The 46,126-nt window shown below is 43.4% G+C and carries 45 protein-coding genes (1 of these 45 only partly in view); 18 read left to right on the top strand and 27 right to left on the bottom strand.

The features are described from left to right. From tuf to QLG00_RS07765, 5 genes are all read right to left on the bottom strand, one after another. A partial coding sequence (gene tuf / locus QLG00_RS07785; RefSeq protein WP_282470755.1) for an elongation factor Tu occupies window positions 1-848 on the bottom strand: 848 nt, incomplete at its 3' end. Between the two features lie 92 nt (window positions 849-940). Beyond that, a complete protein-coding gene (gene fusA / locus QLG00_RS07780; protein ID WP_004935414.1) occupies window positions 941-3,079 on the bottom strand; it encodes an elongation factor G in 2,139 nt (712 codons plus the stop codon). Window positions 3,080-3,260: 181 nt separating this feature from the next. After that, complete coding sequence (gene rpsG / locus QLG00_RS07775) at window positions 3,261-3,731, bottom strand: 30S ribosomal protein S7 (protein WP_004750610.1); 471 nt, start codon at window positions 3,729-3,731, stop codon at window positions 3,261-3,263. A gap of 160 nt (window positions 3,732-3,891) precedes the next feature. Beyond that, entirely contained in the window at window positions 3,892-4,266 is a 375-nt protein-coding gene (rpsL, locus tag QLG00_RS07770; RefSeq protein ID WP_004648013.1) for a 30S ribosomal protein S12, read from the bottom strand. 184 nt (window positions 4,267-4,450) lie between these two features. Beyond that, entirely contained in the window at window positions 4,451-5,845 is a 1,395-nt protein-coding gene (locus QLG00_RS07765; protein ID WP_282470754.1) for an EcsC family protein, read from the bottom strand. A 298-nt stretch (window positions 5,846-6,143) separates the two neighbouring features. Here QLG00_RS07765 and QLG00_RS07760 point away from each other — a divergent pair, with 298 nt between their 5' ends. Further along, window positions 6,144-7,370 (top strand): beta-ketoacyl synthase N-terminal-like domain-containing protein, encoded by a 1,227-nt coding sequence (locus QLG00_RS07760; RefSeq protein WP_004935411.1) that lies wholly within the window; start codon window positions 6,144-6,146, stop codon window positions 7,368-7,370. Between the two features lie 307 nt (window positions 7,371-7,677). After that, window positions 7,678-8,130 carry a protoporphyrinogen oxidase HemJ gene (gene hemJ / locus QLG00_RS07755; RefSeq protein ID WP_004935408.1) on the top strand — a complete coding sequence of 151 codons (453 nt, stop codon included), beginning with the start codon at window positions 7,678-7,680 and terminating at the stop codon, window positions 8,128-8,130. 161 nt (window positions 8,131-8,291) lie between these two features. Here the strand turns inward: hemJ and QLG00_RS07750 are convergent, their stop codons facing one another. Then, on the bottom strand, window positions 8,292-8,969 hold the full coding sequence (locus QLG00_RS07750) for an HAD-IA family hydrolase (protein ID WP_282470753.1): 678 nt from the start codon (window positions 8,967-8,969) through the stop codon (window positions 8,292-8,294). Between the two features lie 98 nt (window positions 8,970-9,067). Here QLG00_RS07750 and QLG00_RS07745 point away from each other — a divergent pair, with 98 nt between their 5' ends. After that, the gene (locus tag QLG00_RS07745; protein ID WP_048766235.1) at window positions 9,068-9,835 is read left to right on the top strand and encodes a hydroxymethylpyrimidine/phosphomethylpyrimidine kinase; all 768 of its coding nucleotides are present in this window, start codon (window positions 9,068-9,070) and stop codon (window positions 9,833-9,835) included. Window positions 9,836-9,955: 120 nt separating this feature from the next. Here QLG00_RS07745 and lysM read toward each other — a convergent pair whose 3' ends face one another. The 6 genes from lysM to QLG00_RS07715 all read right to left on the bottom strand — a co-directional run bounded on the left by lysM (window position 9,956) and on the right by QLG00_RS07715 (window position 13,625). Next, window positions 9,956-10,432 (bottom strand): peptidoglycan-binding protein LysM, encoded by a 477-nt coding sequence (gene lysM / locus QLG00_RS07740; RefSeq protein WP_004945821.1) that lies wholly within the window; start codon window positions 10,430-10,432, stop codon window positions 9,956-9,958. A gap of 180 nt (window positions 10,433-10,612) precedes the next feature. Further along, window positions 10,613-10,849: an acyl carrier protein gene (gene acpP / locus QLG00_RS07735; RefSeq protein ID WP_004935385.1), complete on the bottom strand. Its 237-nt coding sequence runs from the start codon at window positions 10,847-10,849 to the stop codon at window positions 10,613-10,615. Window positions 10,850-10,934: 85 nt separating this feature from the next. Next, the gene (gene fabG / locus QLG00_RS07730; RefSeq protein WP_004935382.1) at window positions 10,935-11,669 is read right to left on the bottom strand and encodes a 3-oxoacyl-ACP reductase FabG; all 735 of its coding nucleotides are present in this window, start codon (window positions 11,667-11,669) and stop codon (window positions 10,935-10,937) included. Beyond that, complete coding sequence (fabD, locus tag QLG00_RS07725; protein WP_004935379.1) at window positions 11,666-12,652, bottom strand: ACP S-malonyltransferase; 987 nt, start codon at window positions 12,650-12,652, stop codon at window positions 11,666-11,668. The genes fabG and fabD overlap by 4 nt, the downstream gene beginning before the upstream one ends. Before the next feature lie 154 nt (window positions 12,653-12,806). Next, complete coding sequence (gene rpmF, locus QLG00_RS07720; protein WP_004922151.1) at window positions 12,807-12,992, bottom strand: 50S ribosomal protein L32; 186 nt, start codon at window positions 12,990-12,992, stop codon at window positions 12,807-12,809. A gap of 72 nt (window positions 12,993-13,064) precedes the next feature. Further along, window positions 13,065-13,625 carry a YceD family protein gene (locus tag QLG00_RS07715; RefSeq protein WP_025094556.1) on the bottom strand — a complete coding sequence of 187 codons (561 nt, stop codon included), beginning with the start codon at window positions 13,623-13,625 and terminating at the stop codon, window positions 13,065-13,067. 96 nt (window positions 13,626-13,721) lie between these two features. Here QLG00_RS07715 and QLG00_RS07710 point away from each other — a divergent pair, with 96 nt between their 5' ends. Continuing rightward, on the top strand, window positions 13,722-14,384 hold the full coding sequence (locus QLG00_RS07710; RefSeq protein WP_282470752.1) for an elongation factor P hydroxylase: 663 nt from the start codon (window positions 13,722-13,724) through the stop codon (window positions 14,382-14,384). Between the two features lie 101 nt (window positions 14,385-14,485). Then, window positions 14,486-15,103 (top strand): L-threonylcarbamoyladenylate synthase, encoded by a 618-nt coding sequence (locus tag QLG00_RS07705; protein WP_004935370.1) that lies wholly within the window; start codon window positions 14,486-14,488, stop codon window positions 15,101-15,103. A gap of 21 nt (window positions 15,104-15,124) precedes the next feature. On the opposite strand, the gene QLG00_RS07700 is transcribed toward QLG00_RS07705, so the two are convergent. Next, window positions 15,125-15,835 carry a GNAT family protein gene (locus tag QLG00_RS07700; RefSeq protein WP_282470751.1) on the bottom strand — a complete coding sequence of 237 codons (711 nt, stop codon included), beginning with the start codon at window positions 15,833-15,835 and terminating at the stop codon, window positions 15,125-15,127. A 305-nt stretch (window positions 15,836-16,140) separates the two neighbouring features. Here QLG00_RS07700 and QLG00_RS07695 point away from each other — a divergent pair, with 305 nt between their 5' ends. From QLG00_RS07695 to QLG00_RS07680, 4 genes are all read left to right on the top strand, one after another. Beyond that, complete coding sequence (locus QLG00_RS07695) at window positions 16,141-16,932, top strand: segregation/condensation protein A (protein WP_004935364.1); 792 nt, start codon at window positions 16,141-16,143, stop codon at window positions 16,930-16,932. Further along, on the top strand, window positions 16,929-17,519 hold the full coding sequence (gene scpB, locus QLG00_RS07690; RefSeq protein WP_004935361.1) for an SMC-Scp complex subunit ScpB: 591 nt from the start codon (window positions 16,929-16,931) through the stop codon (window positions 17,517-17,519). The genes QLG00_RS07695 and scpB overlap by 4 nt, the downstream gene beginning before the upstream one ends. Before the next feature lie 41 nt (window positions 17,520-17,560). Beyond that, on the top strand, window positions 17,561-18,496 hold the full coding sequence (rluB, locus tag QLG00_RS07685) for a 23S rRNA pseudouridine(2605) synthase RluB (RefSeq protein ID WP_104124648.1): 936 nt from the start codon (window positions 17,561-17,563) through the stop codon (window positions 18,494-18,496). A gap of 137 nt (window positions 18,497-18,633) precedes the next feature. Continuing rightward, entirely contained in the window at window positions 18,634-19,752 is a 1,119-nt protein-coding gene (locus QLG00_RS07680; protein WP_282470750.1) for a hypothetical protein, read from the top strand. Between the two features lie 73 nt (window positions 19,753-19,825). Here QLG00_RS07680 and bioD read toward each other — a convergent pair whose 3' ends face one another. The 5 genes from bioD to QLG00_RS07655 all read right to left on the bottom strand — a co-directional run bounded on the left by bioD (window position 19,826) and on the right by QLG00_RS07655 (window position 24,473). Further along, complete coding sequence (gene bioD / locus QLG00_RS07675) at window positions 19,826-20,467, bottom strand: dethiobiotin synthase (RefSeq protein WP_282470749.1); 642 nt, start codon at window positions 20,465-20,467, stop codon at window positions 19,826-19,828. Then, window positions 20,464-21,231 carry a malonyl-ACP O-methyltransferase BioC gene (gene bioC / locus QLG00_RS07670; protein WP_282470758.1) on the bottom strand — a complete coding sequence of 256 codons (768 nt, stop codon included), beginning with the start codon at window positions 21,229-21,231 and terminating at the stop codon, window positions 20,464-20,466. The genes bioD and bioC overlap by 4 nt, the downstream gene beginning before the upstream one ends. Then, a complete protein-coding gene (locus QLG00_RS07665; RefSeq protein WP_004935349.1) occupies window positions 21,222-22,379 on the bottom strand; it encodes an 8-amino-7-oxononanoate synthase in 1,158 nt (385 codons plus the stop codon). Before QLG00_RS07665 ends, bioC begins: the two co-directional genes overlap by 10 nt. Beyond that, window positions 22,366-23,658, bottom strand: a complete 1,293-nt coding sequence (bioA, locus tag QLG00_RS07660) for an adenosylmethionine--8-amino-7-oxononanoate transaminase (protein ID WP_282470748.1) — start codon at window positions 23,656-23,658, stop codon at window positions 22,366-22,368. The genes QLG00_RS07665 and bioA overlap by 14 nt, the downstream gene beginning before the upstream one ends. A gap of 95 nt (window positions 23,659-23,753) precedes the next feature. Further along, on the bottom strand, window positions 23,754-24,473 hold the full coding sequence (locus QLG00_RS07655; RefSeq protein WP_282470747.1) for a hydrolase: 720 nt from the start codon (window positions 24,471-24,473) through the stop codon (window positions 23,754-23,756). A gap of 146 nt (window positions 24,474-24,619) precedes the next feature. Between QLG00_RS07655 and QLG00_RS07650 the strand changes: the two genes are divergently transcribed. Next, entirely contained in the window at window positions 24,620-25,180 is a 561-nt protein-coding gene (locus QLG00_RS07650; protein ID WP_004935340.1) for a peroxiredoxin, read from the top strand. A gap of 46 nt (window positions 25,181-25,226) precedes the next feature. Here QLG00_RS07650 and QLG00_RS07645 read toward each other — a convergent pair whose 3' ends face one another. After that, window positions 25,227-26,000, bottom strand: coding sequence for a BapA prefix-like domain-containing protein (locus QLG00_RS07645; protein ID WP_282470746.1), 774 nt, complete (start codon window positions 25,998-26,000; stop codon window positions 25,227-25,229). 182 nt (window positions 26,001-26,182) lie between these two features. Beyond that, window positions 26,183-26,647, bottom strand: coding sequence for a bacterioferritin (gene bfr, locus QLG00_RS07640; RefSeq protein WP_004935333.1), 465 nt, complete (start codon window positions 26,645-26,647; stop codon window positions 26,183-26,185). A gap of 348 nt (window positions 26,648-26,995) precedes the next feature. On the opposite strand from bfr, the gene QLG00_RS07635 reads away from it, so the two are divergent. After that, window positions 26,996-28,051 carry an aldehyde reductase gene (locus QLG00_RS07635; protein WP_282470745.1) on the top strand — a complete coding sequence of 352 codons (1,056 nt, stop codon included), beginning with the start codon at window positions 26,996-26,998 and terminating at the stop codon, window positions 28,049-28,051. A 144-nt stretch (window positions 28,052-28,195) separates the two neighbouring features. Here QLG00_RS07635 and ligA read toward each other — a convergent pair whose 3' ends face one another. The 5 genes from ligA to QLG00_RS07610 form a co-directional block, all read right to left on the bottom strand. Further along, window positions 28,196-30,226: an NAD-dependent DNA ligase LigA gene (ligA, locus tag QLG00_RS07630; protein ID WP_119025350.1), complete on the bottom strand. Its 2,031-nt coding sequence runs from the start codon at window positions 30,224-30,226 to the stop codon at window positions 28,196-28,198. 79 nt (window positions 30,227-30,305) lie between these two features. Continuing rightward, the gene (locus QLG00_RS07625; protein ID WP_119025351.1) at window positions 30,306-31,277 is read right to left on the bottom strand and encodes a cell division protein ZipA C-terminal FtsZ-binding domain-containing protein; all 972 of its coding nucleotides are present in this window, start codon (window positions 31,275-31,277) and stop codon (window positions 30,306-30,308) included. Window position 31,278: 1 nt separating this feature from the next. Further along, a complete protein-coding gene (gene smc / locus QLG00_RS07620; protein WP_282470744.1) occupies window positions 31,279-34,728 on the bottom strand; it encodes a chromosome segregation protein SMC in 3,450 nt (1,149 codons plus the stop codon). A gap of 95 nt (window positions 34,729-34,823) precedes the next feature. Continuing rightward, on the bottom strand, window positions 34,824-35,531 hold the full coding sequence (locus QLG00_RS07615) for a GntR family transcriptional regulator (RefSeq protein WP_004935317.1): 708 nt from the start codon (window positions 35,529-35,531) through the stop codon (window positions 34,824-34,826). A 210-nt stretch (window positions 35,532-35,741) separates the two neighbouring features. Then, the gene (locus QLG00_RS07610) at window positions 35,742-36,542 is read right to left on the bottom strand and encodes a sulfite exporter TauE/SafE family protein (RefSeq protein ID WP_250365149.1); all 801 of its coding nucleotides are present in this window, start codon (window positions 36,540-36,542) and stop codon (window positions 35,742-35,744) included. Between the two features lie 30 nt (window positions 36,543-36,572). Between QLG00_RS07610 and QLG00_RS07605 the strand changes: the two genes are divergently transcribed. Together QLG00_RS07605 and QLG00_RS07600 are read left to right on the top strand one after the other, a co-directional pair. Then, entirely contained in the window at window positions 36,573-37,343 is a 771-nt protein-coding gene (locus QLG00_RS07605; RefSeq protein WP_004945773.1) for a biotin--[acetyl-CoA-carboxylase] ligase, read from the top strand. Then, on the top strand, window positions 37,340-38,077 hold the full coding sequence (locus QLG00_RS07600; RefSeq protein ID WP_282470743.1) for a pantothenate kinase: 738 nt from the start codon (window positions 37,340-37,342) through the stop codon (window positions 38,075-38,077). The genes QLG00_RS07605 and QLG00_RS07600 overlap by 4 nt, the downstream gene beginning before the upstream one ends. 44 nt (window positions 38,078-38,121) lie before the next feature. On the opposite strand, the gene ffh is transcribed toward QLG00_RS07600, so the two are convergent. Continuing rightward, a complete protein-coding gene (gene ffh, locus QLG00_RS07595) occupies window positions 38,122-39,531 on the bottom strand; it encodes a signal recognition particle protein (protein WP_004935305.1) in 1,410 nt (469 codons plus the stop codon). 145 nt (window positions 39,532-39,676) lie between these two features. On the opposite strand from ffh, the gene ccsA reads away from it, so the two are divergent. The 3 genes from ccsA to QLG00_RS07580 all read left to right on the top strand — a co-directional run bounded on the left by ccsA (window position 39,677) and on the right by QLG00_RS07580 (window position 43,251). After that, window positions 39,677-40,486, top strand: a complete 810-nt coding sequence (gene ccsA / locus QLG00_RS07590; RefSeq protein WP_004935303.1) for a cytochrome c biogenesis protein CcsA — start codon at window positions 39,677-39,679, stop codon at window positions 40,484-40,486. Between the two features lie 94 nt (window positions 40,487-40,580). Further along, the gene (locus QLG00_RS07585; protein WP_048766200.1) at window positions 40,581-41,513 is read left to right on the top strand and encodes a tRNA-dihydrouridine synthase; all 933 of its coding nucleotides are present in this window, start codon (window positions 40,581-40,583) and stop codon (window positions 41,511-41,513) included. Between the two features lie 307 nt (window positions 41,514-41,820). Continuing rightward, a complete protein-coding gene (locus tag QLG00_RS07580; RefSeq protein ID WP_227265208.1) occupies window positions 41,821-43,251 on the top strand; it encodes an outer membrane protein transport protein in 1,431 nt (476 codons plus the stop codon). Window positions 43,252-43,303: 52 nt separating this feature from the next. Here the strand turns inward: QLG00_RS07580 and thrH are convergent, their stop codons facing one another. After that, window positions 43,304-43,921 carry a bifunctional phosphoserine phosphatase/homoserine phosphotransferase ThrH gene (gene thrH, locus QLG00_RS07575; protein WP_004945758.1) on the bottom strand — a complete coding sequence of 206 codons (618 nt, stop codon included), beginning with the start codon at window positions 43,919-43,921 and terminating at the stop codon, window positions 43,304-43,306. Between the two features lie 182 nt (window positions 43,922-44,103). On the opposite strand from thrH, the gene QLG00_RS07570 reads away from it, so the two are divergent. Continuing rightward, a complete protein-coding gene (locus QLG00_RS07570; RefSeq protein WP_004935291.1) occupies window positions 44,104-44,838 on the top strand; it encodes a phosphoadenylyl-sulfate reductase in 735 nt (244 codons plus the stop codon). A gap of 171 nt (window positions 44,839-45,009) precedes the next feature. After that, window positions 45,010-46,126: the 5' portion of a wax ester/triacylglycerol synthase family O-acyltransferase gene (locus QLG00_RS07565; RefSeq protein WP_004935288.1), read on the top strand. 290 nt of this gene lie beyond the right edge of the window; 1,117 of the gene's 1,407 nt are visible here — the first part of the coding sequence; its start codon is at window positions 45,010-45,012; its stop codon lies beyond the right edge, outside the window.

Raw genomic sequence — 46,126 nt, 5'->3', positions numbered from 1 at the left:
CCACGAAGAAGAACACCACAGTTCTCGCCCGCACGGCCTTCGTCTAGAAGTTTACGGAACATTTCAACGCCAGTTACTGTCGTAGTTTGTGTATCACGGATACCTACGATTTCAACTGATTCGCCTACTTTCACGATACCAGCTTCTACACGGCCAGTGACTACTGTACCACGACCAGAAATTGAGAATACGTCTTCGATTGGCATCAAGAATGCTTTGTCGATTGCACGCTCTGGCTCTGGGATGTAAGAGTCTAGTGCTTCTACAAGCGCAAGAACTGAAGGCTCGCCGTACTGACCTGCGTCACCGTTAAGCGCTGCAAGTGCAGAACCACGGATCACTGGAGTGTCGTCGCCCGGGAAGTCGTAAGTAGATAGAAGTTCACGAACTTCCATTTCTACAAGCTCAAGAAGCTCTTCGTCGTCTACAAGGTCGCATTTGTTCAAGAATACAACGATGTAAGGTACACCTACCTGACGAGAAAGAAGGATGTGTTCACGAGTTTGTGGCATAGGACCGTCAGTCGCTGCACACACAAGAATCGCGCCGTCCATCTGAGCAGCACCAGTAATCATGTTTTTAACGTAGTCGGCGTGGCCCGGGCAGTCAACGTGCGCGTAGTGACGAATTGGAGAATCGTATTCTACGTGTGAAGTATTAATGGTAATACCACGTGCTTTTTCTTCTGGAGCCGAGTCGATTTGCGAGTAATCTTTCGCTTCACCACCGTAAGTTTTCGCACAGATAGTTGCGATCGCAGCAGTAAGAGTTGTTTTACCATGGTCAACGTGACCAATTGTGCCCACGTTTACGTGTGGCTTATTACGTTCAAACTTAGCCTTAGCCATGAGTTTTTCCTTTATAAACTGCTCATGAGGGTCACTCATGAGCGCTTGGTTTTTTAACTAAAAATTAGTTTGGGCTTATAGTAATCGAAAGATTACTCGTCGTCACCTTTTTTACCGCCAGATTGGAATTTCGAAATGATGCCTTCTGCCACGTTGCGTGGAGTTTCAGCATATTTAGCAAATTCCATAGAGTAAGTCGCACGACCTTGAGACATAGAACGCATTTGAGTCGCGTAACCAAACATCTCTGCTAGTGGAACTTCTGCTTTAATTGCTTTTGTTCCGCCAGGAAGATCGTCCATACCCTGAACCATACCACGACGACGGTTTAAGTCACCCATGATATCGCCCATGTAGTCTTCTGGAGTTTCAACTTCAACTTTCATGATTGGTTCAAGAAGGATAGGATCTGCTTTCATGAAACCATCACGGAATGCATAAGAACCTGCCATTTTGAACGACAATTCATCAGAGTCGACGTCGTGGTAAGAACCGTCAAATAGAACCGCTTTAACGCCTACAACTGGGTAACCAGCCAAGACACCGTTCTTCATACGCTCTTGAATACCCTTGTCAACTGCACCGAAGAATTCTTTAGGTACTACACCACCTACAACTTCTTCAGCGAATTCGTATTCTTTACCAGCTTCTTCAACATCAAGCGGCTCAAGACGGACATAGACGTGACCGAATTTACCTTTACCACCTGTTTGACGAACGAATTTACCTTCTTGCTCAACAACTTTCTTGATTGTTTCGCGGTATGCAACCATTGGCTTACCAATGTTTGCTTCAACACCGAATTCACGCTTCATACGGTCAACGATGATGTCGAGGTGAAGCTCACCCATACCCGCAATGATCGTTTGACCAGATTCTTCATCTGTACGAACGCGGAATGATGGATCTTCTTTCGCCAAACGACCTAAAGCAATTGACATTTTTTCTTGGTCAGCTTTAGTTTTTGGTTCAACTGCCAACGAAATTACTGGCTCTGGGAATTCCATACGCTCAAGTGTAATGATGTTTTTCTCATCACACAGTGTATCACCTGTGGTAACGTCTTTAAGACCTACACACGCTGCGATATCACCCGCACGAATTTCGTCAAGATCCTGACGTTCGTTTGCGTGCATCTGTACAATACGACCGATACGCTCACGCTTCGATTTAACCGGGTTGTATACTGGATCGCCTTGTTTAAGAACGCCTGAGTAAACACGGATAAACGTCAAGTTACCTACGAATTTGTCGTTCATGATTTTGAACGCAAGTGCAGAGAACGGTGCTTCGTCAGATGCTTCACGAGTTGCTTTAGTTTCAGCTTTGTCGTCTAGAACACCTTCGATTGCCTTAACTTCTGTAGGAGAAGGTAGGAATTCGATAACTGCGTCCAACATACGTTGAACACCTTTGTTCTTAAACGCAGAACCACAAAGCATCACTTGAATTTCAGATGCCAATGTACGTGCACGTAGACCTGCGATGATGTCTTCTTTAGAAAGATCACCTTCTTCTAGGTACTTGTCCATTAACTCTTCAGACGCTTCAGCCGCAGCTTCAACCATGTTGGTACGCCATTCGTTAGCAGTATCAACGAGGTCAGCAGGGATTTCGCCGTATTCAAACTTCATACCTTGAGAAGCTTCGTCCCAGATGATCGCTTTCATTTCGATCAAATCAACAACACCAGCGAATGTATCTTCTGCACCGATTGGCACAACGATTGGCACTGGGTTACCGCCGAGGCGAGTTTTCATTTGTTCAACAACACGGAAGAAGTTTGCACCTGTACGGTCCATCTTGTTCACGAATGCTAAACGAGGTACTTGGTACTTGTTCGCTTGACGCCAAACAGTTTCAGACTGAGGCTGAACACCACCAACTGCACAGTAAACCATGCACGCACCGTCAAGAACACGCATAGAACGTTCAACTTCGATTGTGAAGTCTACGTGTCCCGGGGTGTCAATTACGTTGATACGGTGTTGGTCAAACTGGCTGCCCATACCAGACCAGAAACAAGTTGTTGCAGCAGAAGTAATGGTAATACCACGTTCTTGCTCTTGTTCCATCCAGTCCATTGTTGCTGCACCGTCGTGTACTTCACCAATTTTGTGAGATACACCTGTGTAGAACAAAATACGTTCAGTCGTTGTAGTTTTACCTGCGTCGATGTGCGCAGAAATACCGATGTTACGGTAGCGAGAAATCGGGGTTTGACGAGCCATGATGACTTACATTCCTAAATATATTGTTTAAAACAGGACGCACCAACATGAAATTGATGCGCTCGAACACTCAAGGTGGGCAACTTAAATACCCGCAAATCCCCCACTTGGGTAAAGTGCGATGTTAAATCGAGATGCAGTACGCATGAGTATTCTCCTGATGAGGGACTGTTTTATCCGCTTAGAAACGGTAATGAGAGAAGGCTTTGTTCGCTTCAGCCATACGGTGCACGTCTTCACGTTTTTTGATCGCAGCACCTTTGCCTTCAGCTGCATCAAGCAACTCGCCAGCAAGACGTAAAGCCATAGTTTTTTCAGAACGCTTAGCAGCAGCATCTACTAACCAACGCATAGCCAAGGCAGTACGACGGGATGGGCGTACTTCCATTGGTACTTGATAAGTAGCACCACCAACACGGCGTGCTTTTACTTCGACCATAGGACGAACTTTTTCAAGCGTCGCTTCAAAAAATTCTACTGGGTCTACTTTATTTTTTTCTTGAACGCGTTCTAAAGCACCGTAAACGATACCTTCAGCAACAGACTTTTTACCGTCTTGCATAACGTGGTTCATGAATTTAGCGATTGTTTGGCTGCTGAATTTAGGATCTGGAAGGATCTCACGAGCAGCGACTACGCGACGTCTTGGCATTTTAAAACTACCTATAAATATGACACTTCAGGATGATCCAGCAGATTGTGCAAGTGTCATGCACGCTACGCTGGCCTTACTATACGTCGCTTGAATTTCAAACATTAAAGAATTCAAACAAGCGAAACGCTAAAGGATTTCGGCTTTATCGAACTAAGAATTACTTCTTAGGACGTTTAGTACCGTATTTAGAACGAGACTGGTTACGATCTTTCACACCAGCACAGTCTAAAGAACCACGAACGGTATGGTAACGTACACCTGGTAAGTCTTTAACACGACCACCACGGATAAGAACAACACTGTGCTCTTGTAGGTTATGGCCTTCACCACCGATGTAGCTAGATACTTCAAAACCAGAAGTTAAGCGAACACGGCAAACCTTACGCATTGCTGAGTTAGGTTTTTTAGGTGTAGTAGTATAAACACGTGTACAAACACCACGACGTTGTGGACAAGCCTTCAACGCAGGAACTTTGGATTTTTCAATCAAAGTTGTGCGACCCTTACGGATCAACTGATTTGTTGTTGCCATATGGCAATTCTCCCGTTAATTGAAAACCTCAAAAAGAAAACACCTCTTTTTGAGGGCATGCAATTGTAAGCCAAGATGTAAAAATGGTCAACATCGGCAGCGTTAGCAAATGTTGACCATCTCTTGACTTGCGCACGTTTTCAGACAGCAGAAAATAAACGCTTTTGTTGACGTTTTAATGACATTAAGGCGTTTTCGGTTTCGGTGTTCTTTTACGTTTAGGTTTTGCAGGTGCTGCTTCTGTCTCATCAAACGCAGCAACCTCAGTACCTTCTTCAACTTCCGTTGTTTTTAATGCGGGTTGTTGTGGCTCACTCTCTTCATGAGGCTCAACATAGTGATCGGCAAGATGTTCAATTTTTTGCTGTACTGCATCGTCAATTTCAGCTTCAGTCTGAGCAGCTTTTGGAGCTTTTCGAGTGACTTTAACTTTGGCCACTACTGGATTTTCAACAGATACTTGTTCAGCCTCAGCAGGTATCTTGGTTTCTTCCGTATTTTGTTGTGCAGCTTGAGGCTCTTTAAGAGGTACTGCTTTAAATAATGACGCTTCAGCATGATACGCCTGTAAAGGGGTTAATTGCTCATCGGGATGTTCAAGCAAGTAATGACGAGCTCCACCAAAAATAGCTTGTGCTTTATTACCTGCATCTTCAATCAGTTTCCAGCTATATATTCCACCTAGCGCAGCACCGGCGACAGGCGTTAATTTCCCGATAGCAGAAAAGCGAGATACCCCATTCAACCAGCTAAATTTTGGTTCGCCTGTCTCATCTACAAACCATTTTTTAATGGCTTCAGCATCATTACTTGAGCCTAAAAGTTGCTGAAACTGACTAATATCATGTGTTTGTAACATCGACTTCAAGGTTTTGAGCGCAAGCAACAAGGTTTGCTTTTCTGCGATCAGACTCAAATCAATTTCTTTAAAAACAAACTCGACGATATCTTGCTGAGTAGAATCACTTAAATTAAACCCGTGCGCATGCCCCGTTTGATAGATAGTACGTAGCGCCAGAAGCAGTGACAATGGAACATCAAGGGCCGCTCCAGCAACACCAGTTGCGCCACTGAATGCTCCTTGTGCGATTGCAATCAGTTTATTTTGCTCGATAAAGGCATGACTCAATCGTTGCGAGCGATCTGGATTGGTGGTCAGATCTTCAATACGCTTAACCCCAGCCTCTTCAAGTACACGTTCTAGCGAACTGGTTTGCGCCGTAAAGTCATTAAGGCGGTCAAAAAGATAGTCGGCAATCTTGTCTTGAAAGTCTGGCGATAGAAAATTTGCAACACTATAGACCCGGCCGTAATGTCGACCTAAAAGCTGATGTGATACTTTCGGCAAGTGCTGACGCAACATCTGCTGAGGATTATCATACTTTTCAATTTCAAACGCGCCCTTGATTTGTGATTTTCCTTCTACGGTACGTGACTGATCCACATTGGAATTCATCTTGGAAATTGTGCCGGGAGCAACATGATTTAAGACATCCAAACCCGAAGAGCTGAGCTTTTTAGCCACTCCAAAGGCTGCCGACAACAGGCTCTGGCTTTGATTATTATTAGAATTGGTCATCAAGTACCTCTATATTCTGTTTCTTTCATTTAATGCTAAATACTAGGTGGAGTACGGATTTATCTCAACTTTAATCTGTTTCTTTTAGTTAATTGCTGTACACCACGATGCCTGATGCTGAAACATAGCACAGTTAGGAATACATATAAGATTTGCCATAAGAATTAAAAAATCATTCTGTTATTATGAATGCAATTTTAAACAATCAGCTATTGCGCCTGACGGTTGCACCCGATTGGTCAAATTTTTTGGCGCACTGAAACAAACTCAAGACTATCACCATATAAGGGATACTTAAATGAAACGTGTTGTAATTACTGGTATGGGTATTAACTCATGTATTGGTAACACTCTAGAAGATGTCACTCATTCACTCCAAAATGGAATCTCAGGCACACGTTTTAACCCAACTTATGCAGAACTCAACTTTAAAAGCCATGTGAGTGCAGCTGCAGAACAAGATTTTGACAATATTGATCGTAAACTCAAACGCTTTATGGGTGTTTGTGCAATGTATGCCTATAACTCAGCAGTTGCTGCGGTTGAGCATGCAGGTTTGACTGCTGCGGACCTTGAAGGCAATCCACGCTACGGTATCGTAGGTGGCAGTGGCGGCGGTTCAACTGCATCTGTTGTTGAAATGCAGGAGTTACTTGAAACTAAAGGCGCACGTAAAGTGGGGCCTTTCTTCGTACCACGTAACATGACCAACACCATTACCGCGAACGTTGGTGTTGCATTCAAACTTCAAGGCGTATCTCACTCGATTGCCAGCGCATGTGCAACATCTGCAGATGCAATTGGTTATGCGTATAACCTCATCCAATTAGGTAAACAAGACCTGATTCTTGCAGGTGGCGGTGAAGAAGATCACTGGTCTCAAAGCTTGTTGTTTGATGCGATGGGCGCGCTTTGCTCAAAGTACAACGACACACCTGAAACTGCTTCTCGTCCATACTCGGCTGACCGTGATGGTTTCGTGATTGCTGGTGGCGGCGGTTTCTTGGTACTTGAATCACTTGAACACGCTCAAGCACGCGGTGCTAACATTTTAGCTGAAGTTGTTGCTTATGCAGCGAACGCAGACGGTGCAGATATGGTTGCTCCAAGCGGTGAAGGTGCAACACGCTGTATCTTGATGGCACTTGATGAAGCCAAGCAACACGGTGTTGAATCGATTGACTATGTCAATACACATGGCACATCAACCCCTGCTGGTGATATTACAGAGCTTAAAGCAATGGAACGTGCCTTCGGTGAAGGTAAAGTTCCTGCATTCAGCTCAACCAAATCTATGACTGGTCATAGTTTGGGTGCAGCAGGTGTTCACGAAGCGATCTACTCAGTCCTAATGCTTCAAAATGAGTTCATTGCACCAAACATCAACGTGACTGAACTCGACGAAGGCGCAAAAGGCTTCGACATCGTACTTGAAAAGCGTGATACCAAGCTTAACTCGGTAATGAGCAACAGCTTCGGTTTTGGCGGTGTGAATGCTTGCTTAATTTTTAAAAAATGGAATTAATGCCATTTTTGCAAAGCCGATTGGCCTTTTTTAAGTAACATATATGTATATAAAAAGCGGAACAATGGTTCCGCTTTTTTGTTGAGTCTACTCACAATACGACTACATTAAAATTCATTCATCACGCTTGCTGATCGACATCTCAACGTCGATATAAGTAAAAGGCAGGTTGCCATTATCCTCTTGAAAAATTCAATCCAACATTGAATACTGTTCATATTCGCTGGGTGCAAACCTTATGATTTCATTTCGTTTTGTTACGTCAAATCATCAGCTTTCCACCATTGTCTTAATTTAAGGAATTGTAATGGATGCTCCATCAGACGCATTTTTATGGGTCAAAGCATTACACATTATTGCGGTAGTGTGTTGGTTCGCTGCCTTATTTTATCTACCTCGACTTTATGTTTATCATGCCATGAGTGAAGATGAGATTAGTCATCGTCGCTTCGAAATTATGGAACGTAAACTATATCGCGGTATCATGTGGCCCTCCATGATTGCAACGCTGATCACGGCTCACTTTTTAGTAGATTGGGGCGATGCCACTCGGCATTATCATGAAGCGCTTTGGTTTTATATTAAAGTGGGGTTAGTGGGACTGCTGGTTATTTATCATTTTGTGTGCGGGTATTATCGTAAAAAACTGATTGGAAATGCGCATTACAAATCACACAAATTCTGGCGTTATTTTAATGAAATGCCGACACTGATTTTATTTGCTGTCGTTATACTGGTGGTGGTTAAACCGCAGTTTTAAATAGCAAAAATTACAATAAAGCCTCAGTCGATCTGAGGCTTTTTAATGACCCATTTATCCCGAATCTTTTGGTTTAATGGTGACGAATAATATTTTTCGATTAACCAGCTCAAAATAAAAGTTGCAGTAAAAAAAGCATACCTTTTGTATTAATCATCATGTTACTTAGACCTTACATCCTCATGCTTGATCAGTATATTTAAAAGTTGATCAAAACGTTGAATACGATATTTTGGCATTGCCAAATCTAATTCTTGTGCAGATCCATAACCATATTCCACCGCAATGGTCTCAATTCCATTACGACGCGCACCTAAAATATCGTGCTCGCGATCTCCGACCATGACACATTCGGCAGCATCAAGCTGCTCTTGCTGCAAAATATAAGCAATCAGGTCACCTTTATTGGTACGCTCACCTGTTAACTCGCTTCCATAAGGATGCGTGAAATAGCCAAGCAGTCCGAAATGCTCCAATATGCGTACTGCATAGACGTGTGGTTTTGCAGTGGCCAAATATAGTCGATAGCCTTCCTCTTTAAGCGCTGCTAGCGTCTGAGCCACATGTGGATAAAGCTCATTTTCAAATAACCCCACCACTGAAAATCGCTCACGATAACCCTGTAAAGCCTGCTCTGCTCGCTCATGCTCTGGCTCAACATTTAAAATTTTTGCCAATGATGCCTTAAGTGGTGGACCAATGATCCAGTCAATATTTTCACTTTCAGGCGACACACAACCTACTTTATTTAGACCAAAACGTGCCGATGTCGTGATTCCGACTTTTGGATCAGTTAACGTGCCATCAAGGTCGATCAAAATATTTTTAATGCTGCTCACAATTCATACTCAAACAATGTCAGATGAAAAAATAGGGTCGAGAGTTTTTTTAAACTTGCCTATACTACCTCAAATTCAATATTTTAAGGATGATCGTCGTGCGTCCAACCGTTCTTTGTTTTTCTGGTCTTGATCCTTCTGGCGGCGCTGGATTACAGGCCGATATTGAAGCCATTGGTCAAAGTGGCGCACATGCAGCAATCGCCTGTACAGCACTCACCATTCAAAATTCGCAGCAAGTCTTTGGTTTTGAAGCAACATCGAAAGAATTACTCCTTGCACAAGCAAATGCCGTTGTGGGTGATTTACCCATTCGATGTGTAAAATCGGGTATGCTCGGTACCACTGAAAATATTGCAGCATTGGCTGAGTTTTTACGTGCGCATCCTAACTATCAGTATGTACTTGACCCAGTACTGGTGGCCAACAGCGGCGGCTCGCTAGGCGATCAAGCCACATTGGTGAAAGCCTTTGTTGAACTCATTCCACTGGCAACCATCATTACACCGAATACTGTCGAACTGCGTGCTTTAACTGGATTAGACAACATTGAAGACGCCACACAAAAACTATTTGATTTAGGTGCGCAGGCGATTTTGGTGAAAGGCGGCCATGAAGCAACACCAGATCATATTCGCAATCAGCTCTTTGTAAAAGGTGAACTGGTTGCAGAAAGTACCTGCCCTCGCCTAGAAGGTGAATATCACGGATCAGGATGTTCATTGGCCAGTTTTATAGCAGGACGTCTGGCTTTGGGTGATGAGCTTAAAATCGCGGTTCAACACGCGGAAGTGTGGTTATTTGGTGTGCTTAAAAATGCCGAAACTCCCGTTCCAAATGGGCAAAAGATTCCAAAGCGGTTTTAAGCATTATAATGTGCGCTGTAGATGGAGCTTAAAATTACGTTACAAGCATAGCAAGCTATAGCCATAATGCAAAAAGAGCGCAATTTAATTGCGCCCTTTTACTTAGTTACCTATCACACCTTAAGCCGGAATACGCAGTACCTGCCCTGGAAAAATATCGTCTGCGTCTTTAAGTAATGGTCGATTCGCTTCAAAAATTTTATTGTAGTGATTTGGATCACCATAATATTGTTTTGAGATTTTAGATAAATTATCGCCCGATTTAACTGTATAAAATTGGCTTTCTGGTTCTGGTACTTCGACTGTCATTTGATCATCGACTTTCGCCACATGATCGATATTTCCCACAGCCAGTACAATTTTTTCTTTGTCGGCCTGACTTTTCACCTTACCCTGAATCGTAGCCAAATCGGTAGTACTGTTATAGTTGATCACCAACCCTTGCACACCTAGACCAAGTTGCTGTACATGCGCCAGTAACTGATTAGCAATTTGCTGGGCTGTGGGTTCCTGAGGTGTAGCGGCTGGTGTTGATGCTTGTTCGACGTGTGCCTGATTCTTTTTTCCAATTCCTTTAACAAAATCAAAAAGGCCCATCATTTTCTCCTGTTGTTTTTTTCATTAAGCAAATAAACGCCTTTCTAGTAAAACTGAAAATCACTCTGATTTAAGTGGTGATTCCCTTACAGCAAGTAATAAAATGTAAATTGCATCACATATCTTAAATCACACACATAAAAAAACCACCTTGCGGTGGCTTTTATCAACATCAATTAATTAACCAAGTTTTTTGGTTACATAATCAATTGCTGATTGAACAGTTGTGATTTCGTTTGAATCTTCATCAGGAATCGTGATGTCGAAGTCATTTTCGAAAGACATAACAAGTTCAACTAGATCTAGAGAGTCAGCGCCCAAATCATCCATGAAAGATGCTTCGTTTTTGATCTCTTCTGCTTTCATACCAAGTTGTTCAGCAACTGCTTGCTTAACACGTTGTTCGATATCGCTCACAGGAATTCTCCTCATTGCTTGTGGCGTTTTAAATGCCGTTAGTGTAATTGAATATTGGATTTTTTGAAAGTTAATACATCAGCACTTAGGCCATGTATAAACCACCATTTACGTGTAATACCGTGCCAGTAATGTAACTTGCCTTATCGGAAGCCAAATAACTTACTGCATTTGCGATATCTTGTGGTTCACCAAGACGACCCAAAGCGACTTGATCACTCATCTTCTTGCGCAAATCTTCACTCAGCGCATCAGTCATTTCAGTCGCAATAAAGCCAGGTGCGATACTGTTCACCGTAATCTGGCGGCTACCCATCTCTTTTGCAAGGCTGCGGCTAAACGCTTCAATACCGGCTTTAGCGGCTGAATAGTTGGCTTGGCCTGGGTTTGCAAAATGTGCAACCACCGAACTGATATTGATAATACGGCCAAAGCGAGCTTTGGTCATACCCTTCAATACACGCTTAGAAAGACGATAAACCGCTTTCAGATGAATATTTAGAATGTCGTCCCAGTCATCTTCGCTCATACGCAGCAAGAGATTGTCACGCGTAATACCCGCATTGTTGACCAAGACCAAAACTGGACCATAATTTTGTTCGATGTTTGAAACAACTGCTTCAATTTCATCCAAATTACGTACGTCTAGGGTGAGGCCTGTACCTTGCTCCCCAAAACTTTCAGATAATTTTTGAGCCCCAGATTCGCTGGTTGCTGTACCAACGACAAAGAAACCGTCTTGAATAAGTTGCTGGGCAATCGCTGCACCAATGCCACGGCTCGCGCCTGTTACCAATGCAACTTTACGTTGTTGTGTCATGCAATTTTTCCTTCAGCCACTAAAACTGCATTTAGGGCATCTTCCATGCGACTATTCGTATCGATCGCAAATGCTTTTTCAATATTTGGTAAACGTTTTGCCAGATTGCTTAATACCGTACCCGGACCACACTCAACAATGTACTGGATGCCTTGATCCTGTAAATATTGCATGGTGCGTGTCCATTGCACAGATTGATACAACTGCGCAGTTAACGCTTGGCGTAATTGAGTCACGTCAGAGGCAATTCCTGCGTTTACATTTTGTATTACAGGTAGGCTTGGTAGCTCAATGGCAGTTTGTTCCAATGCTTCAGCAAATTTTTCTGCTGCAGGCTTCATTAATGAACAATGCGAAGGTACTGAAACAGGCAGTGCAATCGCTTTACCCGACTGCTCTTTTGCAAGCGTCATGACTTGATTGACCAATGCTGCCGAACCTGCAATCACTACCTGACCTTGAGCATTGTAGTTTGCTGCCTCGACAGAGCCTTCACCTGCTGCTGTCACTTGCTTACAAAGCTCAATAACTTGATCGTCTGCCAAGCCCAAAATTGCTGCCATAGCGCCCACACCCTGAGGGACTGCGCTTTGCATCAATTTACCACGCAGATTGACCAATTTGGCCGCATCGCCGAGCGACAACGCACCCGCAGCCACCAACGCACTGTATTCGCCAAGTGAATGGCCTGCAAGGTATTTAGGGGCCAAACCGCCTAAATCCAGCCAGACACGCCATAACGCAATACTTGCCGTTAATAGTACCGGCTGAGTGTTTTCGGTTTGATCAAGCCCTTCGCCACTTTGTGCGATATGCCACAAATCAAAACCGACTGCGTCAGAAGCCTCCGCAAAGGTTTCTTTCACACCACTAAACTGCTCTGCAAGTTCAGCGAGCATGCCGACTTTTTGCGAACCTTGACCAGGAAATACAAATGCAGTTTTCGTTGCTTGAGCGACTTGATCGAGTCGTTTAGCAGACATATAAAAATCCTTTATTTCGTCTTTGCTTAATTTCTAAGGCGGAAATTTATCATTATTCTATAGATTTTATAATTGCGAAAAACAACAAAAAAAGGGAGCTTTCGCTCCCATTTTTTCTACATTAAAGCCTTAAGCTCAATGCAAATTCACTAAATTATTCAGCGTCAGCTGCTTTAGCGAATAATTGACGACCACGGTAGATACCATCTTTAGTCACGTGGTGACGGCGATGAGTTTCACCAGTAGTTTGGTCAACTGTTAATGCATTCTCGGTTAAAGCGTCATGTGAACGGCGCATGTCACGGCGAGAGCGACTTTTACGGTTTTGCTGAACGGCCATGATGGCTCCTTACAAAGATCGAAAAAAATGGATCAGAACAAATTCAGTTATCTCAACCAACAAGTATAACACTTATGAGTTAAGTTTACCTTTCAAACTTGCTAAAACATCAAACGGATTATCACGTTTTTCTTCAACAATGTCCTGAACGGTAGGCTGATGTTTATGTTCACAAGCATCATGCTTGGGAGACAGAGGCATCAACAGTAACAGTTCATCTTCTAGTAATGAAAGTAAATCAACAGTCGCAGGAGTGGTAAAATCACCCTTTGTTGACGATTCACTTTCACCTAAAACGATGAAATCAGCATCCTCATCCAAGCGCTCTATCAGTGACTCATCATCGATCAAGGCAAGACGGAAATCTGAAACAAGAGGAATTTCCACTGGCTCCAGACAACGCTGACATTCTAGCGGAACTTTTGTTTCAACATGACCATCAAACCATACAACGCGATGATACGCATCCATTGATAGTTTACAGTCTATATAGATCAATTGATCATTAATTGATCCAACAGCTTCACGAGCAATACGAGCAAAGCGAGACAATGGCAGTGTTCCTGACCATGTAAAGCCTTGTTCAGCCCATTTATACGGCTCAATCTGTGCCGGAAAGGTATTTGCTGACATAATTAAGGCGGCAATTCTACAAATTCATCAGTACTCTGTCAAAGATTAAGATACAATTTTGTACCAAATCTGACAGAACTCGGGGTAAATTAAGCAATGCACCTGTTGCAGCCGCAACCTGAAGTAACAACTTCATCACTTGTTCGCACCCATCTCACGTGTGATTCTGCCTTGTCGATAGACACAGTGCAACTCTCACCATGGAGAAATTTACAAACTGAGCAGGATCAGGTGGACTGGCTTATTTTACACTTTAATCACTGGTTTTCCCATCAAAATGTGACTTTAGTGAAAGGTGAAGCAGAACCTGAGTATTTTCCTACATCAAATCATGCGCCTGCGCGTATTCAGTTTGCGCATGGCTTCTTTAATAGTGCCTTGCATGAAATCAGTCACTGGACGATTGCCGGCGCCAAAAGACGCTTATTGCCAGATTTGGGCTATTGGTATGCTCCTGATGGCCGTACAGCCGAGCAGCAAGCGCTTTTTGAACAAGTCGAAATCAAACCGCAAGCCATTGAATGGTTATTTGCGCAAGCGTTTGGGCGTAAATTTAGAGTATCTCTAGATAACTTAACTGGCGATGGTGGTGACGGCTCGCGATTTAAAGACAATGTCTTTCTTCAGGTGCAAAAGTTTTTTTCAGGCGAGACCAAAATTCCTGCCGATGCATTGCATTTTATTCAATGTATTTGTATGACCACTCGAGACGGTGAGCTTCTTGGCGCACATGAATTTTTACGCAACGCACTGGATTAGATTACATAATCTCTACTTGTGGTCACGCATTCGACGCAGCGCATATGCTTAAATGTAAACACTGACTTTAAAACAATAACAGAATCAAGGAGTATCCAGATATGTTGCATTTGCATATACATCCAGACAATCCGCAAGCACGCTTAATTCATCAAGCAGTGGAGCGTATCCGAGCAGGCGATGTGGTGGTCTATCCGACTGATGCGGCGTACTCGATTGGTTGTCAAATTGGAAATAAATCGGCAATGGAGCGAATTGCTCAAATCCGTGGCTTAGGCCCAAAACATCAATATGCCATTATGTGTTGTGATTTATCCGATATTGCCACCTATGCCAAAGTGGATAACGCGATGTATCGTCTACTTAAGACCAACACACCCTCGATCACGACTTTTATTTTACCTGCAACCAGCGAAGTCCCTAAACGCTTGATGCACCCCAAGAAAAAAACCATTGGCTTACGTATTCCAACCAATCCAATCTGTCAGGCCTTACTTCAAGAACTGGGCGAACCGATCTTGACCAGTACCCTGATATTGCCGGGGCAAGACGATCCACTCGATGACCCTTATGATATTGAAAACCAGCTCGCTAAGCGTGTCGATGTCTTCATTGATGGTGGCTTCGGTACGCTCACTACCACCAGTATTGTAGATTTGTCGGGAGAAAATCCGGAAGTTGTACGCCGAGGTGCCGGCGATGTCAGTGCTTTTGAATAAGCACTGACATGCTGATCAGTCTTAAATCTCCTGACTCGCACATTCTTCCAAACGTCTTTTTTGTTTGCCCAATTTGTCGAAGTTCAGCGGATCAAGCCATTGCAAATAGGTGTTTTGACGCGTTGGCCACTCAATATCAATCATTGAAAACCAAGCGGTATCACGATTACGTCCTTTAGTCACCCGATCTTGCCGGAACAACCCCTCATACGTAAATCCGAATCTAAGTGCTGCATTTTTTGAAGGTTGGTTAAGGTCATCACACTTCCATTCCACGCGACGCATACCTTGTTGAAAGCAATCTCTCAACAATAAGAAGATCGCTTCAGTGGCAGCGGGTGTTTGTTTTAATCGGTGCGAAAAGTAAACATTGCCAATCTCGACTGCTGCATGCTGCGCGCGTAGATTTAGCAGTGCAACCCAACCAACCGCCTTGCCCTCCACGACAATCCAATAATGATGAGAAGGTTCAAAGCCAAACTTACACCTCAGATTTTGCTCAAGTTCAACCTCACTTTGTGGTGCTTCATAAGGCAAATACGTCCAACACCTTGCATCAGGCTCTGAATTCACGCATGTCCAGAGCTGCTTGGCATAATCTAAAGTAAATGTATCTTTTTCAATGGGCAGCAAATCGACATAGTTTCCCGTAAGTGTATGGGCTTTAAATTGAATCGGGACAGCGAGCGCTACCGCATCACCCACGGGCTGACCAAATTGATTCGATTTCATTTTTAGTCCTTGAAATGTGTTTTATATGAATATGTTTTTGCATTGAGGATCAAAAAACTTAAGACCAACATGCTAAATAAATATTGTAAGCAGGTAAATCATGTCACCAATTCACAAAGATGGCATCAACAATGTGCCTCTTCATCGATTTAATTTTGGATTTTATTCTTTTAGGCAATGTATTCGATACCAAATTTAGATTAGAATGGCGCATATTTTATTTACTTCTCCTTTCTAAGTAGCGATTATGCGTTACTTACGAAACACTTTCATGCCTTTGAAAATTCGCGTGGCCTAATATTGTAATGAATCAAGCTTTACCTTCTTCAGAAGATCACCTTCCCAATATTCGTGTATTGGATGAATGGCAAGCGTCTATTCCTGAAGATCTTTATATTCCGCCTGCTGCATTTGAAATATTACTCGAACATTTCGAGGGCCCACTCGACTTTTTAATTTACCTGATTCAAAAAAACGGTTTCGATTTATTGCAGGTTGATATTGCCCCAATTGCCACGCAATATTTGGCTTACATGGACGCCATGAAATCGCTGGATATCGAACTGACTGCCGACTATATGGTGATGGCGGCATTACTTGCAGATTTAAAATCGCGCCTTTTGCTTCCAAAACCAACGACGCTCTCTATTGAAAAAGACCCTAAACAAGCGCTGATTGATCGTTTAGAAACCTATTTGCGCGTCAAAAAAGCTGCCGAACGTCTTGGACAGTTTCCTGTTTTGGAGCGTGATACCTTTCATCCGAATGTCGGATTAGGTGTGATTGCGCCGATATATGAAGGCTATGATGTACAAAGCCTTCACGACGCATTGTTTTGTATTTTTAATCGTCCCGAACCAGTGACGCATACCGTTGCACAAGAACCTGTTTTACTTGAAGAGCGTATTGCATATATTGAAGCACAGGTTCAATCGGGTGAGATTTTAAACTTTGTCTCACTGTTAAAGCCACAACAGGGGCGCATGGGCATGGTGGTCACGTTTATGGCCATTTTAGAACTGACGCGCCAGCAAAAAATTAAAATCATCGCTTCTGGTGTAGAGGCACCGCTCGCAATTCAAGGAGCTCAGATATGACCATAGACCAAAGTGCTGCACTGTCTTTTGAAGATATTCATCATGAAGTCTTGTTGCAAATGGAAGCCATTTTGTTTGCAAGTGACGCGCCTGTTTCACTGGCACGTTTAAAAGAAGCATTTAACAATCAATACAGTAAGCAACAGCTTCGGCATTTTCTACAACAACTTGCCGTGTTGCAGCATGGTCGTTCTATTGAATTAATAGAGACTGCTCAAGGTTTTAGGTTTCAGGTTCGCTCAAAATATCGTAATATAATTGCGCAAGTTTGGCCTGAACGTCCAACAAAGTTGTCTCCCTCCCTTCTTGAAACGATTGCGGTGATTGCGTATCACCAGCCTGTGACACGTGCGGATATTGAACAAATACGGGGCGTCTCAAATAACAGTCAGATTTTAAGGCTGCTGTTTGAATGGAACTGGATCAAGGAATCTGGTTTTAGAGACTTGCCCGGAAGACCTGCGTTGTTAATTACAACGCCTCAATTTTTGAATGCGTTTGGCCTAGTCTCACTGGGTCAATTGCCTCCCCTGCAGGATGCCAAGGACGCGTTTATGGGTTTGGATGTACATGCACCCAAATCATAAATCGGTGAACTGTTGACAATTATTTCTAAGGTTATGCTGTCATGAGTGAAAAATTGCAAAAAGTATTAGCGCGAATTGGTTTAGGTTCTCGCAGATATATGGAAGAGGTCATTGCCGCGGGTCGCGTCAGTGTGAATGGCCAAATTGCTCAAGTTGGTGAACGGATTGAACCAGGCGATGAATTAAGGATTGATGGTCGTAAGGTACAATTTCAGATCGAAGACGAAATTCGTCGTCGCGTACTGATCTATTACAAACCAGAAGGTGAAATCTGTTCTCGCAACGATCCAGAACAGCGTCCAACCGTGTTTGATCATTTGCCACAAATCGCCAATGATCGCTGGGTGATGGTGGGACGTCTCGACATCAACAGTACTGGGTTATTATTGTTTACAAACGATGGTGAACTGGCCAACCGCTTGATGCACCCCTCTAATGAAATTGAACGCGAATATGCCGTACGCGTCATGGGTGAAGTGACCCCTCAAATTCGTCAGACCTTACTCAATGGTGTCGTACTTGATGATGGTCCAGCGAAGTTTGAATCTTTTTCTGAGCTCGGTGGTGACGGAATCAACCGTTGGTATCAGGTGGTGGTTAAAGAAGGCCGTAATCGCGAAGTTCGTCGTTTGTTCGAATCTCAAGGGCTTAAAGTCAGCCGCCTGCTTCGTACCCGCTACGGTTCAGTTATTTTACCGCGTGAATTGCGTACTGGCCGCTGGATGGAACTCGACAAAGGCGATATCGATAGCTTAACCAAACTGGTTGAACTCAAACCACGTCAAGGCACTGGCTTATACGGTATGGCAAAACGTCGTACTGAACGTATGGCCGAAAAGCCGATGGCAGCGCGTCGTGGCGGCTATTTACGCCAGCAAAAGCGTGACACCAGCGAAACTGAAAACACACGTGAAGGCGGCATGAAAAATACTCGTCGTCCAGCACCGAACTATCAAAAAGGCTTTAAAAAGTTCTGATTAATTCATTATGTAATAAAAAAGAGTTCACTTTTGTGAACTCTTTTTTATTACATTAATTTTATGATAACTAGTTTACATATTTATAAGTCTATATATAATTCAATAACTATAATTTAACAATAATTAGGATTATGATGAAAAAACTATCTTATTTAACAATTGCCTTCTCTTTAGCTATGCTGACAGGTTGTGGAGGTGGTGGATCAGGCGATTCTGGAGTGGCTTCTAGCGGAAACAGTTCTGAAAACACATCAGGTAGTACTGAATTAAAATGTGATCGCGGTATCTTACTTAATTCCAATTTAACTTCTAAATCAATTTTTGATGATCATCTTTATGTTCTAAATTATCTTAATGTTTACTCCGACATAACAGGAATAGGTAAAAGTGGACTTTATGGAGAAGATATTTCCCGCAATGGGCAGATGCTATATGCAAACTATTTACCAATTTACAATCTAAGTCTTGCTGAAATTGAAACAAATGAAAAAAGCACACCAAGTGACTTCACTCTAAACTCATCAGGACTATTTACAGCTCAACTTTATCAAAAACAAAATAGTGGATGGCCATTGGGTTATGTCACCTCATCAAACAGTAATACACTAACACTAGCATCATTTAACGATAGTTGTAATTTTACAGCAAATAAAATCAATTATTCTTTTGAGACTATAGATTTATCAGGTAAAAGAATTAAGGATATTTTTCCAAGTAATATTTTAACTACTTATCCAACAATAGTAGAATATACTTATATTCACGATCAAGTTGGGAGTATTCTTAAGCGTAAGAATAAGTCTTTAAATAACCTAATGAATAGTACGGATACATTCCCACAAGGTTCAATTATTTATCTTCCAAAATCTGCCATTTATGATGACAACCAGTTTATTTTTTCAGAAAATGATGCTACTAAATTCCAATCACTTGATGAATGGTATAATGCAAGCTATGCTAAAACTTATTACAAATATAAGAAAGATAAAGTTTCAGGTTTAAATGTTATTTACAGCGTTGATAGCAATGGCAATGCAGTATTTAGCTTTGGTGCTGATCCAGGTATTGAAAAAGGTGGAAAAGTCTATGACGGCGAATGGAAGATAAAAGGAGACGTTATTTCACCAACTTACGGTCTACAAAGCAATAATCCATCGAATTACATTGATTATGAAACTCCTAGTGAACATGCATTATTTAACAAAACTGCATATGAGTTCATCTCTACACAAATCCAAACTTATTATAAGTAATATGATCTAAATAATTAATAGAGAAGGCTTTATGCTATCTGATAAAGCCTTCTTTATTTGATTAAAACTGTTATTAAAACTTTGGAATATCAATCCACAGCGCCTCTGTAAAGTGTTGCTGCAAATAATGTTTTAAATAAACTGCCGTATCTTGTGAAATCAGCGGATCTTTGGATTCATCGTTTAGGTTATACGCCAACGCATAGAGTGTGAGTCCGTGTTGCTTGAGCGCTTCAAGACTCAGTAAGGTATGGTTGATACTCCCCAAGCGCCCAGAACTCACTAAAATAACTGGAAATTTTCTCTTCACAATATAATCAATGGTGAGCAACTGATCGGTTAACGGCACCATCAAACCGCCTGCACCTTCAAGCAAGACCGTATCATAGCGTTGCATCAACGTTGCTGTAGCGTGTTCGATTTTATCAAAATCGATCTCACGACCATCGATTTTTGTCGCCAGATGTGGCGATGCTGGATAGCTAAAAATCTCGGGCATGGTCAGCTTTTCAATATCTTCAGGCAACAAGCCGGTTTGCATAATTTCACGATGCTTTTGAATATCTTCAGACAGTTCTTGATTGCCTGTTTGAATGAGCTTTTGCGTGATCACACGCTGGCCTTCGCTGCTCCATTTTTTTGCCAGATAACCCGTGGCAAAGGTTTTCCCAATTTCGGTATCAATACCGCTGACAAAATAAACCGATGCTGTCATGTTATTCTCCGTGCCAAGCAGTAAAGCGGATGATAGGTCAAAGGATACAGACCTTCATTATTTTGAAATTGCTGATAATCCTGATAAAACTTTTGTAAGCTGCCTTTGGTCCAGTGAGGCTGATTACCTTGAGTTGTTCCTGTCACGCCGGTCAGTTTCAGGTGCTTGAGCACTGCCTTAGGAGTATCAAAATACATCTCAAGCAGTTGATCTTCCAGATAGACACATTCAAAGCCAGCACGCTGTAACTGCACTTGCCAATCTTGACGCGACCAATAGCTTAAACCTTGCCCGGTTAATTGCTTAATTTGGGTGAAATTTAATGGAGCAAAACTTGATAGGCACAGCCAAGCGCCGGGTTGTAAGGCATCATGACAGCGCTGTAGCAGTTGGGGCAAATCATGCACCCATTGCACTGCTGAACTAGAAATCACTGCGTCGAGTGCAGTAGGTAAATCGATATGTTCGATGTCGCCTATGCACCATGTGATCGGTTGTTCATCGAGAAAATGCTGTTGTACATCGGCATACAAATCGTTGAGGTACAACCGACTGATCGCAAAATTGGCCAATACATGGTGCGTGAGATTGCCCGAGCCACAACCAATTTCAAAGACATGTGGCAATGCTACTGGACAATATTGTTGCATCAGCTCAGCCAATTTCTGACTAATCGCTTTTTGAACGACTGCTTGCTCGACATAGCTTTGCCCTGCTTTGGCAAAACGCTGTGCTATGCGTGTTTTATCTAATTTCACAAACAGCTCACCAATCGATCAAGATCGTGTAATTGAATCATTGAGGTTAATGAAATGCGTAAGCGTGCGCTATGCTGCGGCACAGTAGGTGGACGTACAGGCATGGCATAAAAACCACAATCTTGCACACGTTTCGACTGATCAACGGCAGCCTGACTTTCGCCCACAATAATTGGCACAATATGGCTACTCGATGGACTACTATACCCCTTTGCAACCACAGCGCGTTGTAAATGCTCGCTGATTGCGGCCAAATGTGTACGTTGCTGCTGTGCATGTAACATCTTCGACCAAACAAAATGTGTCCAAGCGATGCTAATTGGGGGCAAGGCGGTACTAAAAATCAGTGGTCGCATGGTATTAATCAGATAAGTTCGTAAGATCGGATCACAAATCAGATAACCGCCCACTGAAGCCAGTGCTTTGCCAAAAGTCCCGACCAAGCAATCAATCTCTTGAATCACGCCGTATTGTTCTGCACAGCCTAAACCTAATTCTCCCCGAACGCCTATCGCATGGGCTTCATCTACATAGAGCATGGTTTTGCTAAAGCGTTTTTTGATGCTCACCAACGCTTTTAGGTCGGTTTCATCACCATCCATACTAAAAATACTTTCAGTGACAATAATAATCCGATCAAACTGATCATCATCATGATATTGAGTCAGCAGCTTTTCTAAATGAGCTAAATCATTATGACGATAACGAACGTACTTGGCTGATGAAAGCCGAATGCCGTCAATCATACTGGCATGTACCAGCTTATCGGCTAAAATCAAGGTCTTGGCATCGGCCAAAGCAGGCAAAATACCAATATTCATATGATAGCCACTGTTGAACAAAAGCGCGGCTCTGCCACCAAAAGCCTCACTCAAGGTATGTTCAAACTGCTCATACTCAGCAAAATTTCCAGTCAGTAAACGCGAGGAAGAGGAGCTAAAGTAACAGCGCGCTAACGGCTGTAAATCTAAAAATGCTTCACGCAAGGTCAGATCGGCAGCCAAACCCAAATAATCATTTGAAGATAGATTCAACATGCGTTGCCCAGCAATCTCGATATAGGCATCTTGCTGCTGATTTGGCTTAAACTGACGCAGATTCCCGCTTTGCTTTAATTGCTCGAGTTGCTGAGCATAGTGATCAAGCAACGCCATAATGTACTCCCTGTTCCATTTCACGCACCACCTTGATCATATTTTGGAGCAACTGTTCTAACTCATGCGTTGTAATCACATACGGCGGCATTATGTACACCAATTTACCAAATGGCCGAATCCAGATGCCAAGCTCTACAAAGCGCTGCTGTAATTCACGCATGTTGACATTATATTTGAGCTCTACGACACCAATTGCACCCAAAATACGTACATTGGCGACATGGTCTAGCTCCGCAAGCGAGTGAAGCTGCTGCAACTGTGTTTCAATACGGCGAATATTGCTCTGCCAGTCTTGCTCAATCAGCAACTGGGTACTTTTGTATGCCACCGCACACGCCAGTGGATTTCCCATAAATGTAGGCCCATGCATAAATACACCAGCCTCTCCCTGACTGATGACCTCAGCAACATGCTTACTGGTCAAGGTGGCGGCGAGACTCATATAACCACCCGTTAATCCTTTACCTATACACATGATGTCTGGCTCAACCTGAGCATGCTCCCATGCAAAGAGTTTGCCTGTGCGGCCAAATCCTGTCGCAATTTCATCAAAAATGAGTAGTAAATGATATTTATCACAGAGCTGTTTGAGCTGGCGCAAATATTCGGGATGATAAAAGCGCATTCCTCCCGCACCTTGAACAATCGGTTCAATAATAAATGCCGCTAACTCTTGATGATGAGCCTCAAGCATCTGTTCGACCACGTGCATTTCTTCTGGATTCCAGTCTGCATCGAAAGGCGTCTGTGGCGCCGGCACGAAGATACGTTTTGCAAGACTGCTACCAAAAATTTGATGCATACCCGTCACGGGGTCACACACCGACATCGCGTTCCATGTGTCACCATGATAACCAGAGCGCGTTGTAATGAAATTGGTTTTTTGCGATAACCCCTGAGCAGTCCAGTATTGCACGGCCATTTTAAGTGCGACTTCTACCGACACCGACCCAGAATCGGAATAAAAGATTTTATCTAAGCTTGGCGGCGTTATTTTTAACAGGATTTTGCCCAGATTGATGGCAGGATCATGGGTAAAACCACCAAACATGATGTGTGACATCTGATCGAGCTGGTCTTTGGCTGCCTGATTCAATTCAGGATGATTATAGCCATGAATGGTGCACCACCAAGATGACATACCGTCTATTAATTGACGTCCATCATCAAGCTCAATGGTAACACCGTAAGCACGCTTAACCTTAAAAGTTGGCAATGGATTCATCATCGAGGTATACGGATGCCAGATATGTTCCAAATCAAACTGATCCACCACGGATGACTCCTTATTGCTTAAATACTTCAATCGCCACCATGTTAAACCTGCTCGGTTTAGAAATAAATTGCGAGAACCATCATTTCGGCTAAAGCTTAGACCGATGTTTGAATAAATTTTTCAATTTCCTTGCAAGTTTCAATCACTTTCGTAAATGGAAAACTATGCGCAGCATCGTGAAAAGTAATTACTTTAAATTTTTCTGAAGCTAAATACTGCATTTTTTCAACAATTTGGCAAGGAACTAATGCATCTTGCCTTGCAAACACATGAAGTTGATTTCCTGAATAACTTTTTAGTGTATCGACCAGATTGAGTTGTTGCAGGAGTTTTAATCCTTGTTGAAGCAACGAAATAGGTTGTGCCCGTAACAAACTTTGCATAAAAGTCCAATCGTGTTTCGCACTTGTAACGCCTTTGGTGACCAGCAATCCAAATCGCTTGAGGGTACTTGCCGGATCATGCATAAATCCAGCTTTAAACGCTGCAAATGTCTCTTGTGACATGGCACATTCCCAGTTTGACTGTGCAACAAAACATGGATTGCTCGCGAGTGTGATCACGGGCAACGTGTCTCCTGTCTCTTGTTGTAACGCATGAGCCAAAAGCAAGGCAAGTTGGCCGCCTAATGACCAACCTATTATTACATCGGCAGTCATTGCCTGTTGAACCCGATCTTGCATCACAACAGGATCAAATGCATCAAAGATATTCATTAATGTAACCGTGTGACCGCACTGCTGTAATTGCTGTTGAAGCGGCTCAAGTAGCCCTGTTCCACCACCCCAACCTGTAATGAGTAAAATTTGAGCCATTTCAAAACTCTAAGCACAAAATAACAATTTGACCCAGTATAAAAGAGTTATAAACGATGACCATGGCATAATCACATCAACACTACAGCAATCGATCTTCATCACTGCTAAAATACAGGCATTAAAAATAACAATTCTGGTTTATCATGATGAAAACTATCGCTTTATCAATCGCACTGGCACTGGCAGGTACAGTCACAACATCTACGATTGCCGCAAATCCCTTGAGTTCATCCAATCAAGCCGAGAAACAATGGGTCGGCCAGCCTGCCCCTGCATTTAGATTACAGGATCAAAATGGCAAATGGCACAGTTTGAATGACTACAAAGGTAAATGGGTGGTGTTGTATTTCTATCCAAAAGATAATTCTCCGGGCTGTACGCAAGAAGCCAATCAGTTTAAAGCGTTATACCCGCAATTTTTAAAGTCCAATGCTGTGGTGTTAGGCGTGAGCCTAGATGATGTCAAATCACATCAAAAATTTTCGGAAAAATTAGGGCTTAATTTTCCAATCTTAGCCGATAACAACCATGAACTTGCAAGTAAGTTTGGTATTGTACGTAATCTGGGCATTGTAAAAATTGCCAAACGTGAAAGTTTTCTGATCGATCCGAAAGGTACTATTGTGTATCACTACACCAGCGTAGATACCCAGACCCATGCCAATGACGTCTTTAATGATCTTAAACGCTTTCAGGCGAAATAACTGTATTTTAAAGTTATGCGAGGTGGGTACAAAGCCCACCTTGTCTTTATACAATGATAGAGTTGCTACTGATTAGATCTGTATAAAGATCGGTGCTGCTGGTATAAATCTCTAATGATGCATTGCTAGCAGTCGATGTAATCGATGTTGTAGAAGAAGCACCGCTTTGATCTAAAATTTCACTGACCAGTATAGCGACGTCATCACTGCTTGAATCTGTATTTGAAGTTGATGGCTCGCTCTGATCTTGTGCTGAATTGTCAGTTGCTGTTTCATCATCTGATTGAGTCGATGAGGATTCAGATACGACAACGACCGTATTTTCACTGCTATTAGTTGTGTTTGGTGCAGCCTCATTATTATTATTTTCTTCATGATCTTTATCTTTATGATCATGCGCCCAAAGCGCTATACCCCCTGCGGTTAAAGGAACGACTGCCCAAGACCAAACCGGCTCCATCGCCATCCCACCGCCGTGATACATCAATGCATCAGTAGATTCAACACGCTCAAATACCAACTGCGGCTGAGAATTGCCTTGTGCCTCAATAAACTGCACCCAAGTGAGTTTCTGTGATTCATCTTGTAATACTAAGCTGTTCTGATTGGTTGAATGCTCGTTAAAAAACTGATCGATAATGATAATTTCACCATCTTTAAGCTTGATAATCATGCTTGTGCCGTCTTTGACGATTTCATCAATTTGATCCGAAGGTAAATTGGCAACAACTACAGAAGCTTGGTCAAGTTTTAATGAATTGTCTGAAAGCTCTTGCAAGACTTTATGATTTTCTTTACCAATCACACGGATTAAAGGCATTGATCTCCCCCCAATTAGAATTAAATAAATTCAAATAGTTAGATAATATAATTTGAGGTCTATTAAATACTGAAAAATAAAAAAAAGAAAGGGATCGTCGAATAGCGAGATATAGCAATTTAGTTTTGGTTTTTATGAAGAAAAATAAAATAAAAACTCAGCCGGAGCTGAGTTTAAGAGTCTTACATTTGAGACTGAATATAATTTTGAAGGCCCATCAGTTCAATTAAACGAAGCTGTTTTTCAAGCCAATAGGTATGATCTTCTTCGGTATCCGACATTTGCGCACGAAGCATATCACGCGTCACATAGTCAGCTTTTTCTTCACAGAGCTTCACGCCATCAGCAAGTTTCTGGCGAACATGATATTCCAAGGCCAAATCGGCTTTCAAACACGTAACGACATCTGTACCCACCTCAATGTCATCACGATGCATGTTTGGTGTTCCCTCTAGGAACAAAACACGACGAATAATGGCATCGGCGTGCGAAGCTTCTTCTTGCATCTCGTGATCGATACGCTCGTAAATTTTACTCAAACCCCAGTCTTCATACATTCTGGAGTGAATTAGATATTGATCACGAGCAGCCAGTTCGCCACCGATCAACATGTTGAGATAGTCTATGACTTCTGGATTGCCACGCATTTCAATTCTCCCGTATTCTTTACTTATTATGCGCAAACCCCAGATGAATTGCAAAGCTTTTTACACCTTAACCCACTGATTTTTATAAAATTAAAATGATAAACATACGCATTTACAGTTCGAATTATCCTATTTTGTTGATTGAAATGAGTGGTTTGCGATCATTTTCTAGCAAAAATTTAAGTGGTTAACCTAGGCCTTAGAGCGTTTATCTTTTTGTAACAAAACACAAAATAATCCATTTTATGTATCTTTAATAATTATTTTAAAATCAAAACTGCATTAAACAGCAAAGCCAGCTAATATGCTTCAAATACCTTCATTTCACTTGCCAAAACGATGATAAAAATGCAAAAAAATACTCCGATTCTTGTCACAGGTGCGACTGGATATGTCGCTGGTTGGATTATCGAGCGACTATTAGGTCAAGGCTTTACAGTTCATGCCACTGTAAGAGATCCATCCCAGACTCAAAAACTTCAACATCTCGTAGACATTGCAGAAAAATCTTCTGGGCAAATTCATTTTTTTAAAGCAGATCTTCTCGATCAAGGTGCTTTCGATACAGCGATGCAGAGCTGCGAAATCGTGATTCATACCGCATCGCCCTTTGTGATTACCAATTACAAAGATGCCGTAAAAGATATTATCGAGCCAGCAGTAAAAGGCACTGAAAATGTGCTTGAGTCGGTCAATCGTACAGCCTCGGTGAAACGCGTCGTGGTGACCTCAAGTATTGCCGCTACCTATGGTGATGCCATCGAAATTAAACAAACGCCACATAACGCATTTGATGAAAGCTGCTGGAATACAACCAGTAGCGAAACCCATCAGCCTTACTCTTATTCTAAGGTTGCTGCCGAACGTAAAGCATGGGAAATGGCTGAACAACAAGATCGCTGGTCTTTGGTATGTATCAATCCGGCATTGGTGATGGGGCCTTCTCTGACCGCTTCTAGCCAGTCAGGAAGTATTGAGTTACTACAACAGTTTGCCAACGGTGTGACCTTGTTTGGTGTTCCGCCTATGTGGAACGGTATCGTCGATGTACGCGATGTAGCCGATGCACATGTGGCTGCTGCACTCAATGATGATGCACACGGACGATATATTGTTTCTGGCGGAAGTTTAAGCCTTTTGGAAATGGGTAAAGCACTGACGCAGTGTTTTGGTTATCGCTTTCCATTTCCGCATTTTACTGTGCCTAAAAAAGCATTTTCGCTGATTGGGCCATTGCTTGGATACTCTCGTGAATTCATCAAACTGAATATGGGCTATCCAATATATTTTGATGCAACACGAAGTCAAAAAGAACTCGGAATTCGCTATCGCAACATAGAAGCAAGTGTCTGTGAACATTTTCAGCAATTACTTGACGATGGTGTCATTAAAAAACGAATCTAATTTTTCGAATAAGCAAAAAGTAGTCATACCTCGTTTTGGCAAAAAAGGCAGTCTTTGGACTGCCTTTTTTAATAATGCTTGTTTTAATGATGCTCGAATCAATCATCCAATATAGATTCAAGAGCCATAAGCGGTGAGATACCTTTAAGCGTTGTATTGCGCTAAAAATGCTAAAAACTCATCTTCATTCATCACTCGAACTTGCAGTTTTTCTGCTTTGTCGAGTTTACTACCCGCTTTCTCACCCGCCACAACACATTTGGTTTTACTCGATACACTTCCGCTCACACGCGCACCCAATGCCTGCAAGCGCTGTGTGGCTTCGTCACGACCCATGGTACTTAACGTCCCCGTAACCACCCAGCTTTCACCATTGAGTGGCTGACGTGTCGGAGCAATCGGTGCATCCCAGTGAATTCCCGCTGCCAGTAGGCGTTCAATAACTTCGACATTGTGCTCTGCCAAAAAGAAATCGTAGATCCATTCTGCGGTAATATCACCGACATCTGGCGTTTTTTTCAGCATGTCGACATCGGCCTGTTTCAAGGCATCCAGTGTCTGGAAGGTATTGGCCAGCATTCGGGCCGTTGTTTCGCCCACACCTCGAATACCGAGTGCATAGATAAAACGTGCCAATGTGGTTTTTTTACTGGCTTCAATTGCATCGATCAGGTTTTGTACAGATTTCTCACCCATTTTTTCAATCGTGAGCAATTTTTCACGGTGTTCATGCAAATGGTAAATGTCTGCAACATCTTTAAGTAAATCAAGATGCAGCAATGACTCCACCCAACGATCTCCCAAGCCTTCAATGTCCATGGCTTTACGTGATACAAAATGACGAATGGCCTCGATACGCTGTGCGGCGCAGTACAAACCACCCGAACAACGCGCCAGTGCTTCACCTTCAGGCATCACCACAGGGGATGAACATACCGGGCATTGTGCTGGTAATTGTACTTCAACTGCATTTTCAGGGCGAAATTCTGGCCAGACTTTCTCCACCTTTGGAATCACATCTCCACTACGATATACACTGACCCGATCGCCAATACGCACATCTAAACGGTGAATTTCACCGATATTATGCAGTGTCACGTTAGATACCGTCACGCCACCCACCAAAACAGGCGTCAGACGTGCCACTGGCGTCAGTGTTCCAGTACGCCCAACCTGCCAGTCAATATTTTCGACTGTGGTCATGGCAACTTCTGCAGGAAACTTATAGGCGGTGGCCCAGCGCGGCTCACGGCTTAAAAAGCCCAGTTGCTGCTGCTGTTTCAGATCATCGACTTTGATGACCATACCATCAATTTCAACTGCCAGTTGAGGCCGCTCTTGCTGTATTTGCTCGTAGCGCTGCTGGACTTCCTGAATCGATGAACATAGAAACTGACGCTCGGCAATCTCAAAACCCAGCGCTGTTAACCATTGCAAGCTTTCATGCATACTGGCCAAGCCATGTGCAGGCTCACACTGTGCAATACCATAAGCATAAAATGCCAAGGGACGCGACGCTGCAATACTCGGATCAAGCTGTCGTAAACTTCCAGCTGCGGCATTACGCGGGTTTGCAAATGTTTTTTCACCCTTAGCCTCGTTGGCCGCATTTAAACGTTCAAAACCGAGCTTTGGCATCAAAACCTCACCACGCACTTCTAAGAAGCGCGGAACAGGCTGTGAGCTATGATGTAAATGTTTCGGTAAATTGCGAATGGTTTTCACGTTTTGGGTAATGTCTTCACCTGTTTCACCATCGCCACGTGTGACCCCACGCACCAGCTTTCCGTCTTCATACCAAAGTGAAATCGCCAGACCATCCAGCTTTAGCTCGACATCATACTGAATCTGTTGATTGGGCAAGCGCTCTTCAATCCGGCGTGCAAAAGCAAATAAATCTTCTTGATTAAATACATTCCCCAGCGACAGCATCGGAACTGTATGCGTTACGGTTTGAAATTTTGTTAATGCCTGCCCACCCACGCGATTGGTGGGTGTATCTGCCTGTACCAGATCAGGATGATCGGTCTCAAGTGCTTTAAGCTGATGAAACAACTGGTCATATTCGTTATCGGTAATGGTGGGTTGATCCATCACGTAATAAGCATGATTGTGTTTTGCGATTAATTGAATCAGCTGCCGCATCTGCGCAACAATATCAGCAGGTTGCATCATAAAATTTCACCATATAAAAGGGCGGAAACATCCGCCCTCAATTTTGTCGTATTGCTTATCAGTATAAAAGATTTTTAGCTTAAACTGATGCCTGTGATGAACGATAGTCAATCACATGATGACGCCAGTGTTCTTTCAACTGTGGTGTCAGTTCATTGTTGTTTTCATCATACACTTTACCGTCAATTTCTCGGGCAACCAGACCTGCAATACTTGCCATCATGTCAAAGCCAGTGAGCGCATTGTTATGCGGCAGTGCCAAGAAAAAAGCCAAACCTTGTACTTGCTCGACCGATAATGCTTCAAGATCAAAACCTGCCGGACCGTTATCGGTCATGCGAAGTACAGAGAACATGAGCGGGCTTGGTTCATCGGTTTTTTCATAACGATGAAAGCAAGAGAGTTCACCAAAACGTAAACCATATTTCAGCAATACTTTTAGCGTTTTATCGCCCGAAAGCGCACGGCGCGGATTTGGATAAACATTCAGTGCCAAAATTTGTTCCGCTGTAGCTAAAGCACTTTCGTCATCAAACTGTTGTTGCTGAGATAAATGCACATCAAGAAGGCTACTTTCGCCGTCAAATTCTGCAATTTCAACCGTTGCAACATCTGGATTAAGCTTAAGTTCAGCCTCCTTAGGCTCTGGCTGAGTTTCAGGTTTCACCGCAGATTCAGTCACTGGTGTTGTGGCGGTAGATTCTGTATTAAGCGGCTGGAGCATCACGACATCGGACTGTGTGGCAGCTGGAGCAGCAGACGCTGGTTCTGCTGGATTTGCTTCGGTCGCTACAGACGCAGATTTTGGATCATCTTGCTCATCTGGAATCGCCTGCAATGTAGGCTCTTTACGCTCGTTTTGTTCAAGCGCCTGAGCTGGAAGCTGATCTCGCACATGACGCGGAATGATCGGCTGATTACTTTGAGAGTCAATGTGTAATTCACTTTCGAGAGAAGGTTCAGCGGGTGTTGATCTTTTAAGCAGTAGTTTTAACCCAATAATCATGATGATCACGGCTACAACAATACCCACAATCGTGGTGACTTCCATACTATGACTCCGTAACTAACCCGTATTCTTTTGCTTCTTCCAAATTAACGGTAACTAATTTAGAGGTGCCCGGTTCTGGCATGGTGACCCCCAGTAAATCAGTTGCCATTGTCATTGCAAGTTTATTATGTGTAATGTAAATGAATTGCACGTGCTCAGATAGTTCTTTTACCAAATTACAAAAGCGTTGTACATTGGCGTCATCTAGCGGTGCATCCACTTCGTCCAGCACACAAAAAGGCGCCGGATTTAATCGAAAAATTGCAAATACCAATGCCAAAGCGGTTAATGCTTTTTCACCGCCGGAAAGCAGCGCCAGCGAACTGTTACGCTTACCTGGTGGTCGTGCCATTAGTTTTACACCCGATTGCCAGTCATCTTCAAGACTTAATGCAGCCTCGCCGCCATTAAATACCTTTGGAAACAGATCTTGTAGTTCATGATTGACCCGATCAAATGTGGTCATAAACAGTTTACGGGTTTCCAAATCAATGCTTTTCATGGCATCTTTGAGCTGATTGACCGTGTTTTCCAAATCTTGCATCTGATGATTCAATTCATCAAAACGTGCAGAAACCTCTTCATACTCTTGAGAGGCTGCCAAATTGACTGCACCGAGTTTTTCAAACTGCTTGAGGGTTTTATCGAGCCGTTGCTGATGCGACTCAAGATCAATTTTTAGGCCGGTACATGTTTGTGCATTGAGCGCCTCAAGCTGTTCTTGATAGTGCGCCAAATCCGATTTTGTGGCCTGCCATGCCAAACGTTTTTGTTCCAGCGCAGCACGGATCTTCTCATCTTTTTGCTCAGTATCATGGCGCTGCTCAGTCAGTGTCTGCTGTTTTTCCTGAACATGATTCAGCTCTAGTTGCCACTCTTTCCACTGCTTTTGCAGGGCTTCAGTTTTTTGAAACTGCTCGGAAAACTCGGTTTCTAACGCGGGCAGCTCCAGTTGTACCGGATCGACAAATTTTTTCGCCTGCTCCATTTGTGCCACAATCTGCTGCATTTGCGTTTTTAAAAACGATAGATCTTTTTCAAGTAGCTCAATTTGCTGCTGGGTCTGTGCCAACTGACGACTGCATAACTCACGTGTTTGCTGATGCTGCTGTAATTGCTCAAATGCCTGCTCTTTTTGCTCGGTAAGCGTTTCCCACTCGAGTTGCTGAATTTTATATTGCGGCAAATGTGCATCTAATTTTAACTGTAGAGCGTGCAAGTCGATCTCCAGATCATCACGCTGCATGGCATCTTCTTCAAGCTGCTGCTCAAGTTGAGTTAGCTGTTGCTGTAGTTGCTGTTGTTGCAGCACATACGCTTGTGCGGAAGCATGTTGGCGTGCAATTTCAAGCTCAGTTTTTTGCACAAGCGGCCGTAGATCTTTGAGTTCACGCTGAATCTGATGCATGTTTTGCTGCTGCATCTCACATTGTTGCTCAAGCGTTTGCCACACGTTGATCAGCGTTTCACGCTGAGCGATACATTGCGGTAATTCATGGGCTATTTCTTCGAGCCGAATACGGTGACTGAGCATGCCACTGCTCTGACTTTGATGGTCATAATCTAGACCAATCATCCAGTCTCTGGCCACATGATAACCGTCGAGCGTCAATAAACTTTGCCCCACACTCAATGAGGATTGCAAAGCTAATGCAGCATCTAATGTGTCAATGATCCAGATATCATTCCAAAGTGAGAGCTGGGGTGCTTCAATCCAGTCTGCCAAAGCGACCAAGTTGGCAAATGATCTCTGCGGCGCCATAGTTGCCGGACGAACCTGACGGGCAATTTCACTTTGAAAGGGTTGATGCTGATCTAAATAATGCGCGTCCATCCAGCGGTTATACAGTTTCTCGATCAAACTAGCGTAAGAACGCCCCGCTTCTTTGAGTTGTAATATTTGTAAAAGTTGCGTGCTACCTACCTGAGATTTACTACTTTGCTTGGTTACCAGTTGTTGCAGATTTTTCTGCTCTGTTTGCAACACCTTGATTTGTGTTTCAAGCGGATCGAGCTGGGCTTTTTGCTGCGCCTGTTGCGCGTGCAACTGTGTAAGTACAGCATTTAGCTCATCTCGTTTTTGCTCAAGCACGAAAACCTCATGCTGCTGCTGTTCAAGTGCATGCTGTAATTCACGTTGTGCGTCATCTTGCACCTGTGATGAAATATGCGCAAGCTGCTGCTGTAAGGTCTGTTTTTGCTGCTGGGTACGATCAATCGATTTTCCCAGTTGCTCCATTTGAGCTGTCATTTGAGACTTTTGCTGTTGATACTTTTCAATCTGGGCTTTGAGTTGCTCAAATTGCGATTGAATCTGTACATGCTGTGTCTGTAAATCGGCATAACGCTGCTCAGCCTGTTGTGTATCGGCTTCAGCTTGATGCCAGTCAGTATTTTGCTGTTCTATCTGTTCATGTAAATGTTCAAGTTGAATATCACTCAGCTGGATACGCTCTTTGGTTTGCACTTTTTGTTGCTCAAGTTGGCCAAGCGTTACGCTATTTTGCTGAAACAAACTCTGTTTTTGTTCGAGCACCATTTTAAGCTCAGCACATTTTTTTTCGGCAGTTTGCCATTCGGTTTGCAGGGGTGTCGATTGTTGAATTAAGCGCTGAAACAAGGCACTGGTCGATTCAAGATCATGTTCGATGGTATTGAGTTCTGAACGAATCAGTTTAAATTCTTCGCCTAATACGTTCATCTGCACAGTATATTCTTGTTGTAGGTGCAGGCTTTGTTCAGATTGAAAGGATAAAATTTCAATTTTGAGCGTTTTGATCTCTTGTTCTAGCGTTTTATATTGAATAGCTGCTTCGGCCTGACGCTTAAGCGTTTTGAGCTGGCTTTTTAACTCAAGTGCAATATCGTCCAGCCGTGCCAAGTTCTGCTCGGTATGTTCAAGATGTTGAAGCGTTTCACGGCGGCGTGCCTGATAACGTGAGACACCTGCGGCTTCTTCAATAAATACACGCATTTCTTCGGGTTTGGCATCAATCAGGCGGTTGATCATGCCCTGCTCGATGACAGCATAGGAACGCGGCCCAAGGCCTGTTCCCAAGAAAATATCGGTAATATCACGACGACGACAGCGCGTACCATTTAAAAAGTATTCGGACTTTCCATCGCGATTCACCTGACGGCGTACTGCAAGCTCCGAATAGGCATTGTAGGTGCCGCCTAATTTTCCGTAGGTGTTTTCAAAACGTAATTCGACACTGGCCATTCCCACAGGTTTACGTTTTGCCGTTCCGGTAAAAATCACATCCTGCATGCTGCCACCACGCAATTGACGGGCATTGGATTCGCCCATCACCCAGCGTATGGCATCGATTACATTGGATTTACCGCAACCATTGGGCCCCACAACCGCTGTACGGTTGGCTTTAAAGTGCAAAGTGGCACTATCAGCAAAAGATTTGAAGCCCGCAAGTTTTAAACTGCTTAAACGCATAGTGTCTCAATCAATCCAGAAATATGATGTCTATTATTTATACATGCCTCAATGCAGGCACATATCTCATCATCTGGTGTGGATACTTGAAACGATTAGCGCGTCGAAGAGCGACGTGAACGGCGCGCCCATGCCAGTTCGATCTGTTTCATGCGCGTCAAGGAGTCCAACACCAAGTTACGCAAGTGTCGGCAAAAATCTTCCATAAATAAAGTGGCTTGATGTGATTTTCGGATTAAAATTGCATCAATCACTAGCTTAAACAGCGCAAAAGCCTCCTGTAACTCGCGTCGGGAGGTATTTAAGGTTAAAAAATAACTACGGCGCAACGAGGGCAACAGCTCTTTATAAAATTTCATTAAATAGGGATTTCCCACGATATCGTGCTGGGCAGCCAAATAGTCAAAAATGCCATCGTAAAATTTTTCGGTGTCACCTGCTTTAACTTGCTCTTCAAGTTGCACAAGCAAATGTTGTAATTGCTCTGCTTCATGTCCGCGCCAGCTTTCACTCAGGCGCTGCACAATGTGCCCCAGTACCAACACACTGCTGTCAAATAAAGCTTTGACTTGCTGTGAAGACATTTCGGACACGATCGCACCGCGACGCGGAAAGATATCAATCAGATGCGTACGCTCAAGCAGCAACAAAGCCTCACGCACTGAGCCACGACTCACGTCAAGCTCTTTAGCAATGCGAAGCTCCTGAATACGCTCACCTTCGACCAATTCCCCTACAATAATTTGCTCACCGATCCGTCGTGCAATGTGTTCTGAAAGACTGTCTACGTCATCAAGATTCATGGCTCACCTTTTTTCATTTTTTATTGGACGCACTTGTGCCAATCCTGCATGGTGTTTATTGTTTTTAACTGATTTGAATCTAATATTGCTATGTCTTTGTCTAACAATTTTATTGCATTTTAAGCCAATTGCCGTCTTTTACAGGATGACTGTTCATTTCCGCATACTCTGCGCCATTTAAAAAAGATCAATCAACTGGCTCAGGTTTAATTAAGATAAGCCTTGATAAATAAAGTAAATGCCTACCGTGGTCAATAAGCAAGCAAAACATTTTTTTAACATGGCAGGCGATAACTGATGTGCCACACGAGCCCCCAATTTGGCAGTGATAAAGCTCATGATACTGATGCCCGTAAACGCATAGAGATGAATATAGCCAATTGCATTCGGAACAGAAACGTGCTGTTGATAACCAAACCACATAAAGCCAAGTGCCCCCGCAACGGCAATCGGTAAGCCACAGGCAGCCGAAGTAGCAACTGCCTGCTGCATCACCACGCCATTTTTATTCAAATAAGGTACGGTCAGGCTGCCACCGCCAATTCCGAAAATAGCGGAAGCCACACCGATGCCTCCCCCTGCCAGAATTTGCATGGCGCGCGACGGCAAAGATTGTGTCTGGTCAACCACAGTATGAGCGCCTTTAAACATTTTAAATGCTACCCAAATTGCAAAGCTGCCAATAATCAGTTGCAGATGCGGACCAGACAATAGATCAGCAATTCCCGCTCCAATCAATGATCCGATCACCAGCCCAGGCGCCATATTTTTAAATACATGCCAGAGTACCGCACCTTTTTTATGATGTGCCATCACAGAGCTGATCGAGGTCACAATAATGGTCGCCAGAGACGTACCCACCGCCATGTGCATGATCACGGTAGGATCATACTGAAGCTGATGAAACACCACGTATAAAATTGGAATAATAATTAACCCACCACCTACACCAAATAAGCCTGCGGCAAATCCAGCGATTGCACCAATAGCCAGATATATGATTAACTCCATAAATAATTTTCCACTTTTCTCAGATTCAACATGGATTTAGAGACACGTATACTCAGACAACGTCTTTTAGACGCACAGCAACTGCCAGAAATTCTTCTTCTCAAAGAAAGCACCACATCGACCAACGATGATGTGCGTGAGCTTGCGCAAAAAAATGTTGCAACTGCATTGGTGTGCAGCCAGATTCAGACCCAAGGACGGGGCCAGCACCAGCGCGAATGGATTTCACCCAAAGGTAACATTTATTTAAGCACACTGGTCAATACTCAAACAACGCTTGATGGCCGTCTGGCGCTTGAAATTGCATTAAATATCTTACAAATGCCAGCTTTAAGCGAGCTTAAATTACAGGTGAAGTGGCCGAATGATTTATATAGCCTACAAGGAAAATGGGGAGGTATTCTGGTCGAGCCGTTATCACCTCATCAGGCGATTGTTGGCGTAGGCATGAATCTGGTCACACCCATGCAGTTGCCGACTGATCAGGCAGTTACTTCGCTGAGCGATTTGGGGCTACTTCAGGCAGACCGGACGGAGCTGATTGCGCAGCTCTACCTTGCTATTCAAAATGCCAAGGACTGGTTTGATCATGGCTGCTATAACCTCGACCAGCGATTTAACCATTATGCTGCCTTTATGCACCAGGCCATCCGTTTTGAGCATCATCAGGGTCACACTACGGGTAGTTTTGAAGGTATTAACAGCGAAGGTGCGGTGATGGTGCATGATCAAGAGGGCCTGAAGCATTTTTATCAAGGTCGTATGCGTCTGATTCAGCATGAAGATGGATCGGCACTATGAAACAGTTATGGCTCGATATCGGCAACACCCGATTAAAATACTGGATCACTCAAAACGGTGAGACGATTGAACATGCTGCCGAGTTGCATTTGCAATCACCTGCGGATTTACTGCTCGGCCTTATCCAGCACTTTAATCATCAGAAAATTCAGCGTGTCGGTGTATCATCGGTACTCGATGCAGAAAATAATGCCCGTATCCAGCAAATTCTCGCCCGATTAAATATTCCGATTATCATGGCTCAAGTGCATGCCGAGTACGCGCAACTCAAATGTGGCTACGAGCAACCTGCCCAGCTTGGAATTGATCGTTGGCTACAAGTTCTGGCGGTTGCCCAGCCTGATCGAAATGTATGTGTGATTGGCTGCGGCACCGCTCTGACGATCGATTTGGTTCAAGGCCACCAGCATTTGGGTGGCTATATTCTGCCGAATTTATATTTGCAGCGTGATGCGCTGATTCAAAATACCAAAGGCATTAAAATTCCAGATTCTGCCTTTGATGATCTTGATCCGGGACACAACACCATAGATGCCGTACATCACGGAATTTTACTGGGATTGGTCAGTACAATTGAAGCCATTATGCAGCGTACACCGCAGCAATTGGTTTTAACGGGTGGCGATGCGCCTTTATTTGCCAAGTTCTTGCAGCATTATTCCCCGCAAATCGAATCTGATCTTTTACTCAAAGGCTTACAGCATTATCTACAGTATCAGCCCGCTTGTACCTAAAGCATAAAAAAGGCGCCGTAGCGCCTTTTTTATGCTGTTTAAGCTTATTTCTTGTCGTCTTTTCCGCCAAACAATGGCCCGACACCACCGCCACCGCCAAACTGCTTTTGCAGATTGCCGAATGACCGCATCATTTTGCTCATGCCAGACGGATTGGCAAATTTTTTCATCATTTTTGCCATCTGACTGTGCTGTTTAAGCAATTTATTGATTTCAGAAACATCCATACCACAACCAGCCGCAATACGTTTTTTACGGCTTGGATTGATAATATCTGGATTTTTACGCTCTTTAGGCGTCATCGACTGAATAATGGCTTCCATTTTCTTGACTTGCTTTTCAGGATTGGCCTGCTCAATCGCCTGCTGGATACCTGAATTGCTCATGCCTGGAAGTTTATCCAGAAAGCCCATCATGCCGCCCATTTTTTTCATCTGTTCAAATTGCATGAGCATGTCTTCCAAATTGAAAGTACCGCCCTTTTGCAATTTTTTCGCCATTTTTTCGGCTTTTTCTTTGTCGATTTTGCGCTCGACTTCTTCCACCAGTGACAAAACGTCACCCATGCCAAGAATACGCTGTGCGATACGTTCAGGATGGAACGGCTCGAGAGCATCGAGCTTCTCGCCCATACCCAAGAACTTAATCGGTTTACCAGTAATTGCACGAACAGAAAGTGCTGCACCACCGCGTGCATCACCGTCGGTTTTGGTCAAAATCACACCCGTCAACGGTAAAGCATCGTTAAATGCTTTCGCAGTATTGGCAGCATCCTGACCAGTCATGGCATCGACCACAAACAAGGTTTCTGTCGGTTTGATCGAGGCATGTAATGCTTTAATTTCGCCCATCATGTCTTCATCGACATGTAAACGACCTGCGGTATCGACAATCAGTACATCGGCAAACTGAATTTTGGCTTGCTCAATGGCACGGTTGGCAATATCAATCGGCTTCTCATTGGCATTCGATTCAAAAAAGATCGCGCCAACTTCGCCCGCTACCGTCTGTAGCTGCTTGATCGCAGCCGGACGATATACGTCGGCAGATACCATCGCGACTTTTTTCTTTTGGCGTTCTTGTAAAAAACGTGCAAGCTTTGCAGCCGTGGTGGTTTTACCCGCACCTTGCAAACCGGCAAGTAACACCACCACGGGTGGTTTTGCCGCAAGATCGAGGCTTTCATTGGCCTCACCCATCATTTTGGTCAGTTCGTCATGCACAATTTTGACGAATGCCTGCCCAGGGGAAAGCTGAGTCATCACTTCCTGACCCAATGCCTGTTCCTTAACTTTCGCGATAAATTCACGAGTTACAGGTAACGCAACATCAGCTTCAAGAAGTGCCATACGTACTTCACGTAAGGTATCTTTAATATTGTCTTCGGTTAGCTGCCCTGAGCCAGTAACATTTCTTAAACTCTGCGTGAGTCGTTCTGTTAAGGTATCAAACATTGCAAAATCCGCTAAAAATGGCCAGTTGCAAAAAAATCTTTCTCAAAATAGAAAATTTATGCATAAGATGCTATAGGATACTGTAGTTCGCCGCGAATTTATATCTCATCTAGATGAATATTCTAAATCCCGAAAAAGGTTTGACATGATCAGTCTTCCGTTGGTTTATACCATTTTGGCACTTATTGCGTATACGACCTCATTCTGGTATCTGTTTATGCACTTGATGTCAAAACATAATCCCAACTCTTGGCTTATTGGCAGTGTGGTCAGTTTAGGTTTGGCATTGCATGCAGCTGTTTTATATAACAGTATGCTAACTCCGCTGGGAATCAATTACGACGTATTTAACCTTATTTCATTTACTTCAGGTCTCATGCTACTCATGAGTCTGATTTTTAGTACGTTTCGGCCTATTTTGGCACTGAATCTGATCGGAATTCCCGTGGCAGCCACGGGCCTTATTTTAGGCTATGCGTTTAGTCGACCAGATCAGTTCATTGAAAGGCACAGCCTCGGTCTAGACCTACATATTATCTTGTCTCTATCTGCCTATGCTGTACTGCTGATGGCAACCATTCATGCAATTTTGCTTTGGTTTCAAGATCGCGAACTCAAAAAGAAGCAAAAACATCGCTTCTGGGTGAATCTATTGCCTCCGTTTCAGGCCATGGAATCCTTGTTATTCGATTTGCTGCGTACTGGTTTTGTGCTTTTAACCGTCGCGCTGGCTTTTGGCTTTTTTACCGTTGAAAATTTCTTGGGCCAGCATCTGGCTCACAAGACCGTGTTTAGCATAATTTCATGGATCATCTATGGCGCTCTCTTGATTGGTCATGCAAAATTTGGCTGGCGAGGCCAAAAAGCCATTCGCTTTACCCTGATCGGCTTTATTTTACTTGCCATCGGATTTATTGGCAGCAAAATGATTTTAGAGCTCATTCTCGGTATTTGATGCTTGCTGTTTTAAGCCACATGTCATGACTGGACATCGCCTGTAAAAATGCGTATAACGCTCTGGTTTATTCAAACCAGTCAGGGTATATACGTTGAAACTCATTCTTGCACCAATGGAAGGTTTAACCGATCCGATCATGCGTGATGTGCTCACTCATGTTGGCCGCTTTGACTGGTGCGTAACCGAGTTTATCCGTGTTACCGATAGCGTATTGCCCGACCATGTGTATTACAGCTATTGCCCAGAGCTTAAAAATAACGGTAAAACTGCGGCTGGTACGCCAGTTCATGTGCAGTTTCTGGGGAATAATCCGGATATGCTGGCAGCCAATGCTGAAAAAGTGGTGGCCTTGGGCGCACCTGCCATCGATCTGAATTTTGGCTGCCCAGCCAAAACCGTAAACCGACATCGTGGTGGATCAGTTCTACTCGATGAACCCGATGTGGTCCATGAACTGGTCAAGGCGGTGCGCGATGCTGTACCTGCTCATATTCCGGTCTCTGCAAAAATGCGCCTGGGTTACCTCGATGAAAACCACACGATGGACAACGCCTATGCGATACAAGCCGCAGGCGCGAGCTGGCTGACGGTACATGCGCGAACCAAAGCAGATGGCTATACGCCACCAGCTTATTGGGAAAAAATTCAGCCAATTCAGGCCGCACTTGATATTCAAGTAATTGCCAATGGTGAGATCTGGAACAACCAAGATGCCAAAGCCTGTCAAGCCCAATCACAGTGTGAGGACTTAATGTTGGGCCGTGGCGCAGTGACAACGCCTGACCTTACCCTATGTATTCGAGAAAACTCAGACCAGCCACTCATGACATGGTCAGATCTGGTGGTGCTGCAACAACGCTTTTTGAGTGGTCAATTCAAAACCGAAGTGGGAATGATTGGCCGCTATAAGCAGTGGTTGGGCATGATGACCAAGGCCTACCCTGAAGCAAAAAGTTTATGGGATGAGGTCAAGCGTATTAAACAGCTTGATGAGATTCTCCTTAAACTTGAGAAAGTCCAATGATTAAGTTCATTGCGATTTGATGGATTGAACTAGCTACACAATTCAATCTACGAAAATCCATAATGATTTCATAGTCCGGCCCCGTCTTGCACACAAGTTGATCAAATATAGATCATAAATGATGCGTAAAGCGAAAAATTTATACTAATTGGTTCATTTCCAGCATTTACACGCCTGTGAATTGTGTTATTTTTGTACCACGGAGTAACTTTTTGATTTTCGGCATTTAGATCGAAAGGAAAAAGTTTAAACATCAGTTCCATGAAGGAACACCATAATAAAACATTGATGTTCAAGGGAAAATACAATGAAATTAAAACACTTAAGTACGGCTGTATTACTTGCAAGCTTACCACTGACTGGCGCCTTTGCAGCAGCGCTAGACCGTTCGGGTCAGTCTATGTCGGGATTCTTGCAACCAGGAAATTATTTTGAAGCAGGCATTTCTATTCTAGATCCAGATGTTTCGGGTAAAGAAGCAGGAAGCAGCACCACACGTCGTAACATTGGTGACATGGCGGAAGATTATTATTTCCCAAGCGCGGTGCTCAAACTACAAGTGGCCGATCATTTTTCATTTGGTTTACTTTACGATCAACCCTTCGGAGCCAAAGCAGAATATTCTGGCAATAATGTGTTCGTATCGAATCCGGGTACCGACTCTGTTTTATCAGCCAAAGCAATTGATGATATTGTCACCAGCCGAGCTGAGGCAGCATTAAAAGCACAAAACATTCCCATCACAGATCAAACACGCGCAGTAGCTAGAGCGCAAGTTTTAGCTAGCCCTCAGTTTCAACAGCTTGCTGGTGCATTGACTGCAGCAGGTGGATTCTTAGGTCGTGGTGCCACTCAAGTTGAGGTTGACTCACAAAATTTAGCCTTTGTTTTTGGCTTTCAACCCAACCAAAACTGGAATTTCTATGCAGGCCCTGTCTATCAAACAGTTAAGGGGAACGTAAAACTGAGAGGTCAAGCCTACAGCCTGTATAATGGCTACGATGCCAATATTAAAGAAACCAGTGGCGTAGGCTGGCTAGCTGGTCTTGCTTACCAAATTCCAGATATTGCCTTAAAGACATCTTTGACCTATCGCTCTGAAATTGATCACGATGTCAATATTGATGAAAATCTATCATTACTCAGCTTTCCAGCTTTAACAACTGTGCTTTCAGGTTTGGGTGTATCTGGTTCACAACTAGCAGCAATCAATAGCAATGGTAAAACCACGATTACTACACCTCAATCGGTGAACCTTGATTTTCAAACCGGAATCATGGCCAATACCGTTGCATTTGCCAATGTACGCTGGGTCAACTGGAAGGATTTTTCAATTCAACCTTACAAATTCGGCAAAGTATCCGAAGCAGTTGGTCCGCTGATTAGTCGCCCAAATGGTTTTAATCTGGTTGAATACTCAGATGACCAGTGGTCTGCCAATGTCGGTGTGGGTCGCAAGCTTAATGAGCAGTGGGCCGGCAACGTTTCTGTCGGCTGGGATTCAGGTGCTGGAAATCCGGTCACTACACTTGGGCCAACTGAAGGCTACTGGAATGTCGGATTGGGTGTGCAATATAGCCCACAACCGAATTACTTTATTGCAGGCGGGGTAAAATACTTCTGGCTGGGTGATGCCAAAGCACAGACGGGTGCACAGGCTGGAAGCAGCGACTATGTAGCAGAGTTCAGTGATAATCATGCTATTGCCTATGGCATGAAAATTGGCTACAAGTTCTAAGCACGAATCAAATAAAAAAGGCGCATCTAGCGCCTTTTTTATCGTTCAGTTTTTACGCCGGAATGTCACGCTGCGATACGGCACGAATCGCTTCTTTCAGCGCATCATAACCATGAATCGCTGGAAATTGAGGAAATTCTGCAATCACATTCTCTGGCGCATCAAACAAGAAACCATGATCGGCTTCACCCAACATCGTCGTGTCATTATAAGAATCACCGGCAGCAATCACACGGAAGTTTAAGCCATGCAACGCTTTGACTGCTTCGCGCTTTTGATCTGGTTGACGAAGTTTATAGGCACTGATCATCCCCTTTTCATCTGTTTCGAGTTTATGACAGAAAATAGTTGGCCAGCCCAGTTGCTGCATAAGCGGATGTGCAAACTCGTAAAATGTATCGGACAAAATAATCAATTGGAAATGCGTACGTACCCATTCCACAAACTCTTTAGCGCCCGGTAGTGGCCCCATGTCTGCAATTACGGCTTGAATATCATTTAGGCCTAAACCATGTTGCTTTAAAATATTAAGACGCTGAGTCATTAAGACATCGTAATCCGGAATATCGCGTGTGGTGGCTTCAAGCTCTTTGATTCCTGTTTTTTTTGCAAAATTAATCCAGATTTCCGGAACCAAAACACCCTCAAGATCAAGACATACGATTTCCATGGAAGACTCCAACTGTCAGTTTTAAAAATGGATGTATAATAGCATTAAGCTGATCGAAAATGGGTCATCGTTGAAGATTTCATTGTGTACCCCAAGATCGTTGATTTATTTATTCTAAATTCGGCACTTTAAAGAACGCTGCGCTATATAATACGCATCCAAGCCTGTTGCCAGGAGCCTATATGACCGCCATCCCTACTCTCGATTTGGTTGATGCACTCAATACCGAATATGCAGATAAGTATCCAACTGAAATTTTAGAACTTGCACTGAATCAAGAAGGTGAAATTGCAATTTCATTTTCGGGCGCCGAAGATGTGGTGCTGATTGATATGGCCTCTCGTTTGCGTAAACCGTTTCGCGTTTTTAGCCTCGATACAGGCCGTTTGCATCCTGAAACTTATCAGTTTATCGAAACGGTTCGTAAGCATTACAATATCGAGATCGAAATCTGTTTTCCAGAATCGGATGCGGTACAGCAGTTGGTGAAAGAAAAAGGCTTGTTTAGCTTCTTTGAAGATGGACATACTGAGTGCTGCGGAATACGAAAAGTTCAACCGCTTCGCAAGAAACTGGCCACACTCGATGGCTGGATTACAGGTCAACGAAAAGATCAAAGTCCGGGTACACGGAACGAAATTCCCGTTGTTCAAGCGGATGCTGGATTTTCTGGCCCCGGCAAACAGCTGATCAAATACAATCCGCTGGCTAACTGGTCGAGTGCCGATGTATGGAATTATATTCGCATGATGGAAATTCCATACAATCCGCTGCATGAACGTGGCTTTATCTCGATTGGCTGTGAACCATGTACCCGTCCGGTGTTGCCAAACCAGCACGAGCGTGAGGGGCGCTGGTGGTGGGAAGAAGCCACCAAAAAAGAATGTGGTTTACATGCCGGTAATGTGAATAAATAATTCAAAAAAAACCACTGTTATTACAGTGGTTTTTTTATGAACTCGCTATTCAACATAATTTGTTAGATTTATGTCGACGAATAACGATATACTAGTTGTACGGTTCTATAATTCTAAAAACATAGCTCATATCAGGGTTATTATTATCATTGCAGTGAGGCAATCCACGCTATGCGCCCATTACATCCGATTGATTTTATCTTCTTGTCATTAGAAAAAAGACAACAGCCCATGCATGTCGGCGGATTATTTTTATTCCAGATTCCAGACAATGCACCAGCGACATTTATACAAGATTTGGTAAATGATATTCGTATTTCAAAGTCGATTCCTGTTCCTCCATTTAACAACAAACTCAACGGTTTGTTTTGGGATGAAGATGAAGAGTTCGATTTAGATCATCACTTCCGTCATGTTGCGCTGCCTCATCCAGCTCGAATTCGTGAACTTCTGGTGTATATCTCACAAGAACACAGTACCTTGCTCGATCGTGCCAAACCACTTTGGACCTGTAATATTATTGAAGGGATCGAGGGCAATCGTTTTGCCATGTATTTTAAAATCCATCATGCCATGGTGGATGGCGTGGCAGGTATGCGCCTGATTGAAAAATCTCTGTCTCACGATGTGAATGAAAAAAGTATTGTTCCACCTTGGTGTGTCGAAGGTAAACGTGCCAAACGCCTAAAAGAACCTAAAGTCAGTAAAATCAAAAAAATTATCACGGGGCTCAAAACACAATTACAGGCCACACCAACCGTAGTGCAAGAACTCTCACAGACGCTTTTTAAAGACATTGGTCGTAATCCCGATCATGTTTCAAGCTTTCAGGCTCCTAGCTCGATATTAAATCAGCGCGTGAGTTCATCACGCCGCTTTGCTGCGCAATCATTTGAACTGGATCGCTTTCGAGATATTGCCAAAGCTTTAGGCGTGACCATTAATGATGTGATTTTGGCGGTCTGCTCGGGCGCACTTCGCGAATATTTACTTAGTCACAACAGCTTGCCTTCAAAGCCGCTCATTGCGATGGTTCCCGCTTCTGTTCGAGATGATGATTCCGATACCAGTAACCGTATCACCATGATTCTTGCCAATTTGGCAACGCATAAAAATGATCCGCTTGAACGTTTGCAAATTATTCGTCGTAGCGTACAAAACTCGAAACAGCGTTTTAAGCGTATGACCAGTGACCAGATTCTTAACTATAGTGCGGTGGTTTATGGTCCTGCAGGCTTAAATATCTTGTCGGGAATTATGCCAAAACGTCAGGCATTTAATCTGGTCA

The organism is Acinetobacter sp. V89_7, assembly GCF_029967895.1.
Lineage (GTDB): Bacteria > Pseudomonadota > Gammaproteobacteria > Pseudomonadales > Moraxellaceae > Acinetobacter > Acinetobacter soli.
Note: the sequence above shows the minus strand (reverse complement) of the source record. Positions and strands in the feature narration are given on the sequence as shown.

Excerpts from the sequence above, each read along its gene's own strand:
- fabG (WP_004935382.1), bottom strand. The coding sequence starts at position 11,669 with ATGACACAACAACGTAAAGTTGCATTGGTAACAGGCGCGAGCCGTGGC.
- ligA (WP_119025350.1), bottom strand. The coding sequence starts at position 30,226 with ATGATGCAACCTGCTGATATTGTTGCGCAGATGCGGCAGCTGATTCAA.
- bioD (WP_282470749.1), bottom strand. The coding sequence starts at position 20,467 with ATGACAGCATCGGTTTATTTTGTCAGCGGTATTGATACCGAAATTGGG.
- QLG00_RS07665 (WP_004935349.1), bottom strand. The coding sequence starts at position 22,379 with ATGGCGTTGCTTGATCACTATGCTCAGCAACTCGAGCAATTAAAGCAA.
- QLG00_RS07680 (WP_282470750.1), top strand. The coding sequence starts at position 18,634 with ATGAAAAAACTATCTTATTTAACAATTGCCTTCTCTTTAGCTATGCTG.
- scpB (WP_004935361.1), top strand. The coding sequence starts at position 16,929 with ATGACCATAGACCAAAGTGCTGCACTGTCTTTTGAAGATATTCATCAT.
- QLG00_RS07570 (WP_004935291.1), top strand. The coding sequence starts at position 44,104 with ATGACCGCCATCCCTACTCTCGATTTGGTTGATGCACTCAATACCGAA.
- rpsL (WP_004648013.1), bottom strand. The coding sequence starts at position 4,266 with ATGGCAACAACAAATCAGTTGATCCGTAAGGGTCGCACAACTTTGATT.
- lysM (WP_004945821.1), bottom strand. The coding sequence starts at position 10,432 with ATGGGCCTTTTTGATTTTGTTAAAGGAATTGGAAAAAAGAATCAGGCA.
- QLG00_RS07655 (WP_282470747.1), bottom strand. The coding sequence starts at position 24,473 with ATGGCTCAAATTTTACTCATTACAGGTTGGGGTGGTGGAACAGGGCTA.
- QLG00_RS07610 (WP_250365149.1), bottom strand. The coding sequence starts at position 36,542 with ATGGAGTTAATCATATATCTGGCTATTGGTGCAATCGCTGGATTTGCC.
- QLG00_RS07625 (WP_119025351.1), bottom strand. The coding sequence starts at position 31,277 with ATGGAAGTCACCACGATTGTGGGTATTGTTGTAGCCGTGATCATCATG.
- QLG00_RS07695 (WP_004935364.1), top strand. The coding sequence starts at position 16,141 with ATGAATCAAGCTTTACCTTCTTCAGAAGATCACCTTCCCAATATTCGT.
- QLG00_RS07705 (WP_004935370.1), top strand. The coding sequence starts at position 14,486 with ATGTTGCATTTGCATATACATCCAGACAATCCGCAAGCACGCTTAATT.
- QLG00_RS07715 (WP_025094556.1), bottom strand. The coding sequence starts at position 13,625 with ATGTCAGCAAATACCTTTCCGGCACAGATTGAGCCGTATAAATGGGCT.
- fabD (WP_004935379.1), bottom strand. The coding sequence starts at position 12,652 with ATGTCTGCTAAACGACTCGATCAAGTCGCTCAAGCAACGAAAACTGCA.
- ffh (WP_004935305.1), bottom strand. The coding sequence starts at position 39,531 with ATGTTTGATACCTTAACAGAACGACTCACGCAGAGTTTAAGAAATGTT.
- thrH (WP_004945758.1), bottom strand. The coding sequence starts at position 43,921 with ATGGAAATCGTATGTCTTGATCTTGAGGGTGTTTTGGTTCCGGAAATC.
- QLG00_RS07615 (WP_004935317.1), bottom strand. The coding sequence starts at position 35,531 with ATGAATCTTGATGACGTAGACAGTCTTTCAGAACACATTGCACGACGG.
- QLG00_RS07600 (WP_282470743.1), top strand. The coding sequence starts at position 37,340 with ATGAAACAGTTATGGCTCGATATCGGCAACACCCGATTAAAATACTGG.
- QLG00_RS07580 (WP_227265208.1), top strand. The coding sequence starts at position 41,821 with ATGAAATTAAAACACTTAAGTACGGCTGTATTACTTGCAAGCTTACCA.
- fusA (WP_004935414.1), bottom strand. The coding sequence starts at position 3,079 with ATGGCTCGTCAAACCCCGATTTCTCGCTACCGTAACATCGGTATTTCT.
- rpsG (WP_004750610.1), bottom strand. The coding sequence starts at position 3,731 with ATGCCAAGACGTCGCGTAGTCGCTGCTCGTGAGATCCTTCCAGATCCT.
- rluB (WP_104124648.1), top strand. The coding sequence starts at position 17,561 with ATGAGTGAAAAATTGCAAAAAGTATTAGCGCGAATTGGTTTAGGTTCT.
- QLG00_RS07700 (WP_282470751.1), bottom strand. The coding sequence starts at position 15,835 with ATGAAATCGAATCAATTTGGTCAGCCCGTGGGTGATGCGGTAGCGCTC.
- ccsA (WP_004935303.1), top strand. The coding sequence starts at position 39,677 with ATGATCAGTCTTCCGTTGGTTTATACCATTTTGGCACTTATTGCGTAT.
- QLG00_RS07760 (WP_004935411.1), top strand. The coding sequence starts at position 6,144 with ATGAAACGTGTTGTAATTACTGGTATGGGTATTAACTCATGTATTGGT.
- QLG00_RS07635 (WP_282470745.1), top strand. The coding sequence starts at position 26,996 with ATGCAAAAAAATACTCCGATTCTTGTCACAGGTGCGACTGGATATGTC.
- QLG00_RS07710 (WP_282470752.1), top strand. The coding sequence starts at position 13,722 with ATGCACCTGTTGCAGCCGCAACCTGAAGTAACAACTTCATCACTTGTT.
- bfr (WP_004935333.1), bottom strand. The coding sequence starts at position 26,647 with ATGCGTGGCAATCCAGAAGTCATAGACTATCTCAACATGTTGATCGGT.
- QLG00_RS07605 (WP_004945773.1), top strand. The coding sequence starts at position 36,573 with ATGGATTTAGAGACACGTATACTCAGACAACGTCTTTTAGACGCACAG.
- QLG00_RS07765 (WP_282470754.1), bottom strand. The coding sequence starts at position 5,845 with ATGACCAATTCTAATAATAATCAAAGCCAGAGCCTGTTGTCGGCAGCC.
- QLG00_RS07650 (WP_004935340.1), top strand. The coding sequence starts at position 24,620 with ATGATGAAAACTATCGCTTTATCAATCGCACTGGCACTGGCAGGTACA.
- QLG00_RS07645 (WP_282470746.1), bottom strand. The coding sequence starts at position 26,000 with ATGCCTTTAATCCGTGTGATTGGTAAAGAAAATCATAAAGTCTTGCAA.
- smc (WP_282470744.1), bottom strand. The coding sequence starts at position 34,728 with ATGCGTTTAAGCAGTTTAAAACTTGCGGGCTTCAAATCTTTTGCTGAT.
- rpmF (WP_004922151.1), bottom strand. The coding sequence starts at position 12,992 with ATGGCCGTTCAGCAAAACCGTAAAAGTCGCTCTCGCCGTGACATGCGC.
- hemJ (WP_004935408.1), top strand. The coding sequence starts at position 7,678 with ATGGATGCTCCATCAGACGCATTTTTATGGGTCAAAGCATTACACATT.